This is a genomic window from Brucella sp. LJL56 (genome assembly GCF_054871705.1).
In genome coordinates this window covers 1-55,934 of the sequence record NZ_JBTXLQ010000010.1, presented here as the reverse complement: position 1 = coordinate 55,934, position 55,934 = coordinate 1, and the positions used below count along the sequence as shown (strand labels likewise).

Here is a 55,934-nt window from a genome sequence, read left to right as displayed (position 1 = left end):
CCGGTTGCCCGTCGATTTCAGCGGTGACAAGGGTCTCCGCCCCTGTTGGTTCAACGATGGTGACGGTTGCGATCGCGCCAAACTCGGAGACATGCATATGTTCTGGACGGACGCCATAGATCACAGACCGGCCAGTCAGGTCGGCACACTGCGGCAAGGGAAGCTTAATGCCGCCGGCGGTGATGAAGTTATCGGTGGCAACTTTTCCCGTGACAAAATTCATCGCAGGCGACCCGATGAAGCCCGCAACGAAGATATTGGTGGGGCGATCATAGACGTCGAGCGGTGCGCCGACTTGCTCTATGAGCCCGTCTTTCATGACGACTATCTTGTCAGCCATGGTCATTGCCTCGACCTGATCATGCGTGACGTAGATGGTCGTTGTCCTGAGCCTTTGGTGAAGTGACTTGATTTCGGCTCGCATTTGCACGCGCAGTTTGGCGTCCAGATTGGACAGAGGTTCGTCGAACAGGAAGACTGCGGGGTTGCGGACAATAGCGCGTCCCATTGCGACGCGCTGGCGCTGTCCGCCGGAAAGCTGCTTGGGGTAGCGATGAAGAAGGGCGTCCAGTCCGAGGATTTGAGACGCGTGTCGGACCTTCCGACCAATCTCCTCTTTATCCGCCTTGGCCAGCTTTAGTGCAAAGCCCATATTCTCTGCCACGGTCAGATGCGGATAGAGGGCGTAGTTCTGGAAAACCATAGCTATGTTCCGCGCTTTGGGCTCAAGCTGGTTTACGATGCTGTCGCCGATCGAAATTGTTCCGGCGGTGATGTTTTCCAGCCCTGCAATCATACGCAGCAGGGTGGATTTTCCGCAACCTGACGGTCCTACGAGCGTCACGAAGGATCCATCATCGATAGCGACACTGATGTCCTTCAAGACGGAGAAGTTATGGTAAGCTTTCTGTACATTATCCAGAGAAACGGAAGCCATGGATTGCCTCGTAGCTGGCGCCGAGGGGCGCTTGATGTTGTTGAATTAGCCTTTGACTGCTCCGGCGCTGAGACCTGAAACGAAGTAGCGTTGCACAAGCAGGAAGAGGAGGACAGGCGGGATAGTGAAGACGAGCGCCATGGCCATGATCTGGTTCCACGGAGTGACGTACTCACCGAATAGCGACGACAAACCAATGGTCCCCACCCATTGATCGACGCTGCGCAGCAAGGTGCGAGCAAGCATGAATTCATCCCAAGCGTTAAGGAATGAAAAGATCGATGCGGCGATAACACCCGGAAGCGAAAGAGGCGTTACGATTCTCAGTGCAATATAGTACCACGATGCGCCGTCGATACGAGCCGCCTCGTCTATTTCGAAAGAAACGCCGTCGAAAACGGTCTTCAGCATCCAGACCATGACCGGTAACGCGAATGCCGCATTTGCTACGATAACGCCAACCAGACTATCCGCCAGTCCAAAGCTGATGAACGTTGTGTAGAGCGGAATGATGAGAACGATTGGCGGCATCATTTGCGTTCCCAGGATCGACAATGTCAGAAGACTCTTGTGTCTGAATTTGAACCGGGACAAGCCATAAGCGGCCGGAATGCCGATTGCCAGAGCCACCAAGGTTGAAAGAGCTGCGACCAGGAAGGAGTTCAGAAGCCAATGGAAAAGGCGGGTATCGAAGAAAATTGTACTGAACGTTCCTATAAAATGCCCATCCGGCAATAGGGCAGGAGGGTATGCTGTGGCGGCTGCATCGCTTTCAAAAGATGACTTTACCATCCAGAGAAGAGGGATCGAAATAATGAACGCCAACAGATAGGCAAGCAGGACGAGAGACCAGTGGGCTCTTTTCGTTGAATGGGATCCGGTGCTCATGCCTGGTTACCTCGTGCGTTGATGACAGCAAAATAAATACCGGCACATATCATTGAGATCAGCAGAACTGCGACGCCAAGGGCTGCGGCGGTGCCTGGATGAAACTGCTGGAACATTTCAAGATAACTGCGCAGCACGATCGTTTCGGAGCAGCCAGCGGGACCTCCGCCTGTAAGGAGGTAGATCGCCGTAAAAGATCGCCCGAAACACCAGATCATCATCAGAAGCGTGAGCATCACGGTTGTTGATCTCACGCCGGGCAAAGTAATATGCCAAAACGCCTGTAGTGCGGTCGCCCCGTCCACTCTAGCCGCCTCGTAGTGCGAGCCGGGAATTGATTGCAGTGCCGACAGCATCATGACCATGCCGAGCGGAAGCAGCTTCCAGATCGATATTCCAGTAAGCGTGACAAGCGCATTCGGGCAGCTGTTCAGGAAGTCCACCGAGAGATGGGTGCCGAACAGTGTCGAAAGCAAATAGTTGATAACGCCTACATCGAAGTTAAATAACAGCGAAAAAATTAGGCTCGCTGCAACATAGGGTATTGCCCAGGGTACGATGAACAACGCCCGTACAACAGCGCGACCGGGAAAGTGCTGATTTAACAAAATGGCGATTGCCAGACCGAGCCCCCAGACCAAAACAACATTGCCAAGTGTGTAGATCACTGAAGTCGCAACGAGCTTCAGAAAATCTTCCGCGCCGATGATCCTGGCGTAATTTGCGAACCCCACAAAGGCGGGATTTCCCCCCATTGTATCGGCATAAAAGCTCATCTTGAAAGTCTGCCAGACTGGAAAGACAAACACCGCGATAAGTGAGACGACACAGGGACCAAAAAAGAGTAGTAAATGCATATGCGGGCGGGACCGCACAGATTTGGTTGGGGTCTGATCTGATGTGGTGGCTGACATGTTCTACCTCGAATGGACCGGACGGTTTTCGCGTCCGGTCGTGCGTGGCTATTTCTTGGTTTCCATGAATGCCACCAGATCTTTCTGGATGGCGTTGGCGGTATCTTCCGGTGTAGCGCCGTTAAACAGCATTGCTTCGATACGCTTCCCGATCAGTGAGATCACGTCGCTACCATATTGCTCGACGCCTTCCGGCGCATAGCTAACAGCTGTGCTGGCGAGATTAGTAAAGGTTTCGAACCAAGGGTTTTCCTTAAGGTAATCAGCTGGAACCATGCCCTTACGACCGGGAATGACACTTGCCAGTTGTACAAGGCGTTCCTGCCATTTCGTCTCCAGCATCATCATCAGAAGCTTGGCGGTCTCATCCTTGTTCTGGGATGCTTTCGGTATTGCAAGGAAGCTTGTGACTGTAATGGGCTTTCCAGCGCCGAGAGGCAGTGGTTCCGTAACCAGATTGTTGTAGGTCTCTGGATTGCCGGATTTCGCCATTGCAGCCATAAACGGTCCAGCTGCATACATGGCGATCTTGCCATTTACAAACATTGGTCGGAAGACTTCGAACTTGGCTCCTTTGGGCACAAGATTGCTTGTTACCACATTCTTGTAGAACGTCAGGGCCTTTATCATCTCTGGCGTATTGGCCGTTGGTTTGCCTTCAGTGAAAAACTTTCCCCCGAAACTGGCGATGATCGGTGCGTATTCCAGATATTGCTGGGAAGGCGCGCCGGAGTAGGCGGAAAGAGCAAGTCCGAACTTCTGTTGCTTGGGATCGCGAAGAACTTTGACCGCTTTCTCAAATTCCTCAGCGTTTTTAGGGATGCCGAGGCCCGCGGCATCCAGCATGGTTTTATTGATAAAGAGGGCGCGTGGGTTGGTGGCAAAGGGGATGCCGTATATTTTACCGTCCTTAACCGCCAGTTGTTCTGGTGCTATGAAATCATCGAGCTTGATCCCCGCGGCATCGAGGTAGTCGTTGAGAGGCTCGAGAAGATCAGCTTCGATATATCTTTTGAAATCAGGATCGAAAGCCGTCAGAACGTCTGGCGGATTGCCTGACGAGATATCGATGAACATCTGGTCGGCAAAAGACGCGAATGGGATGAACGTGTCCTTGATGGTGACGCCCGGATTTTGCTTTTCAAATTCGGCTTTAAGTTCCTTAAGGAAGGCGCCATACGTTGGTTCCGTCCATTGGAAAGTGGGATAATTAATATCTGAGGCCAATGCAGATGTTGCAAACACCATGGCGGTGGCGCCAGCCAACGCAACGCGTTTTAGAATCGAGAGCGCACGAAACGTGTTGCGCTCTCGGTTTTGTTCAGTCCTGCCCCGGTTTTCAGGTTGCATTATTTGTTCCCCTTTTTGTTTCTAGTTGCTAGCGCGCGAGTTGCGGATTGAAAAGCACAGAGCTTTTCGGGATATTCTCGGCCCAGCCGGGTGTAAGCGGCGCAATGAAGACGTTTTCCGTGCGGTAGCGTGACATCTTCCACACGTCGTTCACCTTCTTGAAGGCATTGAACAGCCGACTTGACCGCAGGACCGAAGAGCCGTCGCTGAAGATCCAAGGCTGAAAGTGAACCCACTTGCCCTCTGCGGTATCACCGTTGACGGTGATATGCTCTGATGTCAAATAGTGGCAGTTGAGCAGCATCTCAGGTTCGCGGGGCTGGAAAAAGCCTTGGAAATGCGCAACCAGCTCTGCTTTTCCGGAGCTGAAACCAAACTGATTTTCATAATACGGACCAACGCCTTCCCAAGTCGCATCATCGGAGAACAGGTCAACAATGAGCTCGATACGTTGTTCTGGCGTCATATCTCCTTCAGGTAGAGGCGTGTCGCAAAGCAACATATAACGGCTGATGATACGGCGGATCTCCGATTCTGCTGCTAGCCTGTCAAGCTTTGCGGATAGTTTCGCAATCTGTTCCTGTAGTTCTTTTTCCATGTGTATTTTCCTTACGTGTATTTAGACAGACTGTAGAATTTTAACTTCGACGTCTTTGGTGAGATATGTCATGCGTTCGCTCCAGAACGCCTGAAACGTTTCGCCGTTGAAATGGCGATCCAAGTCGGCCTGGCTGGCCCAGCGTTCGTAGAAGACGAAAACCGAGTTGTTGTCTGCAAGCGTGGACAATTCATAGGCGAGGCAGCCCTGCTCCAGCGCTGATGCTTTCGCCAGTTCTTTTAATCTGGCTTCGAGTTCGTCTCGCTTTTCAGGTTTTGGGTACTGAAATGCTATGAGTGAAATGGAAGTGTCTGGCACAAGCTCTGCTCCACATCGCAGGGTTTAACCGTCTCGCCAATGCAGGAAGTGACACCGGCGCCGGTTAGCAAACGATAACGTTGAACGGAGTTTGGGGAGCTACGCAAACATCCAAAATGGATAATTGGCGTGTTGAAGCGATAAGTTTCCAGAAAAACTAACTCAGTTGAACACCAGGGTGTTCTAAAAATGAAAAATTAAATGACAAAGGATTTATATATGCCGTTGCTTGAACATAGATTTAATATCTCAAAACGGCTGAAAAAAACTTTGTGAACAGTAAAGATTGAATGCATTTTCAATGCGGAAATCAAATATTTCCATTGGGCAAATTCCTAATCGTTAAAATGACGCGACAATTCATCCGTTTATTCTCTATCTTGGAAAGACATTAATGTCTTTCTATCGAAAGTTCCATACCGGTGTGAGATGTTTACTATGCGCCGGTTCTATAATGGGCGAATTTATTCCATATGATTGTAAATTGAGCTTTATGTAATTTTGTGCTCGCCATTGCGAATGGTCGTTGTGGGCAACTGTCGTGAAGGGTTAAGCTTTGGACCTTCACCGGTAATCGACGTATTGCACAACAGTGGGGAATGTTCGTCCTTTCACGATGAGGGGTCATTTGCCGTTAGTAAGGCGTAGCCGTCAAGAATCTTGACTGGCAATCTGTAATGAAGTGGCGCTCCGTTTGTCGAAATGAGTCATCTTGTTTTTGTATTTGAAACAAAAGCTCAATAAAATGGCCTGTTTTCCCCTCTGGCGCTTGGCTAGTAAATTGTCGGCACTGATATCACCTACCTCGATTCCATAGGGGCTGCCGCTATAATCTGCTTCTCGGGGAGACCGAAATCGCGATAGTTTCTTTGTCAAACCGTTGCAGGCGAAACCACCCAAATAACCTCACAGGCATTCTCGCCTACCGTCCAAAATCGCACCATAGATCGCGCCGGAAAGGCGAAACTGTCGCCGGTGTTGATAACGAATTGGCGTGCGTCGAGTTCAAGACCGAGCGTTCCCTGTAGCACCAGTCCGCATTTGCCGCCGTCTATGTTGGAATAGGGCTCGCCTGAATCTGCGCCCGGTTCCATCAGAAAGCGAAGCATCTGAATTTGCGGTTGGGTGTCAGGCGTCAGCAATTCCTTGATCAGCGCGCCTTCATTATAGGTCAGGAAGCGCCTGCAATTGCGCTGTACGATAAATTCATTGGCTTGATTTTCCGGGTCCTTATCACGATGGAAAAGCCAGTTGACCGGCATATCCATCGCCGAACAAATGGCTCTGAGGGTTTTGATCGATGGGGCCGCCAAGCCTCGTTCCACCTGGCTCAACATGCCGACAGAAATCCCTGCTGGTTCTGCGACCTGTTTAAGCGACATACCACGCATCTGACGGCGCAGGCGCAATGTTTCGCCAACCTGAACAGCATCGCTCTGCGGATCAAGGACATTCAGTTCCGTCGACATTTTCCACCCTCGCTTAGACTCAACTTGAACGATTATAAATAATGTGCAACGATTTAATAGAATTAAAAATATTTGACAAAAAATTTAATATGACCATAATTTTAGCACAACACGTACAGATCACAAACAAGAACAGGCCTATTAGTGCCGATCAAGCGTGGGGAATATTATCTCGGGATTTTGGGAGGAATCATCATGAGAGCTATGAGAATTGCAGCCATCTGTGCTGTTATGACGTCCGTTTCTGCCGTTGCAATGGCCAGAGATTTCACCGTTGCGGGATGGGGCGGCAATTATCAGGACGCCCAGCGTGAAGCCTATTTCAAACCCATCGCCGAAAAATTGGGTGTCAACATCGTCGAGACGACTTATTTGGGCGGTCTGGCTGAAATCAAGGCTATGGTCGATACCGGCAATGTTACGTGGGATTTTCTGATTATGGGCGGTTCGGAACTTCAGCTTGCCTGCGATGAGGGTCTGCTGGAACAGCTCGACTGGAAGGCAATTGGCGAGGACAATCTATTGCCGGGCGCTGCGACCGAATGCGGTGTCGGCAATGTGGTGATAGGCAATGGCTATGCCTATAATTCCAAAACCTTTCCGCAGCCCCCACAGGACTGGAAGGACTTCTTCGATCGCGAAAAATTTCCCGGCAAGCGCGGCATTCGTAATAGTCCGAGCATGAATCTCGAATATGCACTCATGGCCGATGGTGTGCCCCCGGATAAGGTCTATGAAGTGCTGGCAACGCCCGAAGGCGTGGATCGCGCCTTTGCGCAATTCGACAAGATCAAGGATCTGCTACAATTTTGGGAATCCGGCGCCCAGCCTATCGAATGGCTCGCCTCCAACAATGTCGCCATGTCCACTGGCTATAATGGTCGCGCAGTCATGGCCAAGCGGGAAGGCAAACCTATCGAATTTGTCTGGAAAAACCATCTCGTGAACATGGATGGCTGGGCGATGGTGAAGGGCTCACCTTACAAGGATAGGATCAACGATCTGTTCAAGATCGTCAATGATCCGCAGAACCAGGCCAAGTTTTCTTCCCTGATGCCCTATGGCCCATCCAACACCAAGGCGGCGGAATCCCTGACGCCGGAAATGCTTAAAGAGCTGCCAGCAGCCGATAATATCAAGGATGCAGCCTTTTATTCCGACTCTTTCTGGGTGGAGCATCTGGATGACTTGACCGAGCGCTGGAACCGTTGGGCAACCCAGTAAAGTCTCGGTTGTCAAAAACTCCTTGTTGAGTGGCTCCGGCGGTTAATCCGCCGGAGCAGAAGCCCCCAAAAGGTAAGCAGAATGATTGCAGCGTCCCGCAAGCCGGGCGGCAGCGGACTGGCAGCACTTGTCTGCCTGGCTGTGCCGCTTGTCATTTACATATTTCTCTATCTGGTGCCGATAGGTTCGGTCATTTCGATCAGTCTCGACAATCGGGAACTGTCGAGCAGTCTGGTGAATTTCAGCAGCGCGGACAGTCAAGATCGAAATGCCCAGGCTGCGGCTCTTGTGGCCGATATGCGGGCGATGGATGGTAGTCGGCAGGCGGCCGTTGCCCGCGAACTCAATCAGGAACTAAGCGGCTTTCGAACGCTGTTCCTCAAGACGGCCCGCGCGGCGGATACGATAGAGCCTGAACTCGCTGGACTTACAGGTTTTGATCCACGCTGGAACGAAGAAAAATACTGGACGGTTATAGCGCAGAATTCCGAGAGGATAAGCTTTCGTCATTTCGAACGAGCCACAGGCCTCAAAGTGAACGAGGAAGGCAGACTCGAGACCGGCGGCGACGACATATATCTTCAGATCATGTGGCGAACGCTGACCATCGCGATTCAGGTCACTCTTGTCACCTTGTTGATCAGCTATCCTCTGGCTTATGCGGCCTTGCACGCCCCGCGCAAAATGGCGGCTTTTATTCTGGTAGCCGTGCTGATGAGTTTCTGGACCTCTATCCTCGTGCGCACAACCGCATGGGTGATATTGCTTCAGACTTCGGGTGTTCTGAATACATTTCTGCTCTGGACCGGTTTGATAAAGGAACCGCTGCAGTTGATCTTCAACCGCTTCGGCGTCATCGTTGCCATGACACATGTGCTGCTGCCATTTGCCATCATTCCGATGATGAATGTGATGCGGACAATCCCGAAATCGCAGGTTGATGCTTCCCGCAGTCTCGGTGCAGGTCCGGTGGAATCTTTCTTGCGTGTCTATTTTCCGCAGAGCTTGCGCGGTGTCGGCGTGGCGGCGGGAACGGTATTCATCCTTGCACTTGGTTTCTATATCACCCCGGCACTTACGGGCGGCCCAAAAGATCAGATGCTATCGTTCTACATAGCAGACTTTGTCAAGCGCGCTCTCAACTGGGGTATGGCCTCGGCGCTTTCGGTGCTGCTTCTCTCTATCGTCGTGATGCTGGTCTCGCTTTTTGGTGCGCTTCGCTGGCTTGCAAATCGCAGGGGAGGGATCGCGTGATGTCCCGTATCATCTTCTGGACTTCGACTTTGTTTGCACTGGCTTTTCTGATCGTTCCACTGGTGCTGATCATGCCATTGGCTTTCAATGAGAGCTCTTTCCTGACCTATCCGATGGAAGGCTTCTCGCTGAAATGGTTCCATGAAGTTTTTGCGCAGGAGCAATGGGTACGCTCATTCGTCAATAGTTTGAAAGTGGCAATCGGTACGACGGTGGTTGCGCTTTTGGTGGGCGGTTTGGCGGCCACCGGCGTCATGCTCCTTAACCGCTGGCTACAAACCGTTCTGACGGCGCTGTTTGTGTCGCCGATGGTTGTTCCCAGTATCGTCATTGGTGTGGCCTTCGCCTATTCCTTCGGTCGCATGGGACTATCCGGCAGCTATATGGGGTTGGTGCTTGCCCACTCCATTCTTGCCGCACCGTTGGTATTTCTTTCGGTGATGACATCATTGCGCGGGCTCGATCCAGATCTTGACCGGGCTGCAGCTTCGCTGGGGGCATCGCGTCGTCATCGCTTCATGACCGTTACCCTGCCGCTTGCCGCACCCGGCTTTATGGCTGGTGCTCTTTTTGCCTTCACGACGTCCTTTGATGAAGTGGTTGCGGCGCTTTTTCTGGCCTCGCCGGAATCAACAACCTTGCCGGTTATGCTGTTTTCGGGCCTGCGGGATCGCTTGCAGCCAACGCTGGTTGTGGTGGCGCTGCTGCTATCGCTCATCAGCTTTGCATTGCTCGCTGCGATGCACCGGTTACAGCAACTCGGCAAACCGGCCAAACACTGAAATTCCGATAAAACGGAGCACTACCATGGCTTTTATCGACATCCGCAATATCAACAAGTTTTACGGAACTATGCAGGCCCTGCACGATATCTCATTGAGCATCGCGAAAGGCAGTTTTGTGACCTTGCTCGGACCGTCCGGCTCTGGGAAAACCACATTGCTGAAAATTCTGGCCGGGTTCGAAGATGTGTCGAGCGGCGATATTCGGCTCGAAGGACGAGATATCACCGCGCTCAAACCGGAAAAGCGCAATTTTGGCCTCGTCTTCCAGGGGTATGCGCTGTTCCCGCATATGAGCGTATTTGACAACATTGCCTATCCGCTAAAAGTTCGCCGCAAGAGCCGCGATCAGATTTCCAGTCAGGTCAATGCCATGCTTGAGCTGGTTCAGCTCACGAAGTTTGCCCGGCGCAAACCCCACGAACTGTCGGGCGGTCAGCAGCAGCGTGTGGCGCTTGCGCGAGCACTGGTGTTCGAACCAGATCTTCTGTTGCTCGATGAGCCTATGTCGGCGCTCGATAAGAAGCTGCGCATCGACTTGCAGGATCAATTACGAGACATCCACCATCGGCTTGGAACCACCTTCATCAATGTCACGCATGATCAGGAGGAAGCCATGCATATGTCCGATGGCATTGCTGTCATGAACCATGGCCGTATCGAACAATACGATACCGGGCATCAACTCTATCGTAGGCCAGGATCGCGCTTCGTTGCCGACTTCATCGGCAAGTCGAACATATTTGAAGGCGCACTCAGTCATACGGCCTCCGGACCGCAGTTCGCCACGGCTGAATTCAAACTTGGCGGTACAGAATTAAACTCGGCGACGGATCGAATTGGTAAGGCTGAACTGGTCGTGCGCCCCGAAGATATCCGGCTTGGCGCATCATCCGGCACTGTAAACACCGTCGGTGACATTGTGCTTTCCGGCGTTGTGGCCACATCAACCTATTCCGGTGACCGGGTGCTTTACACAGTCTCACTGCCGAACGGCCGGGCAATTACAACTTACGGCAGCGCACGTGAAGGAGCGCTCTTGACGAACGCGCCCGTACAGATCGCTTTCGATGCCAAAGACTGCATCTTGCTCAATTAAACAGGGAATGAACTCGTGAATAAACTCAAATCAGCAACAACTGGCAATCTCGGGTTCGGTGAGGCCAGCTATCCCAATCCCGCCCTTGTGCTTGAGGGAGCACCAGAGTTTCAATCCTGGCCGCTGCTCGACGGACGAATAGCAAGCGGGGTCTGGTCGGCGACAATAGGGCATCATCGCGTCGTGCGCGACGCAAGCACACTTGAAACCTTCTATATTCTCGAAGGAGAGATCACGCTTTTTGAGGATGGCGTGGATCAGCCAAGGCATTTCGGTCCGGGTGATCTGGTGGTGCTTGAACCGGGATTTACCGGCAGCTGGAAGACCACCAGCGCAGTAAAGAAAATCTATTTCACAACAAACCAATGACGGATCAGCTTTGGACAGCCGCGTTTGAGCGCTCTTAGCTGCCTCAGTGAATGTCCGGTTATGACGGAGGGGATATTATGAAGACCACGCCTTTCTGGTGGGAAGCGGCCGAACCGCAACATGGCGAACGGGTGTTCGACAAGACATCATGCAGTGTTCTGATCATTGGCTCCGGTTATACGGGCCTTTCGGCGGCCATTACACTGGCCGAAGCCGGGCAGACCAATATTATGGTTGTCGATGCCATGCGCATCGGGGAGGGCGCCAGTTCACGCAACGGCGGACAGATCGGCAATGCGCCGAAGTTCACGCTTGCTCAGGCAACTGCGCGTTTTGGGGAGAAACGCGCTCGGGAAATCATGGATGATTATGGCTCGTCCATGAAGTTCATGATCCAGCGTGCGCGGTCTCTCCCGGAGCCCATTGATCTGAACCTTGTGGGGAGCGTTGCTGCTGCCCATTCACGCAAGGATCTGGCAAAGCTGCGCGCGTTTCGTGATGGTCTCTCCTCGCAAGATCGAGAAAAATACGAAATCCTTGACGAGACGCAAATTCATAGTGTGCTCAAGACGGATATTTACCGCGGCGCGATGGTTCGCCACGATCAGGGAACGATCCATCCGGCCAAATATGTGCGCGCTTTGGCTAATCGCGCCCGAGCGCTGGGCGTGCGTATTTTTACCGGCTGGCGCTATAAGGGTGCTCGCAAAAGTGCCGAGGGACATATTGCGTTTCTGGATAATGTCCAGAACAAGTCCCCTGTGGAAATCCAGGCGGAGAAGATTCTGTTGGGTTTGAACGGCTATGTCGGGCCGGAAGTGAAGTGGCTTCGCCAGCGAAGCATTCCAGTCCAGAGCTATATGATCGCTACCGAGGAAATGTCCTTCGACCTATTGGAACGCCTGATCCCCAACAACCGGGCGGTGGGTGATACCAAGCATATTCTCTATTATTTCCGTCGCTCTCCAGACGGCAAGCGTATCTTATTCGGGGGCAGAGCGCGGTTCCGTAATTCCACCGAAGAACAAGGTGCCGCCGGATTGCGTGCTTTCATGGAACATACTTTCCCAGAAACGCGCGGCGTGAAATTGAGCCATGGCTGGCTCGGTAATGTCTGCTTTGCCTATGATTTCTGCTCACACGGTGGACGGATGGAAGACGGTATCTACTATTTGTCTTGCTGTAATGGCGGTGGCATTTCCAACCAGACCTATTTGGGTCACCGGATGGCCGAATATATGTTGGGAGCTCCCAATTCGGATCGCGGCACAATCGGAAGCCATTTCCCGCGACTCTATTTCTATAATGGAAATCCCTGGTTCTTGCCGGTGGTGGGGACGTGGTATCGCTTCCAGGATAGGGCAGCACGCTGGTTCGAATGATGAGCGGCAATCTTCTTTACCGGGCAAAATGAAAGCGCGAGACGAGGCGGGGTGTTCCCGAGAGCCTGATAAAACCGGCTCGTCCAGAATATGCGCGAGGGGCAGATAATATCATGTCGTCAGATGTGATGATGGCACGTCATAACGATACAAATGGAACCGGCATTGTAATGATGGTGCTGGCGATGACGCTTGTTCCGTTGATTGATGTTCAGGCAAAATATCTGGTGAGCGATCAGATACCGGCCATGCAGGTCGTTTTCCTACGCATGCTGCTTGGAACACTATTTCTGATGCCTTTTATGATCATTGACCGCCAGCCGGTGTTTCCGCCGCCGCAGGGCTGGCGGAATGCTTTCGCATTGGGCTTCTTCAGCATTCTTGCTGGCGTCTGCTTCTTTAGTTCCCTGAAATTTCTCTCAATCGCGGATGCGGTGGCGATTAGCTTTGTTCAGCCGCTATTTGTGACCTTGTTTTCGCGCCTACTTTTGAAGGAAAGGATGCGCTTTACCCGATGGATTGCACTGCTGATCGGTTTTGCCGCCACTTTGATCATTATTCGGCCAACGCATCATGCACTGGAAATGGGTAGCCTGCTGGCTCTCGTCTCGGGTGCGGCGATGGCTGGATATGTTATCGCCATCAAGAAGGGCTCAAGCGGGGTGCGCCACGTACCGCCGATTGCTCTGACCTTTCAGACGCATTTTTCGGCTCTCATTGTAGCGACGCCCTTGGTGTTCGTGTTCTGGCAGGAGTTGGATTTGTTTCAATGGACGATAGCAATTGGTATGACGCTGGTTGGTCTTGCGGGCCAATATCTGATCATCAAAGCCTATCATTATGGCGAAGCCTCACTCGTCGCGCCTTTTGCATATATTGAAATTATCACATCAACCTTCTTTAGCTGGCTATTTTTTGCGCAAGTGCCTGACTCTGTGACCTTTCTAGGTGTTGCGGTCTTGGTCGCCAGTTCCCTTTACGTTGTATGGCGTCGTTGATTAACGGCATAAATGTCGTCGTTCTGATTTCTGATTGGTAATTAGTAAATTAGCCTCTATATGTAGTTATTCTCAGCAATTTACTCTTTATTTGTTAAAGAAGAATCGAAATTTACTTCCATTCCGCGATACTTTTCTTGTTAAAATTGTAAAATATTTACTGTGTGAAGACTGTTGTTCAGGCTTCGTGGTGAGTGGTTGCATCGGTCTCCGATGTCCTCTTCTCGGCCGTGCTGATCCGTTAATTCGAATGAGCTTCAATTTCATCTCCCATTCTGTTCCTCGTCGGGGCAACGATATAGTTGCGCTTTGTATTATTGTATGCAAGTATCCTCGCACACATTTTGGAGGGTCGGCTGTTGACTTTTTCAGTGAGATTGAACGTCAAGTCCCAAGTGCTATTTGGCTTTGTTCACATGGGTTTCGATCAAAGACCGTTCGAACTCGGCGGGGTTCAGGCGTATCGGCTCTCGTTAAAGAACAGTCGTCCCACGATCGGCGGGGCGGCGAGCTTTTAACGAAGCTCTCTGGTCGATGAGTGCACTTCATCCCAACGGGTGACGTTTGTGTGGCGGATACACGTCTACCTTGAAGAAAGTCTTTCCCAAAAACTCAGGAGGAGTAACCGTGAACATTAAGTCTCTGCTTTTATCGTGCGGAGTGCTCGTTGCAGCCAACTCTGCATTTGCACAATCGAACGAGATTACCATTCAGATCTGGGGCTCGACGTGGGAAAATGGCCTGAAAGCCATTTCACAGCAGTTCGAGGCTGAAACGGGTATCAAGGTCAATGCCGTAACGCAGTCATCCTCGGGCGAGGGCCTCGTCAAGCTCCAGGTTGATCGTGACAATCCCATCGTGGATGTCTGGTTCGCAACCAATACCATTGCGAGCGAGGCGGCTCAGGACCAGAAGCTGTTCGTCAAGATTCCGCGTGACAAGCTGAGTAACCGCGACGAGCTGATCAAGGGGGCGATTGCCGATGATTGGGTCGGTATCTACTACTACCCGATGGGTATCGTTTACAATGTGGATGCCGTGCCGGTGCCGCCGACTTCGTGGGAAGATCTCTGGAAGCCCGAATACAAAGGTCAGATCATCGCCCCTGCCATGTCGATCTACTCCGGTTCGCTTCTCACGGTTGCGAATACTATCAATGGCGGCACCTCGGAAAATTACGATCCGGGATTCAAGGCGCTTGAGCAGCTCAACAAGAATGTCTCACTCTATTATACGTCGGACTCCCAGGCACGACAGTCCATTGTGCAAGGCGAGGGGACCATCCTCATTGGCCAAAGTTCACATATGAATGCGGTCGCAGGCGAAGGCATCAAAATGAAGATGATTTCCCCCCGCCCGGCACCGATGTATTTCGATGTCATGATGATGACCAACGGATCGCATCAGGAAGAGGCAGCTAAGTTTATCAATTACATCATCTCGGCGGCTGCCCAGAAAGAGATGCTGGCTCGGGTAAACATGGCTCCGGTTAACCGCAACGTGGAACTACCGAAAGAGCTTGCAGACTCTCTTCCTGCTGATGGCGAAGGTATCGTGATGGATGGCAGCGTCGTCCTGAAAAATATCAGCGATTGGTCCGTCCGGTTTGACCAGATCACGACCCGTTAATCCCTTCAGGCGGAAGTTACTGAACAGATCAGGTGGCGAAAGCCACCTGCTCCACTTTTCAAATTGATTTTACAATAAACAGTCGCTGGCAGTTTGTTTCGGCTCCCAGACTGGCACTCATATCTTTCGAGCACCCATGATCCAGACCGCCCCGCTTGTTGCCAGCAGGCTTCCTGAAGTCATCGCAAAGCCGTTGCCAGATATCGCAAATGCGATTGCAACTGGCAATGTAAGCTCGGTCGCGCTTACGCAATATTATCTTGAGCGGATCGAGCGGTTGAATCCGTCGCTGCAGGCGTACGTCATGGTCACCGCCGAGACCGCTCTTTCGCAAGCAAGTGCAGCCGACCAGGCCCTCGCCGAGGGCAGGTCCCTTGGATCGTTACATGGTGTACCTGTTGCGCTCAAGGACTTATGTGAAACGGATTTCGCGCCGACGTCCAATGGTATGGCTATCTTTCGTGATCGCCAGACTGGCCGCAATGCAAAGGTCGTCACTAAACTTCTGACGGCTGGCGCGGTAATCCTTGGCAAACTGGCCATGGCTGAGGGAGCTTGCTCCACCCACCATCCTGAAATGCCGGTTCCGGTAAACCCATGGGGCGCACCGTTCCGTGTAGGGTCATCTTCGTCGGGATCAGGTGTAGCGGTCGCGGCGGGCCTGGCAGCCGCATCCATTGGTAGCGACACAGGCGGCTCGATCCGGTTTCCAGCGGCTTATTGCGGGGTGACCGGGCTCAAGCCCAGCCGCGGTTTTGTCAGCACGGAGGGCATCTGCACCATGGCGCCCAGTCTCGATCATCTCGGTCCGATGGCGTCCAGTGCGGATGGGTGCGCTCTGTTGCTCGGAGCGATGAGCGGCCTCGGAAATACGCTTCCACCTTCTCCAACGTCGGCTCGCCGTTTTGGTTATCTTCCCGATTTGCTCAGTTCACGGCTCGACCCAGAGGTTCAAGCAGCCTATCGCCGTCTGCTTGATACAGCCGAGCGAATGGGTCTCGATCTCGTCGCTTGCACCGTGCCTGACGTTCCTGATCTGCAGGAGACGTGGGATTGCATCTGCGCCAAAGAGACCGCACGCAGCCATGCCCCCAGCTATCCTGCACAAAGCAAAGCCTATGGTCAGGCACTCGCCACGTTGATCGAAAAGGGATTGAGCCTGTCCGATGAAGATTATGCGGAGGCTCTGAAGCGGTATACCGAGATTACCGTTCTGTGGAACGAGCTGTTCGATGGCATCGACTGGCTGGCCCTGCCTGTACATGCAGTCATTCCGCCGTTGCTTGATAACGCGTTCGGCGCGCCCAACAAGGGGCTCGGCAATCCACTGGAATTCACTGCGGCGGCCAACCTTACTGGTCTGCCGGCGCTGGCGTTTCCTGCAAGTCGCGATTCTCGTGGATGCCCGATTGGCATGCAGATCATGGCTCCCATGCAAGCTGACTTTGCGCTGCTGGCGCTGGGTAGCCGCCTTCAGGAAAACGGCCTTTCCCCGCTCTCGCTAATCAGTGCGAAGGCGGGCGACTTCGAGCCGCTGAAATAGAGACTGTTTCGCGTTGGTAATTTTCTCCAGTCAGCGGGACAGTTTTCTATTGCGAGATGCACACGAGTATGCTTGTATACAGGAATACAGAATGGGAGGCTCTCTTGAATCTGGCTAGTAGATTTCGCGGCGTTTTTGCGGACCGTCTTGACGCGATGCTTGCAGATATTGCCGAACTTGTCGGCATTGAAGCAGGATCCTACGATGTGGAAGGTGTTACCCGCACATCACGTTGGATCGGCGAGCGGTTGCAGACGCAGGGGTTTGAACTTCATTACGAAGAAGTTCCCGAGCGCGGTAATCGCTTGTTGGCGGTTCGAAAAGGGCAGGGCAAAGGCCGGTTGATGATCCTCGGCCATGCCGATACCGTTTGGCCGCGCGGCACGCTGGAGAGCTGGCCCTTTGAGATAAAAGGTGAACTTGCGACAGGTCCCGGTGTTGGTGACATGCGCGGCGGACTTGTGCTGGCTATCAATGCAATTGATGTTGCTTCAAGGGCCGGACTTGCCGAATTTGAAGAGATCAAGTTTCTCGTCGTTAGCGATGAGGAACTGGGAAGTCCGCTCTCGCGCGGCTGGATCGAGGAGCATGCAAAGACTTCCGATTGGGTCCTGACTCTTGAGCCTGGTCGTCCAGGAGGCGGGTATTTTACCTCCCGCGGTGCTGTTGGTGCCTTCTTTATCGAAGCGACCGGGCAGACTGCACACGCGGCGGCCAACTATCTCAAGGGCGCTTCTGCGGTTCGGCCGCTCGCAATCCTCGTGCCCCGCATCGAGGCCCTGACGGATCTCGAGAATGGTGTCATCGTGAACGTTGGCGTATTCCAAGGTGGTGACGCAAGGCAGGTTATTCCTGGCCATGCTAAACTCCATGTCGACATGCGTGCCCGCACGCCCGAAGCGGCTGCAAAGCTGCAGAAGGAAGTTGAGCAGCTGATTTCCGAGGTCTCGACGGATCGCGTTTCGGTGGTTCTGAAAGGCGGTTGGACGCGGCCTGCATGGGCCAGGACGCCTGAAACGCAAGCGCTTTACGAGATCGTAGCCAAGGCCTCCGAGGAAATCGGCGCGCCCTGCTTTGAATTGACCAATGTTTCGGGCGGGTCTGACGCCAGCTTCTGCGGCGCGCTCGGGGTGCCGACGATCGACGGGTTGGGTCCTATCTGCAATGACATCTGTTCACGCGACGAAACAATCGTCATTGATAGTCTCGTGGGTCGAGGCGCGGTGTTCTCGACGCTGATCACCACGCTTTCCGAAAACGGGAATGTCGGGAACAAGGGATAAGACGCAAACAGGCCATATGGGGACTGGCAGCCAGTAGGTGATCGCGGCATAACTAGAGCGAGTCAATGAGTATATGGAGACGAGAAATCATGGATGCCAATGGAATTGACGATCTGGGCGGTCGTCGGCTGGCTGCAGTGAGCTCGGCGGATGCCGTTTATGAACTGTTGCGGTCACTCATTCTGGACGGACGGATTGAGGCAGGCCAGCGTCTGCGGGAAGTGGAGCTGGCTCAGAAGCTCGGGGTAAGTCGTACGCCGCTGCGTGAAGCCTTCACGCGTCTCATCTCCAACCGGCTTCTTGAGCGCACGTCTTCCGGCGTTGTCGTTGCGGATGTGCTGTCCGCCCTCAAGGGCATCCGCGCAATCCGGATTGCGCTTGAAGGCTACGCAACGAAGCTCGCGGTACCCCACCTGAACGAGGACGATTTCCAGATTCTTGAGGCTTCAATCGAATTGGCACTGAACCTCCCGGAAGAGGCTCGTACCGAGCGGGTGCGCAACAACAACGTATTTCATTGGAGAATCTACAACGCTTGCGGCGTACCGGAACTCCAGAATGCGATCGAAAACTATGCCGGCTTTTTCATGAGCGAAGCCAGTCTTGCGGCCCTCAATCAGGCGCAGTCGCAGGAAGTAATCCAAGATCACGTCAAACTTCTCGAGGCGATTAAAGCGCGGGAAGCAGACAAGGCTGAGCAATTGATGAGAGCTCACCTGATCCGCGGTTTTAACCAGACCGCGGAATAAGAATGAAGGACGGTGCTTATCCCCGGATCGTATATGCTGTACTTGGTAGATTGCGGGATGGTCCGGCATTCAGGAGGGCCGCTGCATTGAACCTGGATAAAGACTAGCACGCCTCCAATCTGCAAAATCAAACCAGAACGATTATTCAGGCGTTCGGCCTAGGCCGAACGCGCTCTCCCCCCATTATTCTTTGACGGAACCGCAACCATGGAACATCTGCAGAGCAGCACGTTGCAACTCAGGAATCTGACCAAGCGGTACAGCTCCTTCGAGGCAGTGAGCAACCTTGATCTGGAGGTGCCACGTGGATCGCTCTTGACGCTCCTGGGACCATCCGGCTGCGGTAAAAGTACTGTTCTCCGAATGATCGCCGGTTTTCTCAATGTGACATCCGGTGAAATTGTCGTCGATGGCACGGACATCAGCGGGGTCGAGCCGAACTTTCGCGACATTGGCATGGTTTTCCAAAACTATGCTCTCTTCCCCCATATGACTGTCGAATCCAACATTGCGTTCGGTCTCAAGATGCGTGGTGTTTCAAAGGAAGAGCAGACCGTGCGCGTACGCGACGTGCTTGAGATGGTCCGGTTGTCCCACCTCGCGGATCGTTATCCGAGCCAATTGTCAGGCGGTCAGCAACAGCGCGTCGCTCTTGCGCGTGCCGTCGTCATCAGGCCCAAGCTCCTGCTTCTCGATGAGCCACTTGGTGCGCTCGACCGGCATCTTCGCGAAGGATTGCAATCCGAGCTGCGTGAGCTTCAGCAGAAGCTGGGCATCACATCGATCCTGGTGACGCATGACCAGGATGAAGCTCTCTATCTTTCCGATTATATTGCTGTCATGAACCAGGGTCGTATCGAGCAGCTTGATACTCCGATCGCACTCTATGATAGGCCCAAGAGCGAATTCGTTGCCCGTTTTCTCGGCGTGGCCAATATCTTTGATGCGAAGATCGTCGCGGTCAACGGTAGTGGCGCAACTTTGTCGCTTGCTGGACAGCAGGTTGTTGTCAATGACGCTTGCGGTCAATTCGCGGGCGCTGATTGCAAGGTTTCGATCCGTTCTTCCCATATCGAAATTGTCGGCGTTGAAGACCCGCGAGAAGGGCTCAATGGAACCGTCAAGACCACCCACGAGCTTGGCGAGCGAGTAGTCTATCAGGTTGAGGTCAAAGGCCTCACTATTGATGCGAACTCTCCGCGAAACAACAATCGCGCCAGATATGCCGCCGGCCAGTCAGTCAAGCTTGTGCTCGATCCGGCTCATACAATTATGTTGAGGGCATGATGGAGGCGAATAACAACCGCGCCAAATATCTGATCACCCCCGCGCTGATTATCGGCCTGCTTATCGTTGCGGCGTATAGCTATTTCGGTCTCTCAAGCTTCTTCCTGAAGGGCCCGCCGGGAACGCAGTTTGCCGGTGAGGCTACACTCAACAATTATTGGCGTGTATTGTTTACGGGGGCCAACCAGTCGATCCTCTTCACCACGCTCTGGGCGTCTTTTGTGATGTCGGTAATTACCGTCGCAATAGCCGTGCCGATGGCCATGGTAATCGTGCGTTCCAAGCGAGAATGGGTCGGGACACTGATTATGCTCGCGATCGCAGTTACCTTCCTCTCCGGTGGTGTGACGCGCGCATATTCCTGGCTTGTCCTTCTTGGCAACCGGGGACTGATAAACCTGAGCCTGATCGAGCTTGGTATCGTCGCCAAGCCGATCCAGTTTCTTTACAACTGGTCAGGTGTTGGCATTGCCATTACCCATTACCTGCTGCCGTTTGCGGTCTTTACGCTCATCGGTGTCGTCCAGAACCTGAACGTTTCGGTCGAGGAAGCGGCGCGTAGTCTTGGCGCCAGCCGCACGACCACATTCTGGCGCATTACCATGCCGATCCTCTTGCCAGGGCTCATGGTTACGCTGGTTCTTGTCTATTCAATTGCGTTGGCCTCGTTCCTTTTCCCTATGGTTCTGGGCGGCGGAAAGGTCAGGATGGTGGCAAACCAGATCTATGACCGCATGTTTACCGAATATGACGTTCCCTATGCTGCTGCAACGGCTGTCGTATTTCTCATCAGCGCGTTCGCTTCGATCTGGCTGATCAACCTCGCCGCGAAGAAAATCAAGAAGGCCGTTTCGTGATGTTTAAGCGTGATCTTGAAGCGAAATTTGGCGTCGTCGTAATCGCTCTGGCGTCAATAGCGGTCGTTTTCCTGTTGCTGCCGGTGGTGTTTGTCGTGCTTCATTCGTTCAGCCCGACGCGCTATTTCCAGTGGCCACCTTCCGGGTTCACACTCGATTGGCACAAGAATTTTTATAATTCTTCCATGTTCATGGACGCCGCGAAGAACTCGTTTACGATGGCTCTGATCGTAATGCCCTTGAGTCTGCTGATCGGAATTCCTGCGAGCTACGCACTGGTGCGCACTGACTTCAAAAGCAAAGGGCTGATCCAGCAAATCATCCTGTCACCTCTGATCATTCCGGGCGTTGTAACGGGTGTCTCGCTCCTCTCACTCCTGTCGGCAGGTGGCGTCCGTATTGGTCTTTTTGGTCTTTGCCTGGGCATATTGGTCTTCACACTGCCCTTTGCCATTCGTGCACTTTCAGCCAATCTCCTTGGCCTTGATCCGCGGATCGAAGAGGCGGCACGCAACCTTGGTGCCGGCCCCTTCCGCACCTTCTTTGTCATTGTCCTTCCGCAATTGAAGTCGGGCATTCTGGCAGCGTCTGTGTTCATCTTCGTTGAGGCACTCGACAATTTTTCGATCGCCGTGTTCCTCACCAATGATCGGACCAAGGTACTGCCCGTCGCGGCCTATCAATACATCAAGGATTTTGACGATCCGACTGTAGCTGCAATGGCAACAGCACTGATCGTTCTCTCGGTGATCGCGGTCGCGCTGCTCGAAAAGCTCATGGGCTTCCAAAAGAGCCTGAGGCTGTAGCTGGAGGCCTTTTGGCGAGCTCTCGAAAATCAATGGTCCCAAGGGGGCAGAAAGCTGGTGAAATAACATGGCCGATGTAATCCGTATTGAACGACTGAAGCGCACCTCGATGGTCTCCATCCACAACGGCATCGCCTATGTGGCTGGCATGTGCGGTAACCAGGGCGAAACCATTCAGGATCAGACCCGCGTTGCGCTTGAAAAGGTCGACCGTTGGCTCAAGGAAGCCGGAACCGACCGATCCAAGATCCTGTGCGCCACGGTCTGGATTTCGGATCAGAAGCACTTCGACGCCATGAACGAAGTGTGGGAGCAGTGGGTCGACCCAGAAAATCAGCCATCCCGCGCTGCCGGTGTCGTGCCGCCTGCGGCTGAAGGTTACGATGTCGAGATCATCGTAACTGCGGCAATCTGAGGGAACTGCCTCCAATGCAGACCAAGAAGAGCGGCAAGCTTACTGTTGCGGTGATTGGAGCCGGCGTCGTGGGCCTTTCCACAGCACGCTGGCTGCAAAAAAAAGGATTGGACGTGGTCCTCGTTGACCCGACACCGCCCCTGCCAGGCGTATCGTTCCGCAATGCCGCGTCGTTTGGCAATGCCGCAACGGTTGCGCCTTCGGGAATCTTCCCTACTGCCGCTCCTGGAATTCTCTGGAAAGTCCCGGGAATGTTGTTGCGTCGCGATGGACCGCTTACGCTCTATTGGCGTGATCTTCTCGATCTCGCTCCATGGCTTGCTGCATTCCTTTCTGCGTCGCTGCGCAGCCGCCAGGACGGAACCATTTCGGCGCTCGGTTCGCTGATGAAAGTGATCGAAGAGGGGCATGCGCCCCTGATGGAAGAAATCGGCGGCATTCGTTTCGGGCGCGGCACGGGCTCGATTCACCTTTACCGCGCTGAAGAGGAAGCTCAGAACGCCAAGAAATCCAACGACCGGCGACGCGCTGAGGGGATCGAAGCGCAGTACCTTTCGCAGGACGAAATAGCTGCCATGGAACCCAATCTCGCGCCGGGTTATATCGGCGGCACGATTTTCCCCGGTTGCTTTGTGATCGACAGTCCTGAAGCCTATTGCAGGGGACTTGCCCAGGCAATCCAAAAGCACGGCGGCCGTTTCGTTACGGCGAAGGCCGAGCGGATCGAAAGTGGTACCGATGGCGTGCGCGTCCGTACTGGAGGCGAGGTCATCTCTGCTGACCACATCGTGATTTCAGCTGGTGCCTGGTCGCGCGGCCTGTCTAATCAGCTTGGCGATCGCCTCAACATGAATACTGAGCGCGGTTATCACGTCGCATTCGAACACCACGAGCCGTTGTTGACGCATCCGGTCATGTATCCGTCCGATGGTTTTTTTCTCACCCCGCTGTCCCATCAGATCCGCGCGGCGGGGACTGTAGACTTGGGTGGTCTCGATAAGCCAGCACGTCAGTCACGCCTCGATGTCCTTGAGAGTAAAGCTCGAAGAATGTTGCCCGCATTGGGTGACAGGCAGGACACCTGGATGGGCTTCCGCCCCTCCACGCCTGATAGCCTCCCCTTTATCGGGCCGTCACGCAGGGATCCCCGCATCATTTATGCATGTGGTCACGGTCACCTTGGGCTAACGCTCGGCGGTATTACCGGCAAGTTCGTGTCCGAGCTTATGACGGGCGATAAACCAAGTATCGATCTCTCACCGTTTTCTCCCGCCAGATCCATGTTGAGGCTGAACTGATGACCTTCTCTATCGCTCTTCGTTGTCCACAAACGGGACAGTTCGGTGTTGCCGGCGCGACGTCTTCGATGGCGATGGGCGCGCGTTGTCTGTTTGTCAATCATGATGCTGGTGCTGTCATCACACAGCACCGCACCGATCCGCGTTTGGGCGTTGCGGCGCTCCATCATCTGAGGAATGGACTGTCAGCCCAGGAAACACTGGACAAGATCGCAACCGCGCCCGGTATTGAATGGCGCGAACTTGCAATCGTCGATCGCGATGGCGCGACAGCGTTACGGCAGGGCACCCATCAGGAGCCGATCTATGCAAGCGCATCTGCTTCGGGGATCGTCGCAGTTGGCAATATTCTGAGGAATGATCAGGTTCCGGCTGCAATGGTGACAGCAGCGCTTGAAACAACCGACAAACCGATGGCCGAGCGACTGTTGGCGGCGCTCGATGCTGCGCTGGAAGCTGGAGGCGAAATTTTCCCGTTGTCCTCAGCAGCGCTCAAGATCGCTGAATATCCGGATTTTTGTTCGGTTGATCTACGCGTTGATCAGGCCGCCGAGCCATTGAGAGAACTGCGTAACCTCTGGAAGGCCTATGAGCCGCAAATGGCCACCTTCATAGAGCGTGTTCTGAATCCAGATTCAGGGGGACGGGCAACCAACTCGCTGGAAATTCTTTCATCCAAGGAGTTTAGACAATGAGAGTCACAGCGGTTCAGACGTTGATGGGGTTGTCGCCAGACGTCACGGTGCCGGCAGCGGAAACCGCGATGATAAGAGCAATGCAGGCCGAGGACCGGCCAGACTTTCTCATTCTTCCTGAATATTTCAGCTATTACGGCCCTGACCAGAAGCGCTCGGTAGAACTTGCCCAGCCCTTGCGCGAAACGCCCGCTTTCCGGATGGCGCAGGCGTTTGCCAAGCGCCACGATGTCGCGGTGCAGGCAGGAACGATCCTTGCCAGGATTCTCGGTGACGAGCGCGTCGAAAACGTATCGGTCGTCTTTAATCGGCAGGGCGAGGTAATCGCGGAATATCGCAAGATGCACCTGTTCGATATGGGTGATCTGGGCAGCGGCGCTTTCCGTGAATCCGACTATATCAAGCCAGGCGATGAGATTGTCACCTGGACGTTTGAGGGTGTTACCTTCGGTACCGCCATCTGCTTCGACGTCCGGTTTCCCGAACTCTTCCGCGCTCTGCGGCTCAAGGGGGCTGAGGTCGTCACGCTTCCCGCCGCCTATACTATGGTTACCGGTGAGGCTCACTGGGAGTTATTGGCTCGCGCTCGTGCTGCGGAAACGCAATGCCATTTCATTGCCTGTGGCCTTGGCGGCACCGTGGTTGTCGATGGCCAGGAAAAGCGCTGCTATGGCCATTCCGTCATCGTCGATGCCTGGGGGCGGGTCGTGGCGCGTGCCGGGCAGGACGCAGACATTATTACAGCCAAATTGGATATGGAGAATCTCCACTCAATTCGCAAAAACATGCCGGTCATGAAACAGCGTCGTCTCATGAGTGATGTGATACCCGCTTTGTAGAACTCAACTCAGAAAAACAGACGGATTTAACTGCCGCGCTCCTCCCCGGTGCGGTGGCATGGGATTGGTGCGCGCTTCGTTCAGCCAATGGAAAACAGGTTTGGGCCGCGCATTGAAGAAAGGTTTGAAGAACAATGGAAAAAGTTAACACGGTAGTTGTGGGGGCGGGCCAAGCCGGCCTGTCGATGAGCGAGCACCTGAGCAACGCTAATATCAGCCATGTTGTTCTCGAAAAGGGGCGAATTGCCGAGAGCTGGCGTTCAGCACGTTGGGATTCGCTGCGGGCCAATGGTCCAGCTTGGCATGATCGTTTGCCGAGCATGAGAATCCCGGATATCGAACAAGACGTCTTCACGCCCAAGGAGAGACTGGTCGACTATCTCTCGAGTTTTGCCGAGAACACCAAAGCACCAGTTCGGACTGATGTTACAGTGCTTTCGGTCAAGAAGCTGCCCAAGAAGCAGGGCTTTCTTGTATCAACGACGGCAGGTGATTTCGAAGCGATAAATGTGATCGCGGCAACCGGTCCGTTCCAAGTTCCAGTAACGCCCGAGATCGTTCCTGAAACTGCCGACGTCGTCCAGATGCATTCGGTCGCCTACAAGAACCCGGACCAATTGCCCGATGGCGCAGTGCTTGTCGTCGGTGCGGGTGCCTCGGGTGGCCAGATTGCTGAAGAACTGGTTGATACTGGTCGCAAGGTTTATCTGTCATTGGGTCGCCATATCCGCCCGCCGCGTTTTTATCGGGATCGTGAAGGCGCATACTGGACCGGCGTGCTGGGACGGTGGGATACCGTCAACCGAGACAAGAATGTCCAGAATATTGCCCTCGCTATCAGCGGCGTTCATACCAAGATGCCAATCGATTATCGTCTGTTGGCTTCCAAGGGTGCCGTTCTGGTTGGCCGCTCGCAAAGTTATAGCGATGGAAAGCTCACCTTCGCGGATGATCTTGCCAAGAATATTGAGGAAGGTAATAAGAGTTACCTCAATACGCTGGATGTGATCGATCAATATATCGAATATAATGGGCTTGAGCTGCCGGAAAATCCAGATGCGCGCAACTTGCTCCCGCCGACTGAATACGAGAAGAATTCTATTCTTGAGTTGGACCTTGCCGATGCAGGTATCACCTCGATCATATGGGCAGCAGGCTTCAAGCGTGATTATAGCTGGCTGGAGTTGGACATCTTTGATGAGGAAGGCAACCCCATCCATGAACTTGGCGTTTCCAAGGAACCCGGCATCTATTTCCTGGGTTTACCGTTTCAATCACGGCGCCGGTCGAGCTTCTTGTTCGGCGTCTGGTATGACGCTAAATACGTCGCCGACTACATTGCCATGATGCAGATGTACCACGACAAGTATAACCCCTAGTATGTGAATTCCTGCTTAGCGTTCTCTTGCAATGACTGACTTCAAGAGAACGCTATATTCACTGAATGAGTGCGCCAGGTGCCGGTGAAAGCCATAAATATTCTTGACTGGCAATCTGTAGTGCGCAGATAACCGACCACGCCTCCTTTGTTCCCGTTTGAACGTTAGATAATCTTATTCGGTGGCCATAAAAGCATGAGGAGGTTTTGCTTCCAATGAAAGACCATTCTGTCGGTTTTGCACGAGGCGCAGTTTCTCCAGCGGGAGCGGCGGATTTCGATCCTGTCCGTTTCATAGGCTGCGACGCGTACATCAAGTCGCAGCGTTTCTACGATTGTGTTGCTGTCATCCGCAGCTCGAGTGAGAAACGCCTGAACATTGGCCCGATAGGTGATGTCGCCGTCGCGGCTTCAGAGTTTCTAGAAAGCTTCATATAGCGCCGGGTCGTCGAGAACGACAATTCGTTGCAAAACAATAAGACGGCATTCCCCAGCCCGCGTGTGTCGCGATTCTCATGTCTGCTGCGAAACCTGGCGCCGGATATCGTCGGCCAGCGGATGTAACTCGTCGAGAGGCAGCGAGCCCGTGAGGCTGTATCCCATTCCACTTGAAGCCCAGCCCCAGCCGTCGATGTTGCCTTGCGAGTGTGGCGTCATCTTTCGGTTCTGCTCGATCGTCATCGGCCTGCTTAACATGACGAGGCGGTTGCCGCGGTCATTGTCATACATCAACATTAGGCCCGCTCCATGCGGTGTGGAGATGATCCGCCCGCCCATCATGCGATAACCCGATTTCGACAAATCGGGCAAAACGGGTTTCCGGCCTATGCGGTTGCTCGCCCATTCGACCAGTTCGGCGGTATTATCCGCCCGCAGTTCGACCGGTCTCAGAGGGTCGGAGGCAAAAGTGCTGAAGCTATCCGCCGCCTCTTGGGCGATGGCGGCAACACCTTCGACAGGTACCCGCAGCGCTCCGTGCAGACCCCAGCCGCCCACACCTCCCGCCGTCAACAGGAGGATCGCCGCGGCCGCCGATTGCCAAAATGGCGGCGAGCGTCTGCGAGGGGCCGTCATAATATGTGTCAAGTTTAACCGCGTCGGAACGGGTTCGTCGGAGACGAGCTCAAGAGCAGAGCGGATTAGTGCTCGATGGTCACCGTATTGCGTGAAACGCGCTGCGACATGCGGGTGGGTCTCGAAATAGGCCGCCACTTCCGCGCGACGGTTTTCGTCGAGCAGTCCGTCGACATAGGCATGGAGATCGTCTTCGGTGATCGGTTTCGTATTCATTTGACTCTCCGCAGGTGCGCGACCGGACTTGCGCCCGTCATTGCTGGCTGCTCCCATATCAGCCTCAGACGTTCGCGTGCACGCGAAAGGCGCGACATGACTGTTCCTATAGGTATCGCAAGCACGTCCGCAACCTGGGCGTAGGACATATCCTCGGTTGAAACGAGCAGGAGCACGCTTCTCTGTTCTTCGGGCAACTGGTCGATAGCGTTGAGAATATCCTGTAGCACGAGGCGCTCTTCTTGGAAGGGCTTGTGGGAAAGTGCGCTATGGCTGGCGGTATCGACGGAAACCGGCGTGCCGCGACGCGCCCGCTTCCGCAAACTGGTTATTGCAAGGTTGTGCAGGATCGTGAAGACCCAGGTGCGTGGATCGTCGTTGTGCCGGCGATGCCAGTTGGCGATGACGCGTTCCAGACAATCCTGAACGAGATCGTCGGCCTCACTCACGTCGCGCAGAAGCCCATGAGCATACCGGCGCAGTGCCGGGATCATGGGTTCGACCAACGGTAGGATATCATCCATCGTATATCTTCCACTGGGTAGCAGGAAGTCCGCCCACGCTGTTGAGCCTGGTGGGCGGAACGCCTTTTCAATCGGCTTGCGTCTGGATCACCTCGCCGGGACCGTTCTCGCTGGCTGCCGCGATAACGAGATAACGGCGAATGTCGGCCTTCTCGTTCTGGACAAGTTGGCGTATCGGGCCCAGGGCATTGACGACGGCCGCACCTGCCGGATTTGTCATGAAGTTCGACACGGGTTGAAGTTCACCTTCGCCGTCGGGGCTGGCAGCCAGCGCCAAAACGTAGCGCGATTTCGGTTTAAGACCGGTTACAGAAGCCTGCAGCACTTGCAGCAATCCCTGATCGAACAGCGTGACGCTAGTCGGGGCCTCCCCGGAACGCGTCTTTCCCACCAGCTTGAGTTCAGCCGTCTGGGCAGCGATACCGAGTGGCTGAAGGTTCTCCAGTCCATCGCCTTCCGTCACAGCATTGGGGACATAGACGACAGCTTGCGGTGCCTGGCCGATCGGAACATTGCCAATGACCTTGTTGGAGAGCGTGTCGATCACCGCGAAGGCGTCACCGTTCTCCAGTCCGACATACATACGCGTTCCGTCACCGGAAGGCCAGAGGCCATGCGGCAGACTGCCGACCGGGATCATGGCCACCTGTTCAAAAGTATCCGTTCGAAAGACCTTCACTGCGTTGAGCCCACCGATTGTGAGATAGGCGAAGTCGCCATTAGCATTGCGGGCGAAGTTGACGTGATTGGTGATAGGGCCTGTCGAAAAGGTTTTGATGACGTTGAACGGTGGCTTGGCATTGAATATCTGGACCTTGCCAATGTCCTTCAGTGTAAACCAGACCTGTTTGCCGTCCGGCGAAGCGGCGATGTTGGGGCAGAAGGGGCTCTCCTGCTTTACGTGGCCAACGATCTCGTGGTCGGCCACGGAAACCACTACGGTTTCCGGATTGAAGGAGGAGCAGATGTAGCCGTATTTGCCGTCCGGAGAGAAGATTTGCATGCCGGGCCCGCCTGGAACCTTGATCCGGGTTGTCTCTTGGAAGCTTGATGCGTCGATGACCGAGATGTAATCCTCACCACGCACAGTCACCCAGATTTCCTTCCCGTCGGGAGTGAAGAAGACCTCATGCGGGGAGCGTCCGAGATAGGTTGTATGCTTGACGGCGTTGGTTGTCGTATCGATGAACGTAACCGAGTTGGAGCCGATCGATACGGCTGCCAACGTCTTGCTGTCGGGCGAGAAGCCGAGGCCGTGTACCAGCAATTGTCCCTTGTAGAGCGGGCTGAGGCTGCTCGGCTGCGGGTCGCCGAGCTTGATCACGCCGAGCAATTTATTGGTTGATGGGTCCGTGACGGACACCGTGTTGGAGAACTGCTCAGCCGCGTAGAGGCGATCCTTGCTACTAATGGGAATGTCTGGAGACGATGCCGATCGCGGCGCTTGGCCGGCGAACGCGGCAAACGAAACCGACGCGCCCCCGGCCAGAAAGAGGGAAATGAGTAATTTCTTCATGGGATTTCCTTTCAGTCGTGATGCGTGGACTACAGCCGGTTCATGTTCGTAGACGTCGCCGCTACGAAAATATTCCGTCTCCTCCAGATTTTTTGCTTTCAGCCTGCCTCAGTATGAGGCTCATCCATCGTGCAAGCACGGGCCATTTTTTCTTACTTTTCAGGGCTGACTGTGAGCATCAGTCGGCAGCGACCATTTCTATCGGGCAGTTCGTCCGATTGCTTCGAAGCGAAGAAAATTCGTTCGAAATGGAATACGGAATGGTTCGTGGCGTCTACGTCATCGTGTGGGTCAAAACTGGCCGGTTTGCACGACAGCGGCACTTTGAATTCTCAGTCGCCTCTGATCTGATTAAGGGCATTTGTAATGACAGCTACAATTGATCGTCGCGAGCTTCTGGCCATGGGTACGCTCTTTGCCGCCAGCGTGGCCTTGCTGGCGTCATCAGAGGGCAGAACCGGGGCAGAGCCCGTGCGTTCCATGGCGGGGGTATCGCCTGACGCGCCGAAAGTCGCAATGCTCATCCATCCAAAAATGGTGGCCCTGGACCTGATCGGGCCCATGACTGTCTTTAATATTATGCGTTTCGACGTGCAGCTCGTGTGGAAGAACAAGGCGCCGATCTCGACCGATGTCGGCATACCCTTGACAGCGACGCAGACTTTCGAGGAATGCCCGAGGGATCTCGACGTGATTTTCGTGCCCGGTGGCATCTTGGGCACGATCGCCTGCATGAATGATCCGGATGTGTGCACGTTTCTCATGGATCGCGGATCGCGCGCCAAATGGGTCACCAGCGTCTGCACGGGCGGTCTGTTGCTTGGTGCCGCCGGCCTTCTCAAAGGCTACGACGCGACCGCCTATTGGGCGGTGGCCGATCTTTTACCACTCATGGGGGCTCGCTATGTCGACAATCGCGTCGTTCGCGACCGCAATCGCATGACAGGGGGTGGGGTCACGGCAGGGATCGACTTCGCGCTTGCGCTCGTGGCCGAAATGAATGGCGAGGAGGCGTCGCGTCGCGCTCAGCTCATTATCGAATATGCGCCTGAGCCTCCCTTCGCCAATGGGACACCACAGCAGGCTGGCTCGGAGCGCGTCACTGCAATGCGGAACAGTCGAAAGCAGATGGACGAACAGGCGCGCCTGGCCGCGGAAGCCGCGGGCAAGAGGCTCGGAGTCTAAAGCAGGGAAACAAGAGCCTTAAGCGCATTGTGCCGTCCAGATGCTGCCTGGCGTTTGGGTAATCGGTTTGGCGACGTTTACAAAATCGAACTCAATATCCGGAGAAAGAACAATGATCCGCTATCGCGCCCCTTCAATTCCTTCCTCTGAAATAACTCCGCCCCAGTTCTATCTCGGACGACGGCAATTCCTGACCGGGGCTATCGCCGCCGGACTTGCTCTTCATGTATCGAAGGGAACGGCCAGACCGATTCAGGCGGGCGCGAGCAAATATACCGTCGACCACAAGGTGACGCCGATTGAGGATGTGACATCCTATAACAATTTTTATGAGTTTGGTCTGGGCAAAGGCGATCCCTCCACGTACGGAGGCAATTTCAAGCCTTTGCCGTGGACCATTCAGGTTGACGGAATGGTCACCAAACCCGTGACTTTCGACATCGATCAGCTAGTCAAACAATTTTCGGTTGAGGAAAGGGTTTATCGCATGCGTTGTGTGGAAGCATGGTCGATGGTCATTCCGTGGGACGGCTTTCCGCTCGCGGCGCTTCTCGACAAGGTCGAGCCGCTCGGCAGCGCAAAATATGTTGCCTTTGAAACTGTGGTGCGCCCGTCCGAAATGCCGGGTCAGGGCGGCCTTTTCCAATCGTTGCCTTGGCCCTATGTCGAAGGCCTACGCATGGACGAGGCCCGCCACCCTCTCACCCTGTTGGCCGTAGGTCTTTACGGGCAGACCTTGCCAAACCAGAATGGTGCTCCAATTCGGCTGGTAGTGCCGTGGAAATATGGCTTCAAAGGCATCAAATCGATCGTGCGGATCACCCTGACCGACAAGCAACCCCGCAACACCTGGCAGATTGTCAATCCGACGGAGTATGGGTTTTATGCCAATGTGAATCCGGCGGTGGATCATCCCCGTTGGAGCCAAGCGACGGAAAGACCAATCGGGGAAGGCGGTTTTTTCGGTGCCGGCCGCCGGGCGACCTTGCCGTTCAATGGTTATGCCGACGAGGTAGCTGGCCTCTATAGCGGTATGGATCTCGCGAAGCACTTCTGATGGCGGCTAGAAACACGAATTCCAGCAGGTGGTGCCCGATGTCGGTGTGGATGCTGTACGTAGCGGGCCTGCTTCCGGCCATTTGGTGCTTCTATCTGGGCGCCAGTGGAAATCTCGGCGCCGACCCCGTCAAGACGTTCGAGCATTCATTGGGCCTTTGGGCGCTCCGTTTCATTATCCTGACGATTGCGGTATCGCCACTTCGCGATCTCGGTGGACCGAACCTCATCCGATACCGTCGCGCGCTCGGCCTGTTGAGTTTCTACTACGTGGCGATGCATTTTGTGGTTTACCTGTTTCTGGACCAGGCGTTATCGCTGACGGCGGTGTTCGCCGACGTCATGAAAAGGCGCTTCATAATGCTTGGGATGGCATCGCTGTTACTGCTTGTGCCTTTGGCACTGACCTCGAACAAGTTTTCGATCAAGCGCCTGGGGCGAAGCTGGTCCCGTTTGCACAAGCTCGTCTATATCGTCTCCATACTTGTGGGGCTGCACTATGCACTCTCGACCAAAGTCCTGGCGGTGGAGCACTATTTCTATCTGGCGCTGATAGGCGCACTGCTTACCTTTAGAGTTGTGCGTTTAGTGCGCCCACGAAGCCGAAAGCGCGCCTTCCACACGGTAATATCGAACTGAAACGCTTGAAGCTATGAAGCTGGGCCCGAGGCAGGTTCACACCGGAAGTTATCGAATGTGCGCCAATGGCAGAAGTTGTCGCTGGATCGCTAGCGATCTTGGGATCAGCAAAAACACTGTCGCTGACATCGTGCACCGATATAAAGCTAACGTTTCGGGTGTTATTTTTGCCCTCAGCCAGAACCACCTCCTACAGCGGGCATCGCCTGCATGGCAGTCTCAATCCATACACCCATCAATCGACCCGGACAGGACAGGGACAACCTGTTGAGGCTCCACAACTAGTCAAAATACTTTTTCAAGTAGTCGCCGGTGGCGTCGATCAGCGCCGATACGGTTTCGGAGGTCTGTTCGACATTGAATCCATGGTCGACAGGGCGCTGCCACAGTTCGTGCTGTCCGGGATGGTAGGACAGGAACGCCTCGATGGATACGGGTTGTGGAAAGACGAGATTGTCCTTTGTGCCGATCATGACGAGCAAGGGACCCGCATAACGACTAATCTCGGCTGCGGGAACTACTTCGTAGAGGCTTTCGAAAAACTCCCTTCTGAGGGCAATTTTACTACCATTCGGTAGCGATATATCAACGGGCTGATCGCCGCCAGCGAGCCCCTTTCTGACTTCTCCGAGGCCAACCAGCGCAGTGAACGCGGCAGGGAGATTTATGCCGGGGTTCCATAGAACGACCGAGCGAATATGGTCGCCTTGCCGAGCGGCGACGGCCGATGCGACAACCCCGCCGAGACTCATGCCTAGCACCGAAATTCTTTGACTGTCGATGTCGTCTCTGGACTGCAGGAACTCCATGGCGGCAATAGCATCCTTCACTTCACCATTGACCGTAACGTCCGCCAGCTTGCCTTCGCTTGCCCCGCTTCCTCTGAAGTCGATCCGCAGGGAAGCGATACCACGCTGTGCAAGAGTCTCCGCCGCCTGCCCGAATAATCCTTTCGGAACATGGGAGGACGTCCACTCATTGCGGGTTCCTCCAAAGCCGTGAAGCATCAGCACGACCGGCGGATACTCTATCTCATCCGGCAGCACTAGCGTTCCTTCCACGCGCTCGCCATCGACTTCGAAGTTGATCTGCCGTTCGGCGCCGAGTGCTAAGGGGGCGGTACCTACGGACGCCAGGAGCGCCACGACGATCGTCTTGAGCATTTGTCTTCCTTTTCGTGGGTAACTTACAGTCGAGGTGACGATTTTGCCGTTACCGCAACTCCGGCACACACATTCGCGGGTTTCATTTATCCAGTGGCCGCTCGACGACCGATTTCCTTCAACTCTCTTGGCAGGAGGAAATCGACGATGGCGAAGGCAATGATTGCTATGCCTGTTAAGGGAAAGATGACCGAGACGGAGAGCGCAATGACTGCGATGACAAGCGGTGTGCGGTGGTTGCGCGGATAGAGCGGTGCGCCGAGCCTTCCTGCGGGGCGACGCTTCCACCACATGACGATGCCAGACAGCGCCATGGTTATGAGCGACAGACAGACTAGCAGGTTGAGGGTAGTGTTCCACCAGCCGAGATTGGCCTGATGCAATGCAATACCGGCAGCCATGGCCTTACCTGCCAGGCCATAGTCGGCAAAACGAACATCGGCCAGAACCTTCCCGCTGAAGCGGTCAATATGCATGGTTCGGTCGCCGAATGGATTGCGGGTGTCGCCGTCGATGGAATCGGCAGAGATCGTATAAACGCCATCCGCATCCCGTGGCGCATTGATACGGAACTGTTCGGTGAAATCGTTTGCACGGGCGAAGGCCGTAACCGTATCGAGATTGACAGGCATTCTCTTAGTCAGGCCGGGCTTGCCGGCCTCGGACCCTGAAAGTGGCAGCAGTGTTTGCTCAAGCACCCATGGCACCTCCTTCAATGTGCCGTGATTCATCGAAGCATGGGTCTTGTCCGAGAGCGGGACATTGTTGAACTTCCCCGCCGGGAAGGTGTTCCACGCCTGCACAATCTGGGTACCCCATATACCTGTCCAGGACAGGCCCGACAGCAGGAAGAAGAGGAGCACGATTGAGATGTAGAAGCCGAGGGAAACATGCAGTTCCCTCCAGAAGCCACGACCTCTTGTCAGGAAGTTCGGCAACAGCACCCGACGGAGCGAGCGCCCGTTACGCGGCCACCACATATAAAGCCCGGTCAGAACAAGCACGATACCGAGGCCGGCAGCCATCTCAAGGAGCCGATCGCCAAGGTCACCTAGCAGAAGCGTGCCGTGGATGTTGCTTGCCCAGTAGAACCAGGTGTCGTCCTTGACGATTGTTTCGAGCACTTTCGGCCCTTGTGGGGCAACGGCAACGACGTGGTCGTTGCCGTTGCCCGTTATTATGAACACAGTGGCGCGGTCGTCCTCCTTCGGAACAACCATGAGTTTGAGGGCACCGCCGGGAACAGCGGTGACCGCAGCCTGAGCCTGTTCCTCGTAGGAAGCGCGTTCACCGCCCGGCGCCACATAGTGCCTGGCGCCGAGAGACGTTTCGATCGAGTTGCCGTAGATCATGATCAGGCCTGTGCAAGCAAGCACGAGCAGGAACGGGATGATAAAGAGCCCGGCATAGAAATGCCAACGCCAGACGGCACGATATAGTCGGGTGCTGGCCAGCGCTTCGGGATGCGCCGCAAGGGTTGCAGTGGTCATGATACTTCCTTGGACTCGCTATTTCTCGGCTCGCGCCATCTTGTATGGATGAGTGACAGAGGCCGCATTGATACGCGGCCTCGTTTTTTTGCCGGCTTCGTTGACGTCAGTCCGGCGTCAGGAGCGTCCGAATTTTCGTCAATGCGGAGTTGGTGTCCTCGCCATACTCGATGGTGTCTTTGAGATACCCCTTGCTGTCGACTAGAAAGACGGAAGCTGTGTGATCGTAGGTATAGTCACCATCGCTCGTGGGTACTTTCCTGACGAATATCTGCCATCCTTTTATAACCTTCTCCATTTCCGTCGGATTCCCGGTGATACCGGTGATGCGGTCCGTGAAGTTGGATGTGTAACCATGCATGACTTCCACGGTGTCCCGTTCGGGATCGACCGTAAAGAAGAATGCCTTGAGCTTCCCAGCCGCCTGATCAAGTGTCTTCATCCAGCCCGCCATTTCGTAAAGGGTCGTGGGGCAAATCTCGGGACAATGCGTGTAGCCGAAATAGACAAGGGATGGGCGGCCCCCGAGCGCCTCTTGCGTAATGGGCGCGCCGAGATCGTCCATGAGTTCAAACGGCACGTCGTATCTGGAATCAGATTCATTTGCTCGGCCCAGCAGCGTCCAAGCGCCGAAGGTGATGCAGGCGCAGATCACGGCGACGGAAAATATCATTCCGATGCGAAGCTTCATTATATTTTCCAATCGAGAGATCGACGGGTTGCGGGATGTTGTCGAAACCGGCGCGGACGGCAGATCATGCTGCAGAATGCGGCCCCGGGTCATTCGATCGCACTTGTCGCGTCTAGGAGGGCTGGCTGAGGCAACTGCCGACGACGGGGCCCACTTTGACATCGATTTCGACAGGCCCGGACTTTTCGAAGTTCAAGGTCACCTTGCTAACTTGCCCTTCCTTGAGTGGGTCGGCGATGTCCATGAGCATCAGATGGTAGCCGCCAGGGGCCAGCTTAACGCTTTCGTGTGCCGGGATGTCCAGGCCCTCTGGAAGCTCGCGCATGATCATAACGTTGCCGTCCATCGCCATTTCATGAATCTGTGCCTTACTGGACCTCTCCGAACTGACTGCGATCAGCCTGTCGTCCGTCTGCCCGGTGTTGGTTATCGTCAGATAGCCTCCCGCAACTTGGGCGCCAGGCAACATTGCGCGGATGCAGGAATTGGATAGCTTCAGATCGCCAACACTGACCTCTGCCGCTGATGTTACCGATGCCCCACAAAATATGATGAATGTCGTGGAAAGGAGAACCGGCAGCAGCTTCTTTGCTGTCGTGGTCGGAAATTTGCTTGCCGCTGGACGGGTGAGACAGTGTCGCATTCGTTAATGTCCCTTTGTTTAACTGAGGTTCCGCAAGTTGCGTTGCAGTCCGCATACTCAGGTAGACGACCGGATCACGATTTTATTCCATGGCTTTGAAGGTCAATTCCGAAGCTGGCCAAAAGCGCGGGACGCGGCGCTTGCCTCGCAGGCAATGATAAGGAAATGCCGGACGACGATCAGTAAATTCCAACGCCAATGGAATAAAGTCGGCTGCTTCGCCGTCTACGACCATGCAGTGCCGTGGGCCGTTCGTCACGGGCTGGCCTGGCGGAAGAAAGAAGAACGATTTATCAAGGAGAGAGCGGCTTTTGACAACGCTCTGGCACAGAATGCAACGTCTGAAAACACTAGCCGCTTATCTCGCTTGTGCGCTATCCGGAGCGGCCGCAATGGCTGTTATCCTGGCCGTTTCATTGCCAGCGGTAGACGTGAAGTCGCCTTCCCGGCTTAGGCAACTGGTTTCGAACGTGATGTCGGTTTGTAATATAGGCATAGAGGGTTTCGGCGACGAGGCGGCTTATCTCGGTGCGATGAACAATTCGATGGAACAGATGATGTATGACATGGTCGTTACTCCCACCGGCGAACTCGATCGCGATTTCGTCCAGATGATGACGCCTCATCATCAAGGAGCGATCAATATGGCCCAGATCTATCTGCGCTTCGGTGAAAACGAGCAGTTAAAGCGCATTGCACAGGAAATCATTATCGATCAGTTGCAGGAAATGAACGTCATGCGGCTGGCAATCGGCGACCCGCCGTTACCCCCAGCGCTGGCGCCCACGCAGGTCGAGAACAATTAGTGGTATGGGGGCGGGTCAGCTTATCGTGGTTATATGAGCGCGCCAAAGATTTTCCTGCCAGAATCCCAGGAGCCTTGTGGTCAGCAACGGGTTGCGCTGAAATGGCTCTGTTCGCACTGATTAAACGTCCGCTGATGTAAATTCCTGTGCATCGCCGACTTTCGCATTATCGAGGATACACTGGCCGCGTGCAATGGGGACCGGAGCAAGGACAACCGATTTCGTGTGCCATATTACGGAGAGGTCTGGAGTGTCACGGTGGGGAATTTGACAAAATCTCAGGAGTGTTCGTTTCACATCGCAAACCGCCTTGAAACGAAGAACAGTAGAATGATTGGTCCGCCGATGATTGCAGTAGGCACGACGAGAGATACAAGCAGCATGACAAGGACGCGGCAAATCCTTTTGTAGGCCATGATCATCGCTCCTTGCTGCCAGAAGAGGGAAGGATTTCGTGGCTGGCTTGACACCACTTTGGAGGTGAAGGCCGTCGCGCGAGACTGTCGATAAGCGAAGGGATAACGAGTACCCTGAGCCGCGCCAGGATTGTCAAGCTATTAAGGCCGCTGGCTACGACTGTCTCTATAATCCAATTGTGTTGTTCGACCGGGTGGGCAGCTCCAATCACATTTCTGATAATTAGGACAAAAATCCCCACACCTCTTAACAGTACCGCCGCAATAGCCCCATTCCTTGTCCATTTTGATGCCATTATGATCCTCCTTATGGTCCGATGCGATCACGCTCCACTCGTTCTCGCATGTTATGCCGATTGGCCCGGATTAAGGGGCTCGATCATTGCAGCAGCATTACCGGTCGCCGTTTTTCCGCGTAATGTTGCTGCAATCCAAATGGCTGACGGTGAGGGCTGAAAGGGTAGCGAACACGATGAGATTTCTTTTGGTTGAAGATGAAAAGGAACTCGCTGCAGCACTAGCAGTCGCGCTCGGTAAGCACGGTATCCTCACTGACCACACAACGCATCTCGCAGACGCCTATGAATTGGCTCTCCAGAACGAGTACGACGTCATCCTCCTGGATCGGCGCCTCCCGGATGGCGAGGGACTGATGTTCGTCCCGAAGTTGCGACATTCCGGAAGAGGTACTCCGATTATTGTCATGACCGCACGGAACGAACCACTGGAACGAGTCGAGGGATTAGACATGGGTGCCGACGACTACATAGGGAAACCGTTCCTCGTCGACGAACTCATGGCGCGCGTACGCGCAGTCCTCCGGCGGCCGACCAACATCGTAGAATCAGAGATTATTGCCGGGCGCATGGTAATCGACCCGTTGCATCAAAACGTTGCTATAAACTCTGCGCAATTCGATGTTCCCAGGCGCGAGCTTCTGGTACTCATCGCACTCGTCAAGCGGAAGAACAAGACTGTGCTCCGGTCGACACTAGAAGAAGCAGTTTATAATTACGAAGAAGAAATCCAGTCCAATGCTCTTGATGCCCATATCTCGAGATTGAGGAAACGTCTGGCGGATTCTCGTTCTGGCGTTACGATTCACAACATTCGGGGCGTCGGATACCTCCTGAAAGAAGATTAATGCTGCGAACCTGGAAATCAAATCCTTCGCTTTGGTGGAGACTGAGCTGGCAGCTCAGCCTGGTCATCGTTGCCGTTGTTGGTGCGGTAATCCTTGGTCTTTGCGCGTGGGCCGCAACGATCATGTCCCCAAACATCGCAATGGAAGATGCGGTTGGTTCAGCGATCGCCGGGGCTGCAACACGCGACGATCATGGACGTCTGGCGTTGCGCGAGACGCAGGAACTCACGGCGCTCAAGAAGGAGAACAGGTCACTCTGGTACGTGGCGGGCACAACGGAAGGCGTGTCGGTGTCTTATGGTTCCATCCCCCCGGCCTATGCAGAGCTTGCACATATGGTTCAACTGTTCAGCGACGCTGATATACGTGGATCTGGCAAGACAAACGAAGTAGCGACGATTGATAGTGTCGAAACAGCCATAGGCGATGTCCGAATTTTGTTTGGTGGTGTAGCTGATACTGGCTCGCCCGTTTTAGCTATTCTCGCAAGGGCATATCCAATATATGCCTCGTTGCTCGCGGTGGCTCTGCCAGCAATTTTTCTTGCAGTTCCGAGAATCGTGGGTTGCGCGCTTGCACCAGTCAGTGGTGTCGCTGAAAAGGCGACGCAAATCGACCCGCGCCGTCATGGAATACGCCTGCCTATAAATAGCATCCCCAAGGAAGTCGCCCCTCTTGTGACGGCTTTCAATGGAACACTCGAACGCCTTGAGAGCGAGGCCAGGAAACGCCAGCGCTTCTTGATCGACGCCGCTCATGAGCTCAGAACGCCAATAGCAATCATGCAGACACGGATCGATGGAATGATGGAGGGCCACGAGCGCAGGCGTTTGTTGGACGATGTTGCGCGCTTGACCGACACCGCCGAACAACTCCTCGATTTTGAGCGGAACGATCACGCCGTAGACGTGGGTGGGTGCGTAGACCTGGTCGAAATTGCACGTACGGCAGTAGCAGAAATTGCGCCATTCGCGATCGCCGCAGGCTATCAGATTTCGTTTCACAGCGGCGTCGAAACGCTGGAACGTGGGGGTAACGCTATGGCCTTGACAAGAGCCGTTAACAATCTCATTCGCAATGCGATCGATCACTGTGAAGGCCGGGGAGAGATTTTGGTTTCGGTTTCAGCGAATGGTGCGGTTGCTGTGGCCGATCAGGGACCTGGTATACCTGCCGAACATCAGGAACTGGTCTTCGAACCGTTTTACCGCGTAACGCCAAAAAGTCGAGGCGCCGGACTTGGTCTGAGCCTGGTCAAGCAGATCGTCGCCAATCACAGCGGACGCATCCTGATGCAAAGCGGTCGACAAGGCACGACGATTACAATTGAACTTTGAGTGCGGTGAATACATGCTCACTTTGGTTGCATCCGGCTCCTGTCCCGATTTTTCAAGCTATAGGGTCAAATTCTTTCGATAGTTCGTCTTTGTAATGCTGCGGCAATCCTTAGCTCCGACTGTCCCTCCGAACCTAATATTGGAGGCCACCGAAAGTGCGCAGCAATCTACGTCTCGTCAGTCGTTTAGTATACCAACTACCACGGCGTTCTTTTCTCATTCTTACAGCAAGCATACTCATCACCGTCATGGGTTGTACCTCAATGCCTCTAAAAGAAGGTGGGACGCTTACGTCCTACAACAACCTTGGCGCTGTGGAGGGAAAGCTTGGCAAGAAGCGACGGAATTATGTTGACAGTGGATATTTGTCCCAGGTGAAGACCGTGAGGATAGTTCCCACGAGCTATACCTCGGATGCAGCGTCAAGGGTGAAATCGCAAGCTGACCGTTCTCTGGTATCCAACGCACTTGATCGGGTATTATGCGTTGCACTGAGCGACAAGTACCAAATGGTTCCTTTTGATCAACCGGCGGACTTAACGATACGATCCGTCGTCACAGATCTAGTGCCAACGAATAAAAATGTGGCCGCAGCAGCGACTGTCGTCAGCGTAGGGGGAGGCTTTGCGCTTCCCGAAAACATTCCATTTGTTGGTATACCTCGCATACCGTTTGGCCTCGGCGGCCTCACTGTCGAGGCAGAAGCCGTAGATAAGCTCAATGTACAGCGTGCCGCAATTATATGGGGTCGCGGTGCGAATTTCATACAGGACAAACCGCGTTACTCAAACGTCGGGGATGCCTATAGCCAGGCTACAAAATTTGCGAGCGATTTTTCTGAACTGTTGATCAAGGGTCGAGGACCGAAACTGCTGGACATTTCAGTCCCATCGAGGAGCCGCGTCCAGTCCTGGTTCGGTGGAAAGCCAAAACACGCTGCATGTGAAGCGTTCGGTCGGCAACCCGGCGTGCAGGGAGTTATCTCGGCCAAATTCGGATTACCACCCGAATGGACTGACAAGAAGCCGAAGCAACACTAGCGCCCAGCCAGCCCTCCAGTATCGTTCTTTAAGATGGGGGACACAGCCGACTATCATCGAGTTCTTCCGGCTTAAAAAGCCAAGGCGCGAAATACATGCGGCAATTGCCAGCGGTGCCGATGACAAAAAAAGTAGCAGCAGTCATTAAAGTTTCTGACTGGCGGTCAAGTCGGTGAACTGACCTTATGTAAGCTTCATGTTTGTGCGGTAGTATCTGTAGTGTTGTGGGATAGCGCTAGATCAAGCACAGAAACGCCGACATGCGTTTTGCCCCAGTCAATCAGTACGCTTCGGACAAGTTGGCGCTGTTGCCGGTAAGCGGTTTCGCGGCGTCTAACGTCTGCCCTCCTTATATAAAGAGTTTTCCAAACCGTTCACGTAGCTTTCACGACGACAGATTAATGAAGCAACTACACGGTACCTTGCAATATCATATCCGTCTCTTGCGGATCGCTTTGATTAGACAGAACACGGCAAAGGCAGCGGAAGCGAGATACAGAAATCCGCCGATGAACATGATGCCGTATACGCCGGCGAACAATTCGCGATCTTCTCTGAACCTGTCAGGCGCCCCACTTACAGGATAGACAAAAGCCGCGATGATTTCGCCAATCCCGTATCCGACGAATAGGCAGACCGGCACGAGCAGGAGAAGGCTGATGAGGAAAACGAAGATCGGCTTCAGCATTGTCATTTACTTCCCGACTTCGATCAACGTGTCGAGCGAAAAACGTTCGGAACTTGCGTCGCAGCGGTGCCAGTCCATCTGTGCGTTCGCTTCATCGCGGTGTCCGTAGCACCAGTCCCTTTCATTGAGAGCAAGGCCGTATATCCTCATTGATGCGCAAGAGACAACCACTTTTACGTCGTGGCTGCGGCTGTGCAGGCAATTGTTTCCTGTCTTGTCGAAGAGCTCTTTGAGCTCATCGACAGTCTCGGTGGCTTGCGCAAACAGCTTGTCGGCAGCCGTTACGGGACTTGCCATCTGCGATCCGATGACGAACACGGAAAGTGCGAGCAGCAATCGTTTCATTGTTTCATCCTTGTTGTGTCGCCTTTTTCGTATCACCCTTGTCATTGCAGCGATTGGAAGGGGGACGGTTGCAATCCGTCGTCAATGCCTTTTCCAGTCGGCCTGAAGCATTTCGCCAGCCTCTCGGCTACCGCGTCATAGATTTTCGCCCCGCCAGTGGGATAAGTCAGCCGAAAGATGCGCACGGTGTCGATGTTATGCGCCGTATTGTGCTCCAGCAGTACCTCGGCATAGAAGACGGCGCTGTTCTTTTTACCGGAGACCACAGCCCAGTTCTCCGTCGAGTGACGATAGCTGACGACGGCATTTTCGCCGGCAAGACCCGCAATGATTGTGTTCATGCCCTGTTCCAGAACGTTGTACCTGCCCCATACCCGCAATTCGGCACCCGACTTACTGGAAAATACAGCGCCGTCGCCATTGTCCGATCTAAACTGGACAGTCAAAAGATCGGCCGGATAACAGATGGAATAACCAAAGCGTGCGTTGACGTAGACCTTCCACGCGTGGTCCGCCGCCATCGTAGGCGTGTCTGTGGTTATGACAATCAGAGCCGCAGCAAGAAATCCTCCGCAGATGTTCATCTCTTCTCCTTTCGATAATCGTCATTGGCGCCATGGTTCCGATCAAACCAAACGCACCATGATCGCGGTGCTTAGCCCGACAAGGATGCCGCCACTGATCTTCGACATCCAGTTCGCGGAACCGGAAGACGTAACCCGTGGAGACACGAAAGAGGTGATGATCACCGAGACAAGATCGCCGAGCGAGAAAGCACCGTTCACGATGATACCAAGCAGCAGGAACTGAAGCCAACTGGGCATCGCTCCTTGCGGATCGACGAATTGGGGCAGGAACGTCAGGAAAAACACAGCAGTCTTCGGATTGAGGATTTCAACTACGATGCTGTCGCGCAAGACACGTCTGCGCCGCGCGGGGATTTCGGTTTTTTCCTCCGCGACGGAGGCATACATCATTCTTCCGCCCAGCCACAGCATATAGAACGCTCCCGCCAGTCGCAGGAATGAATAGAGCGCGGGGGCATGGTGCAGGAGTGCGGCCAGCCCGGCAGAGGCTCCCGCAATATGAACGTAGCAACCCAGATGAATACCGAGGGCTGCCAACAAGCCGGCTCTTTGCCCGTAAGCCAGGGTTTGCGCTGACATATATAAAATGGCCGGGCCCGGCATGAAAGCGAACGCTAGCGTGGCGAGGATGAACGGTATCCAGGTTTCCAGCAACATGCTGACGACCTCCTATCTCCCGCCGAAAAAGAGTGAACCAAACTTTATTGATCATGAGAAACGATTTATCATCATGCTATTCATGACGATCCGAGGTGAAACAGTGTTCGATATTGTACTGTTGCGGACCTTCGAGGCAGTCGCCAGCCTATCGAGTTTTACAAAGGCAGGGCAGCAACTCAACTTGACGCAATCCGCCGTCAGCGCCCATATCCGGCGGCTGGAGGAACAGGCGGGAAGCGTTCTTTTCGAGCGCAATACCCGCACGGTGGCCCTAACCCTGCAAGGACAGGCGCTGCTAGGTTACGCAAAGGCGATCCTGCGCCTGAGCGAGGAAGCGCGAACGCTTATGAAAGGCAGCGCCAATGCGGTTCATCTGCGGATTGGCGCATCCGATGACTTGACGAGCACCTGGCTGCCATCTGTACTGAAGAGGTTTCAGGACTCTCGTTCAGAACGAACATTGGAAATCCAGATTTCGAATACGACCACTTTGCTGGAATCAATGGACAAGGGCGAACTGGATCTGATTATAGGTTGTCGATGTCGGGGCGACCCATCCGGTATCCATCTGTGGAATGAGCCGCTCAGATGGGTAATCGGAAAGACTCCGCTCGAAACTGGAGCAACCGTCCCACTCGCAGTTTTTCCTGAACCGTGTCCCTATCGGGACGCTGCTCTTGTCGCACTGGCTGCAAAAAACTATAAATGGACGATAGTCAGTGTCAGCCCCAGCCTCGGCAGTTTGACGGCGATGGCAGCGGCTGGCTTGGCGGTCACGCCGCTGAATTCCAGTTCCATCCCGGCAAAACTACAAACTGCAGACCACAATCAGTCACTGCCGCCCCTGCCAGAAGTTGAGTTCGTTGCCCATATCAGGCCCGGTCTGTCTGAAGAAAATATGCTACTCACGCGCTCAGTCATTGACTGGATTACGGTCAACAGATCGAAGTCGACTACATAGCTGGTGCGCAAATCCAGTCTAAGTTGGGCTATCGTGCCCGATTTCATTTAAGGGGCAGTCCGAGCAGGTTTCCGTCCCGATCTGAAAGCGGAGAGGAATGCCTGAAACAGGAATAGGTTCATGAACGCCGACGTTGATGTGCCATCGCCTTCAATCCGGCAATGAGCGTTGTTTCTAGGATAGGCCGCAAGCGATCATACCTAATGAGGGTGGGCTTTCAGCAGGAAAGGAGAACCGAACGATGAATCTGGAAGAATTGGCCAGAGGGATATTTCTAAGTCAGCCCTTCAGCCAGTATCTGGGTGCTGAACTCGTTGGTGTCGGTGATGGTAGTGCAAATATCTCTCTGATTATCCGCGAGCATCATACCCAGCAACACGGCTTTGTTCATGGGGGCGTGATCAGCTATCTGGCAGATAACGCGCTTACATTTGCGGGAGGGCTGGCTCTTGGTGGTGATGCGCTTACCGCTGAATTCAAGATTAATTTTGTTCGACCTGCGAAAGGCGGCACATTGCTTGCACATGCAAGGACATTAAGCACGGGGAAGCGACAAGCTGTGTGTCAATGCAAGGTTGTTTGTGACAAGACGCTCGTAGCAGTCGCTCAGGGAACGATTGTCGCGGCTCAGGTTTAACTTGAATTCATGGCGTTGAAAGCCTTTTTAATGATCGTGAGTTGGTTAAGTACTGACCTTCCGATCAACACCAAGCAGTCTTCAGGCTTGCATAGGGAGACAGTACCGCCAATATCGGATCTGTGGCAAGTTTGACGGCATCTCTTGCCTATTTAGAACAGGCTTCAATCGCTACGGAAACGTTGGGTGATGTCGATCAAGCGGCCGCAATATCTTTCGAGGCCTTTTGTCGACGAGGTGGCAACTCCTATTAGAAGCCCGCACCAGCGAGATTCTTCCAGAGCGTATCAGGGGGAGCATGCCAAAAGGAGCAGCTCCCGTGCAATGGTCAAGTCTGGCGCGCCGTTGGGGGAGCTCTAGTAGGACGGCCAAACCCGTTGCAATGATATTCTCAGTGCCGCATTGGGGCTGAAACTGCGTCAACAGATCGTCGCGCTTCGCAGCATAAGCGCGTTTCAAACGGCGAAGATGACGCAAGTAATGACTGTTGTTCTCGCGCCTCTGATTGGTCTTTATGTCCTCAAGTCAACTAAAAAAGGCGAATGGGGAACCGGGCCGCGTTATGCGCACTTATCGTCGCTTTATTTCTGTTGCGCGAGCCGGTCGATGGCTGACGATTGCAATAATCGCGCGGGCTGTTCGTACTGTCATTCGTTTTGCTACCATTGATCCCCCGCCAATTTTTCCCGGTATCAGACCGACCTGAACTTCTTGTTGATTTGGAACTGCCTCAAAATTCGTCCATTTACGCGACCGAACGAGCAATGGAGCGGCTTGTCGCTTCGTTGAAGGAATATCCCGACGTCGCTCGTTGGAGTGGTCACGTCGATCGTGGTGCGATACGTTTCTATCTGCCTCTCGACGCAAAACTGACGAACGATTTTTTTGGGCAAGCTATCGCAGTCACCAAGGATATCGATGCAAGACTTCGTTTGCAGGAAAAGCTTACAAAGCTTCTTGCTGAACAATTTCCCAACGTTGTCAGTCAGGTTTCTCCTTTGGAGCTTGGCCTCCCGTGGGTTGGCCAATCCAATACCGTGTACTCGGACCTGATCTGGAAACGGTCCGAGACATTGCCTATAAGCTTGTAGAAGTCATTGCGGGCAATTCTCTGACGAAAACAGTAAATTATGAATGGGTTGAGCCCTATCGCAAAATTCAGGTGCGTATAGATCAGGACAAGGTTCGGTTGCTTGGACTGTCCACCGAAGCAATCGGTCGTGTTTTGAATATAGTGATTACAGGCGAGCTTGTGACCCAGGTGTGCGACGACATTTATCTTGTCAATGTGATGCTGCATGCGACGGATGAGCAGTGTGTTTCACTCAATACACTCCGTACCGTTCAGGTATCTCTACCGGTGGAAATACGGTCCCATTCAGTCAAATTGAGTCCTTCGAATTCGAGCAGACATATCCATTGGTCTGGCGAAGTAACCGAACACCCAATCTGACCGTGCAATCGGATATTGTCGAAGGAACGCTATCAGAAACAGTTGTACAGCAACTGGAGCCAAACGTTTCGGCGTTGATTAAAACTTGGCCACAGGGTTACCGCATTGAGACAGGCGGCACAGTCGAAGAGAGCGCCGCATCCTTCGCGTCCGTTATGGCGGTCGTATCAGTTATGATAGTGATCATGCTGACGGTGCCCATGTTCCAGCTTCGTCATTTTCCTTTGACATTTCTTGTCGTAAGTGTAGCCCCGCTGGGTCTAGTAGGCGTAGTTTTGGTGCTGCTTGTCTCCAATCGCCCGCTTGGATTTGTTGCAATCCTTGGTATTTTTCTCCAGCGGTTATAATGCATCTTCATACAACTGTACCAAGGATTAGTAGATTCAATGATCAGAAGCGTTGAAATGCATTGGCTATTCATTATGTTTCAATTGAAATTGATTTTTATTGTAAGTCGATAGAAGTTATGATCAGATCACAAAGTTCTGATATTTTTTAGTATCTTAGCCTTAAGGCAGCACGAAAGGGACTTGCATGGAACTGCTTAATCCCCTTGTCGATCCCGATGCCACATTCATCTCCACGGGCAGATTACCACCCGCTGATCGCGTCGCAAAGCTTGTGACCGAAGCGCATGAACGGTTTAGCAGCGTTTCACTTGGCAAAAATTCACAAGTATATCCGGCCTTGGCAAACGTATCGGAGAACTTGTTCGGTATATGCGTTGTTAGCGTAGACGGTCATGTATTCGCGGTCGGCGATGCTGATCATGAATTCACCGTCATGAGCGTTTCTAAGCCATTCATTTTTGCACTTATCTGCGATCTGATCGGCCCAACAGGCGCGCGCGAGCGGTTGGGCGTGAATGCGACAGGTTATGCCTTCAATTCGCTTGCCGGCATCGAACGCGACAAGGATGGGCGCACCAATCCGATGGTTAATGCCGGAGCCATTGCAACTACAAGTCTGGTGCCGGGCAAGACCGAAGACGAAAAATGGCGTTTTATACACGAGGGCTTGTCTCGCTTTGCCGGACGCAATCTTTCCGTCAATGAAGAGGTCTACGTTTCGGCTTCTGAAACGAATTTCCGCAACCGCAGCATCGCCTGGATGCTGGAGAGCACAGGGCGCATCTATAGCAATCCCGTTGAAGCTGTAGAGCTCTACACAAGGCAATGTTCGCTGAACGTCAGTGCCAGAGATCTCGCGGTTATGGGTGCTACACTGGCGCATGGCGGGGTCAATCCGCTGACAAAGGAACAGGTCGTCAAGCCGGATGTCTGCCATTATGCCCTTGCCGTGATGCTCACTGCCGGACTTTACGAAACTTCCGGAGACTGGCTCTACGAGATTGGGCTGCCCGGGAAAAGCGGCATCGGCGGCGGCATTGTCACCGTCTCGCCCGGCAAAGGCGGTCTCGGCACATTCGCCCCTCCACTGGATGATGCCGGAAACAGCGTCAGGGGACAGTTGACCGCGCAATTTCTGTCACAGCGGCTTGGGCTCGATTTGCTCATGTCATCGCCTGCGACCTAGTTAGTTTCCAAGGTAGCTACATCGATCTGACTAATTGCGAGAGGGAAAAACGGTTATGGCAGTTTCTACGCCCGCATTACATGCCGAAGAACGCAATTCATGGGTTCCAATGATCGCCATTGCTTTCGGCCAGGCCATCATGTCTTTCAATGTCGCCTCCCTGCCGGTCGCGCTGGGTGGCATGGTCGAAAGTTTCGGCGTTGCGCCAACGGTCGTGGCTACCGGCATCGTGGCCTATTCCATGATCGTGGCAGGCTTCGTCATGCTCGGTGCCAAACTTGTGCAACGTTTTGGCGCCTTGCAGGTCTTCCGGCTGGCCGTCATCGTGTTCGGCCTTGCGCAGATCCTAATGACGTTAAGCCCCAACGCGACTGCCATGATTACTGCTCAGGCGCTGTGCGGTGCAGCCGGTGCCGTCATCGTGCCCGCGCTTGTTGCCCTGATCGCAGAAAATTACCATGGCAATCAACAGGCAACCGCACTTGGCGCATTGGGTTCCGCGCGTGCTGGTGCTGGCGTTTTGGCCTTCCTGATCGGCGGCGTGCTTGGAACATTTATTGGTTGGCGGCCTGTTTTCAGCATTCTCATTGCCGTGTCCGCGCTGGTCCTCATTCTTAGCTTTCGCCTGAAGCCTGATCGTGGACGGCCCGACGTAAAGATTGATATAGTCGGGGTTTTACTCGCTGCGACAGCCATCATTTCCATCAGCTTCGGGTTCAACAATCTGAACGGCTGGGGACTTATGCTTGCGAGGCCGACAGCTCCTTTCAATGTTCTGGGTCTCTCCCCTGCGCCGATCCTCATTGTCCTCGGTATTATACTGGGACAGGCCTTCTTTTTATGGACCCGTCGCCGCGAGGCGAATGGCAAGACGCCTCTGCTGCCGCTTCAGGTTCTGGATTCGCCGCAAGAACGCGCTGCTGTATTTGCCATGTTTGCGGTCGTTGCGTTGGAAGCTGCACTTAATTTCTCAGTCCCGCTTTATATCCAGATTGTCCAGGGGCGCTCGCCGTTGGCGACTGCAATCGCCATGCTTCCGTTCAACCTGACGGTCTTCTTTGCTGCCATGCTGATCGTACGGACCTATGGCAAACTCACACCCCGCCAAATCGGCCGTTTCGGGTTTGGTCTTTGCGCGGTGGCTCTTATCTGGCTGGCCTTTGTCGTGCGCAATGACTGGAGTGCGGTCCCGGTTCTGTTCGGTCTGATCCTGTTTGGAATCGGACAAGGTTCACTGGTCACACTTCTGTTCAATGTGCTGGTCACAGCATCACCTAAGGAACTTGCCGGAGACGTCGGTTCCTTGCGTGGAACCACAAACAATCTGGCGGCCGCAGTAGGTACTGCCGTTGCCGGAGCTTTGCTTGTTGGCCTGCTTGGCAGCTCCGTTATGCGACAACTGGCCCAGAATCCGACCTTGCCGATAGAGATACAATCGGAAGTCAATCTGGACAGCATTACATTCGTCAGCAACGACCAACTGGAAAGCGTTATAAACGCGACCTCTGCAACACCGGAGCAGAAAGCCGAAGCGCTGCGGATCAATACAGAGTCGCGTCTGCTCGCTCTTAAAATCGGCTTCCTTGTCATGGCAGGTCTTGCCCTGATAGCAATCCTACCGGCCAGCCGATTGCCGAACTATCGACCCGGTGAAATCCCAGAGCCATGAACACACGAAAAGGGCGGCCAGGGCCGCCCTTTTCATTTACTCGCAGTGAACACTGCCTTGGGAACCGAACAATGTTGGATCAGCAATAGCGCTTATGTTATGGGTAGTGCTTGGAATGGTCAGGATTTTGCGGAACCGGGAACGTTCGATGCTCAAGGGGCGCCAGTTCAACGAGCATGACGGTCCGTAGTGCTTGAGGTGGTATCTGGCTTACAATCTCAGTCTCCGTAATCTGAAGGAAATGATGGCCGAGCGTGGCACTGCTATCAATCATTCAACAGTGCATCGCTGGGTCTTGCATTTCAGTCCCAAACTGTTTGAGCGTTTCAATCGCAGGAAGCACCAGGTCACGCGCAAATGGAATCTCGACGAAACCTATGTAAAAGTCAAAGGCGAGTGGCTTTATCTGGATTGTGCCATAGATAGCAACGGCAATACGGTCGAGTTCCTGTTGAGCAGAAGCTGCAATCTCCAGGCTGCAAGGCACTTTCTGCGCAAGGCCTTAACCCGCCACGGCAGACCGAAGTAGATCGCCATTGACGCCAGCCAAACCAACCGCACGGCAATCATGCAGTGCGACACAGAGAACCGGTTGTTACAGGCTGGCAACCCCATCGCTATCCGGCCCAGTAAATACATGAACAATGCCATCAAATAGGATCATCGCCGCGTTAAACGGCGCATCCGATCCATGCTCGGCTTCAAGTCAGAGGCCGCTGCCAGCATCACGCTTGCCGGCATCGAACTGGTTCACATGATGCGTCAGCAGCAGGGCATCTTTGCAGAAACGAAAGCGCTCTCGCTCAAACAGCAATTCGCGGCCCTAACGGCATAGATGCGCCAAATTTAAGGTGCACTTCGTGCTCAACGGATTTTTGCAACAGAACCGTCTCGTGAACCTTACTTCTGCTCCGGCTGTCTGCATTCGGTATCGACGAAGCTGCCGCCGGGCAGCCGCGCTACAGCCGGAATCGGTTACTCGCTGCTCGCTGTCAGCATGAACAGCAATCTGGAAACCTTCATCCAAAATGGAGGGGAAGGCGCTAACTGGATCGGCCATGCTCCATTCACTGAAGAGAAGCATGCTTTGTCCACACTCGAAATGTAAAAGTCGCGATCAGCCTGAATTCACAATTGATTTTATTATTTTTTGCTATGTGTCTTCTATGAAGACGATCGCCTATCCACTCGTTACCGGGCCGAGTTACTCAGATATTCAAAGCCCATTCCTACTTGTCAAGTTGAAATCCGCGACGGGCCCCAGCGGAATGATCGCTGGCTTCATTTCTTGCAATGAAGGACTGGTTTTCCGCTGATGTCTGCTATGAATGTGGTTGCCGAATCTGAACTACAAATGATGTCTTGACAACTGATGACGACCGACCCGTTCCATATTCTCAAAACTATCTATGGATACAATGCCTTCCGTGGCCAGCAAGCGGAGATCGTATCGCACGCGATTGCAGGCAATAATGCATTCGTCCTGATGCCGACGGGCGGCGGCAAATCGCTATGCTATCAGATTCCCGCCCTTGCACGGCCGGGCATGGGGATCGTGGTTTCACCGCTGCTGGCGCTGATGGCTGATCAGGTCTCCGCGCTCCGGCAGGCGGGTATAAAGGCAGCGGCGCTCAATTCCGACCTTGCTGGCGATGACAGGCTGGCCCTGTGGCGTGATATCCATGCCGGGGCGCTTGATCTGCTCTATGTCGCACCTGAAACCCTGCTCAGGCAGGATACGTTGCAACGCTTGAGCAAGGTGCCTCTCTCGCTGATCGCTATCGATGAAGCACATTGTCTGTCGCAATGGGGGCATGATTTCAGGCCATCCTATCGCCAGCTTGATGTGTTGACGGCGCAGTTTCCCGATACGCCACGCATGGCGTTGACCGCGACCGCCGACGAACCGACCCGTGCGGAAATTCTGTCGCATCTGCAGATTGATAAGCGCGATGCCTTCATCACCGGTTTCGACCGTCCCAATATTCGCTACGCGATCATGGAGAAGGACAATCCCCGCGCGCAGTTGAAACGTTTTCTACAGGATCACCAGGGCGAAAGCGGTATCGTTTACTGTCTTTCGAAACGAAAGACGGAAGAAACAGCCGAATGGCTGCGCAGCCTGGACTATGATGCCCTCTCTTATCACGGCGGCATGGAGAAGTCTGCGCGGGAGGCGAACCAGTCACGGTTCCAGCATGACGAAGCGGTCATCATGGTGGCGACGATCGCCTTTGGGATGGGCATCGATAAGCCGGATGTACGCTTCGTAGCCCATATCGATCTGCCGGGAAGCATCGAAGCTTATTATCAGGAGACAGGACGCGCGGGGCGCGACGGACTGCCAGCCGAGGCGATGATGCTTTACGGTTATGACGATATCGTCCTGCGCAGCCGCTTCATCGAGGAATCCGGCGCGCCCGATCAGCGCAAGCGGATGGAACGGCAGAAACTCGACACACTTCTTGGGCTCGCCGAAACGGCGAACTGTCGCAGACGGGTGCTGCTGTCTTATTTCGGTGATCGATGCAAACCATGCGGCAATTGCGACACCTGCGCCGAACCACCAACCCTCTTCGATGGGACAATAGCCGCGCAGAAAATACTATCCTGCATTCACAGAACCGGGGAGCGGTTCGGGCAAGCCTATATTGTCGATGTCCTTCTTGGCGTCGAGGATGAGCGCATCAGCCGTTTCGGCCACGACCAGATTTCCACTTTCGGAATCGGCCGCGAGCATGACAATCACACCTGGCGCGCGATCGTACGTCAGTTGGTCGCGCAGCGGCTGATCGATGTCGACTTTGCCGGACATGGCGGTTTGTCGATCTCGGAGACAGGCAGGCAGTTTTTGCGCGCAAAGCAGACGCTCATGTTGCGTAGCCCGTCGAAATCGAAGCCATCGCGTGGTCCTGTTTCGCGTGGAAAATCGGTAACATCCGCCCTTTCGGAGCGTGATGAGGCGCTGTTTCAGGCACTGCGCGAGAAGCGGCTGGAGATCGCGCGCACGCAAAATGTCCCGCCCTACGTAATCTTCCACGATCGCACACTGATCGAACTGGCCACTGCCAGACCAGCCTCACGCGCCCAGATGGCCGATGTGCCCGGTGTCGGCGATACAAAGCTCGAACGCTACGGCCCGGCCTTTTTGGCCGTCATCATCGCACACGGATAAATCCGCCGCTCATCGTCGCTTCATAATATAGCGCATCCGTGAACCTGCAACGCAGCACTCCAACCCAACATATTCTGCTTCACTATGGTTTAGCCTATCTCGACAACTTGGGAGACGTGTCCAGTTTTCTTTTATCTGCTAACTGATATTCTAAAGGAATATACTGGGCTGATCCGTTCAATACCCCTAGCAGCATGCCGCCCCGGCGTTCCCCTCGGAGCTGGAGTTTTCTTTTACCAGAACTTGCATTAGGTCACATAGGGTATACCCTAAACATGGCGTGGAATTATCTTGATTTCCGGTTTACACACCCAAGTAGCAACTCTTAACACGTACTCCGATCCTAACCGTGAACGCCAGAATATACCCGAAAACAAGTGTAAAGTGACGTGACGCCGCTACAGACTTGGGTGTGTGTTCGCACCGCAATGGGCGTATAATATGAGAACGGGAGGCTCCTTAGAAATAGTTAGGAAACCGTCATGAAGCCGTACTCACTATTCCTTATCGTTGGATTGGCGTTAATGAATGCCGCGACAGCTTATGCGGGTTCAAACGCCGGATTTAAGACCACGCCGACATTGCCGTTGGCTCATCCAGCTCAGGTAATCATCCATGTGACAAAGTCAGCGAAACCGGAAGCCGCACCGCGAGGAGCCTGTGTATATAGCAGTTGGCAGGCATGCATAGCTGCCTGCAACGGTGGGCTATGCGAGTGGTGCTCAGGTAATAGAAAATATATGTGTAATCCAAAAAAATGACCTTGTGGAGCGGGACGTCAGCAGACGCCCCGCATTGCTCTAAAGGGACGCAGAACATTCCAAGTGGCGCCCCAGCATAGACCCAAACACCGAATGCCCTGCAATTCGGCAAGGGCGTTCAAGCACCACAGAAACGAGTTTGCGAGCGAGCTAGCGCGGCATATCCAGCGATCCTGCTGTGGTTGTGATACCGGTAGTGAAGAATTTGGCTTGTGTCTGGCGCCCCACACCCCAGACTTCACCAGCCGGAATCCGCTCCAGACACCATGCCAAAACATGCGGTTGCATAAAGTCATAGACGCCGCCAAAGATCGGATTTTTCTTTGCTGTATAATTGGCGAATTTGGCGAGGGGTCTTGGTCGGTCCAATGCCAACGCGTGTTGGAATGCCTGTGTGCTGGCGCACCGTTGCGCGCATTTCTGCCGCTATGGATTCATAACGATTGTTGAAACCGGACAGATCGACAAAATTCTCATCTATCGAATAGACCTCTCAATAAGCGGGCTGAATTGCGCAATGGCATCCACAATGCACCGCGATATGTCGCCGTAGAGCGAATAATTGGAGGAAAGAACTTTGATGCCATGCTCCTTGACCAGTTCGCGGATCTGGAACACGGGCGCACCCATTACGGGACAGACTATCCCGGATCATCTGCTCCCCAGTTTGTCACCGCTCGCATGGGCGCATGTGAACCTGACTGGCGATTACCTCTGGGAAGAAAACCTGACACTCGACGAAAACGGCATCCGCGCAATCCCGTTCTCGCCATGGTCCGTCGACCATATATCTGTGCCCCTTTAATGTTCAGAGGCCATTGCGCCTTCCGGGATGAAACCTGCGAGCTGCATGATGCTCACGATCCGTTCGACCATAGCGTATGATTTTTTGCAAATCTTGTTCTGCCCCCAAATAAGTACCAGCTTTCGCTTCATATGCCTTCTATGGAGAATTGTCTTTTCGATAGATATGGCGCGGCTCTTCCAAACGGCCCGCATCGCAAAGGATAAGTATTGATCATGGTTTTTCCATCTGTACCATATGAAGGCTTTTGTCTCGGGGATCTCGTTTACGGACTTTCGAACTCACGCTTTGACTACTCTAGAAATTATTCGTTCTTTACGGAGTCAGACTCAACGCGAAACATCAGCACAATAGACCAGTACGCGATGACGAATGATGAGGTTTTATTTAAGGAAAATGTCGGCCTCAAGGTGCCAGATCGGCAGGGCGAGTTCTTCGAAAGTGTTGCTCAACATTCGAAATATAAGTCGATACTTGATACAGAAAGCATAGCATTGCGCGACCGCAAAAGTATAATCTTCAAAGATGCAGAGACAGCCATTGGCCGTAAAATCAAAGCTGGCTTGAATTGGGCGAAAGACAGTCAGACACGGGTTCATTTTATCCTCGATGGTATCGACATGGATGAGGTCGTGAACAAGACGTTGCGTTTCTTCAGCAATAGATTGGTGCGGCCCTATACAGGCTCGGAACTGCGTTGGCTCTATCGCAATCGGCATGATCCTGATGTGCAGAATGTTGTTCAGTTCTGGCGGGACGGAAAGCGCGTTGAACCGCCGTGGGAAACCGATAGGGAGCTTTGGACAAACTACAAACCCAATAATGAGCGCGCGCCTTTAGCAACGTCTGAAGAGTTCGAAGACGAAACAATGGTAGCTACATCGAGTGCGGTTCGTGTGGCGCGGCATGCGAGCGATGCCAGCAAGGCGACGCGTGATATTGATGATTTTTTGAGCTTTTCGCTTTATTCGACTTTCCTTAACCTGTGTGGCCTTGTTGTAGGGGTACCGTAACGTTCAAGAAGAACGCACGGCAAAGCGTCCAGTTCACCTTTACACTTCTGCTTCGAAAAACCTTTGATAGGATCTGTCCGTGCAAAATCGCGGATAACATGACCGAAGATGACTGCATATCCCCGGCGTCTTTGGGAAGAGCGTCGCGGATTCAAATAATCTGGCTGATAAACACGAGCGTGCCGAAACCACAGGCAATAACAAGAACGACAAACGGTGAGCGCGACGAACAACCCACCTTTTCTTTTGTGAATGAGGCCGCGAGATAAGCTCCTTCATCGATAGGAGCGGAATGGAATGGTTGGAGAACGCGCTGATGCCATGCTTGAAGTCATGGATGAAG

At 53.9% G+C, this 55,934-nt stretch carries 56 protein-coding genes and 2 pseudogenes (1 of these 58 running past the window's edge); 37 read left to right on the top strand and 21 right to left on the bottom strand.

All coding sequences use genetic code 11. The features are described 5' to 3' along the window. From ACYSN1_RS20695 to ACYSN1_RS20665, 7 genes are all read right to left on the bottom strand, one after another. Positions 1 to 937: the 5' portion of an ABC transporter ATP-binding protein gene (locus ACYSN1_RS20695; RefSeq protein ID WP_461727391.1), read on the bottom strand. It extends 116 nt beyond the left edge of the window; 937 of the gene's 1,053 nt are visible here — the first part of the coding sequence; it begins with the start codon at positions 935 to 937; the stop codon falls past the left edge of the window. A gap of 45 nt (positions 938 to 982) precedes the next feature. Next, positions 983 to 1,825, bottom strand: a complete 843-nt coding sequence (locus ACYSN1_RS20690; protein ID WP_182522866.1) for a carbohydrate ABC transporter permease — start codon at positions 1,823 to 1,825, stop codon at positions 983 to 985. Then, complete coding sequence (locus ACYSN1_RS20685; protein WP_461727390.1) at positions 1,822 to 2,739, bottom strand: carbohydrate ABC transporter permease; 918 nt, start codon at positions 2,737 to 2,739, stop codon at positions 1,822 to 1,824. The genes ACYSN1_RS20690 and ACYSN1_RS20685 overlap by 4 nt, the downstream gene beginning before the upstream one ends. Before the next feature lie 48 nt (positions 2,740 to 2,787). Beyond that, positions 2,788 to 4,089 carry an ABC transporter substrate-binding protein gene (locus ACYSN1_RS20680; RefSeq protein ID WP_461727389.1) on the bottom strand — a complete coding sequence of 434 codons (1,302 nt, stop codon included), beginning with the start codon at positions 4,087 to 4,089 and terminating at the stop codon, positions 2,788 to 2,790. Positions 4,090 to 4,117: 28 nt separating this feature from the next. Continuing rightward, on the bottom strand, positions 4,118 to 4,687 hold the full coding sequence (locus ACYSN1_RS20675) for a nuclear transport factor 2 family protein (RefSeq protein ID WP_461727388.1): 570 nt from the start codon (positions 4,685 to 4,687) through the stop codon (positions 4,118 to 4,120). Between the two features lie 21 nt (positions 4,688 to 4,708). After that, entirely contained in the window at positions 4,709 to 5,005 is a 297-nt protein-coding gene (locus ACYSN1_RS20670; RefSeq protein ID WP_461727387.1) for a putative quinol monooxygenase, read from the bottom strand. An 872-nt stretch (positions 5,006 to 5,877) separates the two neighbouring features. Then, positions 5,878 to 6,474, bottom strand: a complete 597-nt coding sequence (locus ACYSN1_RS20665; protein WP_461727386.1) for a helix-turn-helix domain-containing protein — start codon at positions 6,472 to 6,474, stop codon at positions 5,878 to 5,880. A 195-nt stretch (positions 6,475 to 6,669) separates the two neighbouring features. Here ACYSN1_RS20665 and ACYSN1_RS20660 point away from each other — a divergent pair, with 195 nt between their 5' ends. The 20 genes from ACYSN1_RS20660 (at position 6,670) to ACYSN1_RS20565 (ending at position 26,799) form a co-directional block, all read left to right on the top strand. Beyond that, the gene (locus ACYSN1_RS20660) at positions 6,670 to 7,698 is read left to right on the top strand and encodes an ABC transporter substrate-binding protein (protein ID WP_461727385.1); all 1,029 of its coding nucleotides are present in this window, start codon (positions 6,670 to 6,672) and stop codon (positions 7,696 to 7,698) included. Between the two features lie 81 nt (positions 7,699 to 7,779). Further along, positions 7,780 to 8,952 carry an ABC transporter permease gene (locus ACYSN1_RS20655; RefSeq protein ID WP_109989741.1) on the top strand — a complete coding sequence of 391 codons (1,173 nt, stop codon included), beginning with the start codon at positions 7,780 to 7,782 and terminating at the stop codon, positions 8,950 to 8,952. Next, positions 8,952 to 9,734: an ABC transporter permease gene (locus tag ACYSN1_RS20650; protein ID WP_461727384.1), complete on the top strand. Its 783-nt coding sequence runs from the start codon at positions 8,952 to 8,954 to the stop codon at positions 9,732 to 9,734. Before ACYSN1_RS20655 ends, ACYSN1_RS20650 begins: the two co-directional genes overlap by 1 nt. A gap of 25 nt (positions 9,735 to 9,759) precedes the next feature. Next, positions 9,760 to 10,833: an ABC transporter ATP-binding protein gene (locus tag ACYSN1_RS20645; protein ID WP_461727383.1), complete on the top strand. Its 1,074-nt coding sequence runs from the start codon at positions 9,760 to 9,762 to the stop codon at positions 10,831 to 10,833. A gap of 15 nt (positions 10,834 to 10,848) precedes the next feature. Then, the gene (locus ACYSN1_RS20640) at positions 10,849 to 11,202 is read left to right on the top strand and encodes a cupin domain-containing protein (RefSeq protein ID WP_176038173.1); all 354 of its coding nucleotides are present in this window, start codon (positions 10,849 to 10,851) and stop codon (positions 11,200 to 11,202) included. A 77-nt stretch (positions 11,203 to 11,279) separates the two neighbouring features. Continuing rightward, positions 11,280 to 12,584, top strand: coding sequence for an NAD(P)/FAD-dependent oxidoreductase (locus tag ACYSN1_RS20635; protein ID WP_461727382.1), 1,305 nt, complete (start codon positions 11,280 to 11,282; stop codon positions 12,582 to 12,584). Between the two features lie 113 nt (positions 12,585 to 12,697). Beyond that, complete coding sequence (locus ACYSN1_RS20630) at positions 12,698 to 13,582, top strand: DMT family transporter (protein ID WP_461727381.1); 885 nt, start codon at positions 12,698 to 12,700, stop codon at positions 13,580 to 13,582. A 627-nt stretch (positions 13,583 to 14,209) separates the two neighbouring features. Then, positions 14,210 to 15,211 (top strand): ABC transporter substrate-binding protein, encoded by a 1,002-nt coding sequence (locus ACYSN1_RS20625; protein ID WP_461727380.1) that lies wholly within the window; start codon positions 14,210 to 14,212, stop codon positions 15,209 to 15,211. Between the two features lie 136 nt (positions 15,212 to 15,347). Continuing rightward, positions 15,348 to 16,754 carry an amidase gene (locus ACYSN1_RS20620; RefSeq protein WP_461727379.1) on the top strand — a complete coding sequence of 469 codons (1,407 nt, stop codon included), beginning with the start codon at positions 15,348 to 15,350 and terminating at the stop codon, positions 16,752 to 16,754. A 104-nt stretch (positions 16,755 to 16,858) separates the two neighbouring features. Beyond that, entirely contained in the window at positions 16,859 to 18,037 is a 1,179-nt protein-coding gene (locus ACYSN1_RS20615) for a M20/M25/M40 family metallo-hydrolase (RefSeq protein ID WP_461727378.1), read from the top strand. A gap of 89 nt (positions 18,038 to 18,126) precedes the next feature. Further along, positions 18,127 to 18,786, top strand: a complete 660-nt coding sequence (locus tag ACYSN1_RS20610) for a GntR family transcriptional regulator (RefSeq protein WP_176038179.1) — start codon at positions 18,127 to 18,129, stop codon at positions 18,784 to 18,786. A 207-nt stretch (positions 18,787 to 18,993) separates the two neighbouring features. Then, a complete protein-coding gene (locus tag ACYSN1_RS20605; RefSeq protein ID WP_461727377.1) occupies positions 18,994 to 20,073 on the top strand; it encodes an ABC transporter ATP-binding protein in 1,080 nt (359 codons plus the stop codon). Next, positions 20,070 to 20,930, top strand: a complete 861-nt coding sequence (locus ACYSN1_RS20600; protein ID WP_461727376.1) for an ABC transporter permease — start codon at positions 20,070 to 20,072, stop codon at positions 20,928 to 20,930. Before ACYSN1_RS20605 ends, ACYSN1_RS20600 begins: the two co-directional genes overlap by 4 nt. Then, entirely contained in the window at positions 20,930 to 21,736 is an 807-nt protein-coding gene (locus tag ACYSN1_RS20595; protein WP_461727421.1) for an ABC transporter permease, read from the top strand. The genes ACYSN1_RS20600 and ACYSN1_RS20595 overlap by 1 nt, the downstream gene beginning before the upstream one ends. A gap of 67 nt (positions 21,737 to 21,803) precedes the next feature. Continuing rightward, entirely contained in the window at positions 21,804 to 22,151 is a 348-nt protein-coding gene (locus tag ACYSN1_RS20590; protein ID WP_461727375.1) for a RidA family protein, read from the top strand. A gap of 14 nt (positions 22,152 to 22,165) precedes the next feature. Beyond that, positions 22,166 to 23,449: an NAD(P)/FAD-dependent oxidoreductase gene (locus ACYSN1_RS20585; protein WP_461727374.1), complete on the top strand. Its 1,284-nt coding sequence runs from the start codon at positions 22,166 to 22,168 to the stop codon at positions 23,447 to 23,449. Further along, positions 23,449 to 24,144, top strand: coding sequence for a DUF1028 domain-containing protein (locus ACYSN1_RS20580; RefSeq protein ID WP_461727373.1), 696 nt, complete (start codon positions 23,449 to 23,451; stop codon positions 24,142 to 24,144). Before ACYSN1_RS20585 ends, ACYSN1_RS20580 begins: the two co-directional genes overlap by 1 nt. Then, entirely contained in the window at positions 24,141 to 24,983 is an 843-nt protein-coding gene (locus ACYSN1_RS20575; protein ID WP_461727372.1) for a carbon-nitrogen hydrolase family protein, read from the top strand. Before ACYSN1_RS20580 ends, ACYSN1_RS20575 begins: the two co-directional genes overlap by 4 nt. A gap of 134 nt (positions 24,984 to 25,117) precedes the next feature. Next, positions 25,118 to 26,362 carry a flavin-containing monooxygenase gene (locus tag ACYSN1_RS20570; RefSeq protein ID WP_461727371.1) on the top strand — a complete coding sequence of 415 codons (1,245 nt, stop codon included), beginning with the start codon at positions 25,118 to 25,120 and terminating at the stop codon, positions 26,360 to 26,362. 215 nt (positions 26,363 to 26,577) lie between these two features. Next, on the top strand, positions 26,578 to 26,799 hold the full coding sequence (locus ACYSN1_RS20565) for a hypothetical protein (RefSeq protein WP_461727370.1): 222 nt from the start codon (positions 26,578 to 26,580) through the stop codon (positions 26,797 to 26,799). Between the two features lie 75 nt (positions 26,800 to 26,874). Here ACYSN1_RS20565 and ACYSN1_RS20560 read toward each other — a convergent pair whose 3' ends face one another. The 3 genes from ACYSN1_RS20560 to ACYSN1_RS20550 all read right to left on the bottom strand — a co-directional run bounded on the left by ACYSN1_RS20560 (position 26,875) and on the right by ACYSN1_RS20550 (position 29,691). After that, entirely contained in the window at positions 26,875 to 27,651 is a 777-nt protein-coding gene (locus ACYSN1_RS20560; protein ID WP_461727369.1) for an anti-sigma factor family protein, read from the bottom strand. After that, positions 27,648 to 28,175, bottom strand: coding sequence for an RNA polymerase sigma factor (locus tag ACYSN1_RS20555; protein ID WP_461727368.1), 528 nt, complete (start codon positions 28,173 to 28,175; stop codon positions 27,648 to 27,650). The genes ACYSN1_RS20560 and ACYSN1_RS20555 overlap by 4 nt, the downstream gene beginning before the upstream one ends. Positions 28,176 to 28,242: 67 nt before the next feature. Then, a complete protein-coding gene (locus ACYSN1_RS20550; protein ID WP_461727367.1) occupies positions 28,243 to 29,691 on the bottom strand; it encodes a YncE family protein in 1,449 nt (482 codons plus the stop codon). A gap of 366 nt (positions 29,692 to 30,057) precedes the next feature. On the opposite strand from ACYSN1_RS20550, the gene ACYSN1_RS20545 reads away from it, so the two are divergent. The 3 genes from ACYSN1_RS20545 (at position 30,058) to msrQ (ending at position 32,571) form a co-directional block, all read left to right on the top strand. After that, positions 30,058 to 30,876, top strand: a complete 819-nt coding sequence (locus ACYSN1_RS20545; protein ID WP_461727366.1) for a DJ-1/PfpI family protein — start codon at positions 30,058 to 30,060, stop codon at positions 30,874 to 30,876. A gap of 112 nt (positions 30,877 to 30,988) precedes the next feature. Beyond that, the gene (gene msrP / locus ACYSN1_RS20540) at positions 30,989 to 31,933 is read left to right on the top strand and encodes a protein-methionine-sulfoxide reductase catalytic subunit MsrP (protein ID WP_461727365.1); all 945 of its coding nucleotides are present in this window, start codon (positions 30,989 to 30,991) and stop codon (positions 31,931 to 31,933) included. Beyond that, complete coding sequence (gene msrQ, locus ACYSN1_RS20535; protein ID WP_461727364.1) at positions 31,933 to 32,571, top strand: protein-methionine-sulfoxide reductase heme-binding subunit MsrQ; 639 nt, start codon at positions 31,933 to 31,935, stop codon at positions 32,569 to 32,571. Before msrP ends, msrQ begins: the two co-directional genes overlap by 1 nt. A 281-nt stretch (positions 32,572 to 32,852) precedes the next feature. On the opposite strand, the gene ACYSN1_RS20530 is transcribed toward msrQ, so the two are convergent. From ACYSN1_RS20530 to ACYSN1_RS20515, 4 genes are all read right to left on the bottom strand, one after another. After that, the gene (locus ACYSN1_RS20530) at positions 32,853 to 33,734 is read right to left on the bottom strand and encodes an alpha/beta hydrolase family protein (RefSeq protein ID WP_461727363.1); all 882 of its coding nucleotides are present in this window, start codon (positions 33,732 to 33,734) and stop codon (positions 32,853 to 32,855) included. An 86-nt stretch (positions 33,735 to 33,820) separates the two neighbouring features. Then, complete coding sequence (locus ACYSN1_RS20525) at positions 33,821 to 35,224, bottom strand: PepSY-associated TM helix domain-containing protein (RefSeq protein ID WP_461727362.1); 1,404 nt, start codon at positions 35,222 to 35,224, stop codon at positions 33,821 to 33,823. 106 nt (positions 35,225 to 35,330) lie between these two features. Beyond that, positions 35,331 to 35,915: an SCO family protein gene (locus ACYSN1_RS20520; protein WP_461727361.1), complete on the bottom strand. Its 585-nt coding sequence runs from the start codon at positions 35,913 to 35,915 to the stop codon at positions 35,331 to 35,333. Between the two features lie 112 nt (positions 35,916 to 36,027). Continuing rightward, positions 36,028 to 36,558: a copper chaperone PCu(A)C gene (locus ACYSN1_RS20515; protein WP_461727360.1), complete on the bottom strand. Its 531-nt coding sequence runs from the start codon at positions 36,556 to 36,558 to the stop codon at positions 36,028 to 36,030. Positions 36,559 to 36,869: 311 nt separating this feature from the next. On the opposite strand from ACYSN1_RS20515, the gene ACYSN1_RS20510 reads away from it, so the two are divergent. Continuing rightward, on the top strand, positions 36,870 to 37,364 hold the full coding sequence (locus tag ACYSN1_RS20510) for a DUF305 domain-containing protein (protein ID WP_461727359.1): 495 nt from the start codon (positions 36,870 to 36,872) through the stop codon (positions 37,362 to 37,364). Between the two features lie 293 nt (positions 37,365 to 37,657). Here the strand turns inward: ACYSN1_RS20510 and ACYSN1_RS20505 are convergent, their stop codons facing one another. Continuing rightward, positions 37,658 to 37,780, bottom strand: a complete 123-nt coding sequence (locus ACYSN1_RS20505; protein ID WP_375848545.1) for a hypothetical protein — start codon at positions 37,778 to 37,780, stop codon at positions 37,658 to 37,660. 472 nt (positions 37,781 to 38,252) lie between these two features. Between ACYSN1_RS20505 and ACYSN1_RS20500 the strand changes: the two genes are divergently transcribed. From ACYSN1_RS20500 to ACYSN1_RS20490, 3 genes are all read left to right on the top strand, one after another. After that, on the top strand, positions 38,253 to 38,924 hold the full coding sequence (locus ACYSN1_RS20500) for a response regulator transcription factor (RefSeq protein WP_461727420.1): 672 nt from the start codon (positions 38,253 to 38,255) through the stop codon (positions 38,922 to 38,924). Further along, the gene (locus tag ACYSN1_RS20495; RefSeq protein WP_461727358.1) at positions 38,924 to 40,261 is read left to right on the top strand and encodes a sensor histidine kinase; all 1,338 of its coding nucleotides are present in this window, start codon (positions 38,924 to 38,926) and stop codon (positions 40,259 to 40,261) included. The genes ACYSN1_RS20500 and ACYSN1_RS20495 overlap by 1 nt, the downstream gene beginning before the upstream one ends. Positions 40,262 to 40,509: 248 nt before the next feature. Next, positions 40,510 to 41,301, top strand: a complete 792-nt coding sequence (locus tag ACYSN1_RS20490; RefSeq protein ID WP_461727419.1) for a DUF3313 domain-containing protein — start codon at positions 40,510 to 40,512, stop codon at positions 41,299 to 41,301. Between the two features lie 430 nt (positions 41,302 to 41,731). Here the strand turns inward: ACYSN1_RS20490 and ACYSN1_RS20485 are convergent, their stop codons facing one another. The 4 genes from ACYSN1_RS20485 to ACYSN1_RS20470 are packed head-to-tail and all read right to left on the bottom strand — an operon-like array spanning position 41,732 to position 43,578. Next, positions 41,732 to 41,995 carry a hypothetical protein gene (locus tag ACYSN1_RS20485; protein ID WP_461727357.1) on the bottom strand — a complete coding sequence of 88 codons (264 nt, stop codon included), beginning with the start codon at positions 41,993 to 41,995 and terminating at the stop codon, positions 41,732 to 41,734. Further along, positions 41,996 to 42,334, bottom strand: coding sequence for a hypothetical protein (locus tag ACYSN1_RS20480; RefSeq protein WP_461727356.1), 339 nt, complete (start codon positions 42,332 to 42,334; stop codon positions 41,996 to 41,998). Between the two features lie 41 nt (positions 42,335 to 42,375). Further along, positions 42,376 to 42,918, bottom strand: a complete 543-nt coding sequence (locus ACYSN1_RS20475; protein WP_461727355.1) for a cupin domain-containing protein — start codon at positions 42,916 to 42,918, stop codon at positions 42,376 to 42,378. A gap of 42 nt (positions 42,919 to 42,960) precedes the next feature. After that, positions 42,961 to 43,578, bottom strand: coding sequence for a LysE family translocator (locus tag ACYSN1_RS20470; protein WP_461727354.1), 618 nt, complete (start codon positions 43,576 to 43,578; stop codon positions 42,961 to 42,963). Here ACYSN1_RS20470 and ACYSN1_RS20465 point away from each other — a divergent pair. From ACYSN1_RS20465 to recQ, 8 genes and pseudogenes are all read left to right on the top strand, one after another. Beyond that, the gene (locus ACYSN1_RS20465; RefSeq protein ID WP_461727353.1) at positions 43,550 to 44,542 is read left to right on the top strand and encodes a LysR substrate-binding domain-containing protein; all 993 of its coding nucleotides are present in this window, start codon (positions 43,550 to 43,552) and stop codon (positions 44,540 to 44,542) included. The genes ACYSN1_RS20470 and ACYSN1_RS20465 overlap by 29 nt on opposite strands. 241 nt (positions 44,543 to 44,783) lie before the next feature. Further along, complete coding sequence (locus ACYSN1_RS20460) at positions 44,784 to 45,179, top strand: PaaI family thioesterase (RefSeq protein ID WP_461727352.1); 396 nt, start codon at positions 44,784 to 44,786, stop codon at positions 45,177 to 45,179. Positions 45,180 to 45,943: 764 nt separating this feature from the next. After that, positions 45,944 to 46,270 (top strand): hypothetical protein, encoded by a 327-nt coding sequence (locus tag ACYSN1_RS20455; RefSeq protein ID WP_461727424.1) that lies wholly within the window; start codon positions 45,944 to 45,946, stop codon positions 46,268 to 46,270. Next, positions 46,195 to 46,979, top strand: a pseudogene (locus tag ACYSN1_RS20450) (efflux RND transporter permease subunit). The gene ACYSN1_RS20455 and the pseudogene ACYSN1_RS20450 overlap by 76 nt, the downstream one beginning before the upstream one ends. A 187-nt stretch (positions 46,980 to 47,166) precedes the next feature. Continuing rightward, positions 47,167 to 48,168, top strand: coding sequence for a glutaminase A (glsA, locus tag ACYSN1_RS20445; RefSeq protein WP_461727351.1), 1,002 nt, complete (start codon positions 47,167 to 47,169; stop codon positions 48,166 to 48,168). 55 nt (positions 48,169 to 48,223) lie between these two features. After that, positions 48,224 to 49,837, top strand: a complete 1,614-nt coding sequence (locus ACYSN1_RS20440) for an MFS transporter (protein WP_461727350.1) — start codon at positions 48,224 to 48,226, stop codon at positions 49,835 to 49,837. 193 nt (positions 49,838 to 50,030) lie between these two features. Continuing rightward, positions 50,031 to 50,672: pseudogene (locus ACYSN1_RS20435) on the top strand (IS6 family transposase). Positions 50,673 to 51,209: 537 nt separating this feature from the next. After that, positions 51,210 to 53,012 (top strand): DNA helicase RecQ, encoded by a 1,803-nt coding sequence (recQ, locus tag ACYSN1_RS20430; RefSeq protein ID WP_461727349.1) that lies wholly within the window; start codon positions 51,210 to 51,212, stop codon positions 53,010 to 53,012. A 911-nt stretch (positions 53,013 to 53,923) separates the two neighbouring features. Here the strand turns inward: recQ and ACYSN1_RS20425 are convergent. Both ACYSN1_RS20425 and ACYSN1_RS20420 read right to left on the bottom strand, forming a co-directional pair. After that, positions 53,924 to 54,061 (bottom strand): hypothetical protein, encoded by a 138-nt coding sequence (locus ACYSN1_RS20425; protein WP_461727348.1) that lies wholly within the window; start codon positions 54,059 to 54,061, stop codon positions 53,924 to 53,926. Positions 54,062 to 54,065: 4 nt separating this feature from the next. Further along, a complete protein-coding gene (locus ACYSN1_RS20420; protein ID WP_461727418.1) occupies positions 54,066 to 54,233 on the bottom strand; it encodes a hypothetical protein in 168 nt (55 codons plus the stop codon). Between the two features lie 120 nt (positions 54,234 to 54,353). On the opposite strand from ACYSN1_RS20420, the gene ACYSN1_RS20415 reads away from it, so the two are divergent. Together ACYSN1_RS20415 and ACYSN1_RS20410 are read left to right on the top strand one after the other, a co-directional pair. After that, positions 54,354 to 54,578: a hypothetical protein gene (locus ACYSN1_RS20415; RefSeq protein ID WP_461727423.1), complete on the top strand. Its 225-nt coding sequence runs from the start codon at positions 54,354 to 54,356 to the stop codon at positions 54,576 to 54,578. A gap of 215 nt (positions 54,579 to 54,793) precedes the next feature. Then, entirely contained in the window at positions 54,794 to 55,591 is a 798-nt protein-coding gene (locus ACYSN1_RS20410; protein ID WP_461727347.1) for a hypothetical protein, read from the top strand. The last annotated feature ends 343 nt before the right edge of the window (positions 55,592 to 55,934 follow it).

What these genes read in the sequence shown, in the direction of transcription:
- ACYSN1_RS20665 (WP_461727386.1), bottom strand. Translation starts at nt 6,474, where the DNA reads ATGTCGACGGAACTGAATGTCCTTGATCCGCAGAGCGATGCTGTTCAG.
- ACYSN1_RS20475 (WP_461727355.1), bottom strand. Translation starts at nt 42,918, where the DNA reads ATGAACATCTGCGGAGGATTTCTTGCTGCGGCTCTGATTGTCATAACC.
- ACYSN1_RS20565 (WP_461727370.1), top strand. Translation starts at nt 26,578, where the DNA reads ATGAAAGACCATTCTGTCGGTTTTGCACGAGGCGCAGTTTCTCCAGCG.
- ACYSN1_RS20675 (WP_461727388.1), bottom strand. Translation starts at nt 4,687, where the DNA reads ATGGAAAAAGAACTACAGGAACAGATTGCGAAACTATCCGCAAAGCTT.
- ACYSN1_RS20555 (WP_461727368.1), bottom strand. Translation starts at nt 28,175, where the DNA reads ATGGATGATATCCTACCGTTGGTCGAACCCATGATCCCGGCACTGCGC.
- glsA (WP_461727351.1), top strand. Translation starts at nt 47,167, where the DNA reads ATGGAACTGCTTAATCCCCTTGTCGATCCCGATGCCACATTCATCTCC.
- ACYSN1_RS20690 (WP_182522866.1), bottom strand. Translation starts at nt 1,825, where the DNA reads ATGAGCACCGGATCCCATTCAACGAAAAGAGCCCACTGGTCTCTCGTC.
- ACYSN1_RS20580 (WP_461727373.1), top strand. Translation starts at nt 23,449, where the DNA reads ATGACCTTCTCTATCGCTCTTCGTTGTCCACAAACGGGACAGTTCGGT.
- ACYSN1_RS20585 (WP_461727374.1), top strand. Translation starts at nt 22,166, where the DNA reads ATGCAGACCAAGAAGAGCGGCAAGCTTACTGTTGCGGTGATTGGAGCC.
- ACYSN1_RS20595 (WP_461727421.1), top strand. Translation starts at nt 20,930, where the DNA reads ATGTTTAAGCGTGATCTTGAAGCGAAATTTGGCGTCGTCGTAATCGCT.
- ACYSN1_RS20440 (WP_461727350.1), top strand. Translation starts at nt 48,224, where the DNA reads ATGGCAGTTTCTACGCCCGCATTACATGCCGAAGAACGCAATTCATGG.
- ACYSN1_RS20410 (WP_461727347.1), top strand. Translation starts at nt 54,794, where the DNA reads ATGGTTTTTCCATCTGTACCATATGAAGGCTTTTGTCTCGGGGATCTC.
- ACYSN1_RS20520 (WP_461727361.1), bottom strand. Translation starts at nt 35,915, where the DNA reads ATGAAGCTTCGCATCGGAATGATATTTTCCGTCGCCGTGATCTGCGCC.
- msrQ (WP_461727364.1), top strand. Translation starts at nt 31,933, where the DNA reads ATGGCGGCTAGAAACACGAATTCCAGCAGGTGGTGCCCGATGTCGGTG.
- ACYSN1_RS20425 (WP_461727348.1), bottom strand. Translation starts at nt 54,061, where the DNA reads ATGCAACCGCATGTTTTGGCATGGTGTCTGGAGCGGATTCCGGCTGGT.
- ACYSN1_RS20635 (WP_461727382.1), top strand. Translation starts at nt 11,280, where the DNA reads ATGAAGACCACGCCTTTCTGGTGGGAAGCGGCCGAACCGCAACATGGC.
- ACYSN1_RS20455 (WP_461727424.1), top strand. Translation starts at nt 45,944, where the DNA reads ATGGAGCGGCTTGTCGCTTCGTTGAAGGAATATCCCGACGTCGCTCGT.
- ACYSN1_RS20685 (WP_461727390.1), bottom strand. Translation starts at nt 2,739, where the DNA reads ATGTCAGCCACCACATCAGATCAGACCCCAACCAAATCTGTGCGGTCC.
- ACYSN1_RS20660 (WP_461727385.1), top strand. Translation starts at nt 6,670, where the DNA reads ATGAGAGCTATGAGAATTGCAGCCATCTGTGCTGTTATGACGTCCGTT.
- ACYSN1_RS20490 (WP_461727419.1), top strand. Translation starts at nt 40,510, where the DNA reads ATGGGTTGTACCTCAATGCCTCTAAAAGAAGGTGGGACGCTTACGTCC.
- recQ (WP_461727349.1), top strand. Translation starts at nt 51,210, where the DNA reads ATGACGACCGACCCGTTCCATATTCTCAAAACTATCTATGGATACAAT.
- ACYSN1_RS20560 (WP_461727369.1), bottom strand. Translation starts at nt 27,651, where the DNA reads ATGAATACGAAACCGATCACCGAAGACGATCTCCATGCCTATGTCGAC.
- ACYSN1_RS20525 (WP_461727362.1), bottom strand. Translation starts at nt 35,224, where the DNA reads ATGACCACTGCAACCCTTGCGGCGCATCCCGAAGCGCTGGCCAGCACC.
- ACYSN1_RS20630 (WP_461727381.1), top strand. Translation starts at nt 12,698, where the DNA reads ATGTCGTCAGATGTGATGATGGCACGTCATAACGATACAAATGGAACC.
- ACYSN1_RS20530 (WP_461727363.1), bottom strand. Translation starts at nt 33,734, where the DNA reads ATGCTCAAGACGATCGTCGTGGCGCTCCTGGCGTCCGTAGGTACCGCC.
- ACYSN1_RS20465 (WP_461727353.1), top strand. Translation starts at nt 43,550, where the DNA reads ATGAACGGTATCCAGGTTTCCAGCAACATGCTGACGACCTCCTATCTC.
- ACYSN1_RS20645 (WP_461727383.1), top strand. Translation starts at nt 9,760, where the DNA reads ATGGCTTTTATCGACATCCGCAATATCAACAAGTTTTACGGAACTATG.
- ACYSN1_RS20610 (WP_176038179.1), top strand. Translation starts at nt 18,127, where the DNA reads ATGGATGCCAATGGAATTGACGATCTGGGCGGTCGTCGGCTGGCTGCA.
- ACYSN1_RS20515 (WP_461727360.1), bottom strand. Translation starts at nt 36,558, where the DNA reads ATGCGACACTGTCTCACCCGTCCAGCGGCAAGCAAATTTCCGACCACG.
- ACYSN1_RS20570 (WP_461727371.1), top strand. Translation starts at nt 25,118, where the DNA reads ATGGAAAAAGTTAACACGGTAGTTGTGGGGGCGGGCCAAGCCGGCCTG.
- ACYSN1_RS20655 (WP_109989741.1), top strand. Translation starts at nt 7,780, where the DNA reads ATGATTGCAGCGTCCCGCAAGCCGGGCGGCAGCGGACTGGCAGCACTT.
- ACYSN1_RS20485 (WP_461727357.1), bottom strand. Translation starts at nt 41,995, where the DNA reads ATGACAATGCTGAAGCCGATCTTCGTTTTCCTCATCAGCCTTCTCCTG.
- ACYSN1_RS20590 (WP_461727375.1), top strand. Translation starts at nt 21,804, where the DNA reads ATGGCCGATGTAATCCGTATTGAACGACTGAAGCGCACCTCGATGGTC.
- ACYSN1_RS20460 (WP_461727352.1), top strand. Translation starts at nt 44,784, where the DNA reads ATGAATCTGGAAGAATTGGCCAGAGGGATATTTCTAAGTCAGCCCTTC.
- ACYSN1_RS20680 (WP_461727389.1), bottom strand. Translation starts at nt 4,089, where the DNA reads ATGCAACCTGAAAACCGGGGCAGGACTGAACAAAACCGAGAGCGCAAC.
- ACYSN1_RS20470 (WP_461727354.1), bottom strand. Translation starts at nt 43,578, where the DNA reads ATGTTGCTGGAAACCTGGATACCGTTCATCCTCGCCACGCTAGCGTTC.
- ACYSN1_RS20480 (WP_461727356.1), bottom strand. Translation starts at nt 42,334, where the DNA reads ATGAAACGATTGCTGCTCGCACTTTCCGTGTTCGTCATCGGATCGCAG.
- ACYSN1_RS20550 (WP_461727367.1), bottom strand. Translation starts at nt 29,691, where the DNA reads ATGAAGAAATTACTCATTTCCCTCTTTCTGGCCGGGGGCGCGTCGGTT.
- ACYSN1_RS20575 (WP_461727372.1), top strand. Translation starts at nt 24,141, where the DNA reads ATGAGAGTCACAGCGGTTCAGACGTTGATGGGGTTGTCGCCAGACGTC.
- ACYSN1_RS20495 (WP_461727358.1), top strand. Translation starts at nt 38,924, where the DNA reads ATGCTGCGAACCTGGAAATCAAATCCTTCGCTTTGGTGGAGACTGAGC.
- ACYSN1_RS20620 (WP_461727379.1), top strand. Translation starts at nt 15,348, where the DNA reads ATGATCCAGACCGCCCCGCTTGTTGCCAGCAGGCTTCCTGAAGTCATC.
- ACYSN1_RS20415 (WP_461727423.1), top strand. Translation starts at nt 54,354, where the DNA reads ATGCCATGCTCCTTGACCAGTTCGCGGATCTGGAACACGGGCGCACCC.
- ACYSN1_RS20500 (WP_461727420.1), top strand. Translation starts at nt 38,253, where the DNA reads ATGAGATTTCTTTTGGTTGAAGATGAAAAGGAACTCGCTGCAGCACTA.
- msrP (WP_461727365.1), top strand. Translation starts at nt 30,989, where the DNA reads ATGATCCGCTATCGCGCCCCTTCAATTCCTTCCTCTGAAATAACTCCG.
- ACYSN1_RS20605 (WP_461727377.1), top strand. Translation starts at nt 18,994, where the DNA reads ATGGAACATCTGCAGAGCAGCACGTTGCAACTCAGGAATCTGACCAAG.
- ACYSN1_RS20650 (WP_461727384.1), top strand. Translation starts at nt 8,952, where the DNA reads ATGTCCCGTATCATCTTCTGGACTTCGACTTTGTTTGCACTGGCTTTT.
- ACYSN1_RS20545 (WP_461727366.1), top strand. Translation starts at nt 30,058, where the DNA reads ATGACAGCTACAATTGATCGTCGCGAGCTTCTGGCCATGGGTACGCTC.
- ACYSN1_RS20505 (WP_375848545.1), bottom strand. Translation starts at nt 37,780, where the DNA reads ATGGCCTACAAAAGGATTTGCCGCGTCCTTGTCATGCTGCTTGTATCT.
- ACYSN1_RS20600 (WP_461727376.1), top strand. Translation starts at nt 20,070, where the DNA reads ATGATGGAGGCGAATAACAACCGCGCCAAATATCTGATCACCCCCGCG.